The organism is Sphaerisporangium sp. TRM90804, from assembly GCF_029846175.1.
In the GTDB taxonomy this organism is placed as follows: domain Bacteria; phylum Actinomycetota; class Actinomycetes; order Streptosporangiales; family Streptosporangiaceae; genus Sphaerisporangium.
Genome location: NZ_JARWAC010000007.1, coordinates 1 through 57,671 on the forward strand (window position 1 = coordinate 1; position 57,671 = coordinate 57,671).

At 72.1% G+C, this 57,671-nt stretch carries 44 protein-coding genes and 1 riboswitch (1 of these 45 running past the window's edge); of the genes, 25 read left to right on the forward strand and 19 right to left on the reverse strand.

The window, feature by feature from the left end:
* Nucleotides 1-315: 315 nt before the first annotated feature.
* Nucleotides 316-1,323, reverse strand: coding sequence for a hypothetical protein (locus tag PYR91_RS07525; RefSeq protein ID WP_279778492.1), 1,008 nt, complete (start codon nucleotides 1,321-1,323; stop codon nucleotides 316-318).
* Nucleotides 1,324-1,868: 545 nt separating this feature from the next.
* On the opposite strand from PYR91_RS07525, the gene PYR91_RS07530 reads away from it, so the two are divergent.
* A complete protein-coding gene (locus tag PYR91_RS07530) occupies nucleotides 1,869-3,782 on the forward strand; it encodes an amino acid transporter (RefSeq protein ID WP_279778493.1) in 1,914 nt (637 codons plus the stop codon).
* A gap of 72 nt (nucleotides 3,783-3,854) precedes the next feature.
* On the opposite strand, the gene PYR91_RS07535 is transcribed toward PYR91_RS07530, so the two are convergent.
* Nucleotides 3,855-4,376, reverse strand: a complete 522-nt coding sequence (locus tag PYR91_RS07535) for a phospholipase (protein ID WP_279778494.1) — start codon at nucleotides 4,374-4,376, stop codon at nucleotides 3,855-3,857.
* A gap of 890 nt (nucleotides 4,377-5,266) precedes the next feature.
* Here PYR91_RS07535 and PYR91_RS07540 point away from each other — a divergent pair.
* The 3 genes from PYR91_RS07540 (at nucleotide 5,267) to PYR91_RS07550 (ending at nucleotide 14,977) form a co-directional block, all read left to right on the forward strand.
* Entirely contained in the window at nucleotides 5,267-11,017 is a 5,751-nt protein-coding gene (locus PYR91_RS07540) for a ThuA domain-containing protein (RefSeq protein WP_279778495.1), read from the forward strand.
* A gap of 209 nt (nucleotides 11,018-11,226) precedes the next feature.
* A riboswitch (cobalamin riboswitch) is annotated at nucleotides 11,227-11,434 on the forward strand.
* Between the two features lie 127 nt (nucleotides 11,435-11,561).
* The gene (locus tag PYR91_RS07545) at nucleotides 11,562-13,955 is read left to right on the forward strand and encodes a ribonucleoside-diphosphate reductase subunit alpha (RefSeq protein ID WP_279778496.1); all 2,394 of its coding nucleotides are present in this window, start codon (nucleotides 11,562-11,564) and stop codon (nucleotides 13,953-13,955) included.
* Nucleotides 13,952-14,977, forward strand: coding sequence for a ribonucleotide-diphosphate reductase subunit beta (locus tag PYR91_RS07550; RefSeq protein WP_279778497.1), 1,026 nt, complete (start codon nucleotides 13,952-13,954; stop codon nucleotides 14,975-14,977). The genes PYR91_RS07545 and PYR91_RS07550 overlap by 4 nt, the downstream gene beginning before the upstream one ends.
* A 95-nt stretch (nucleotides 14,978-15,072) precedes the next feature.
* Here PYR91_RS07550 and modA read toward each other — a convergent pair whose 3' ends face one another.
* The 5 genes from modA to PYR91_RS07575 form a co-directional block, all read right to left on the reverse strand.
* Entirely contained in the window at nucleotides 15,073-15,861 is a 789-nt protein-coding gene (modA, locus tag PYR91_RS07555; protein ID WP_279779225.1) for a molybdate ABC transporter substrate-binding protein, read from the reverse strand.
* 102 nt (nucleotides 15,862-15,963) lie between these two features.
* On the reverse strand, nucleotides 15,964-16,110 hold the full coding sequence (locus PYR91_RS07560; protein ID WP_279778499.1) for a hypothetical protein: 147 nt from the start codon (nucleotides 16,108-16,110) through the stop codon (nucleotides 15,964-15,966).
* Nucleotides 16,111-16,126: 16 nt separating this feature from the next.
* Entirely contained in the window at nucleotides 16,127-16,822 is a 696-nt protein-coding gene (locus tag PYR91_RS07565) for a cation transporter (protein WP_279778500.1), read from the reverse strand.
* On the reverse strand, nucleotides 16,822-17,157 hold the full coding sequence (locus PYR91_RS07570; RefSeq protein ID WP_279778501.1) for a metalloregulator ArsR/SmtB family transcription factor: 336 nt from the start codon (nucleotides 17,155-17,157) through the stop codon (nucleotides 16,822-16,824). Before PYR91_RS07570 ends, PYR91_RS07565 begins: the two co-directional genes overlap by 1 nt.
* Before the next feature lie 138 nt (nucleotides 17,158-17,295).
* A complete protein-coding gene (locus PYR91_RS07575) occupies nucleotides 17,296-17,874 on the reverse strand; it encodes a TetR/AcrR family transcriptional regulator (protein WP_279778502.1) in 579 nt (192 codons plus the stop codon).
* 91 nt (nucleotides 17,875-17,965) lie between these two features.
* Here PYR91_RS07575 and PYR91_RS07580 point away from each other — a divergent pair, with 91 nt between their 5' ends.
* The 4 genes from PYR91_RS07580 to PYR91_RS07595 all read left to right on the forward strand — a co-directional run bounded on the left by PYR91_RS07580 (nucleotide 17,966) and on the right by PYR91_RS07595 (nucleotide 21,893).
* Complete coding sequence (locus PYR91_RS07580; protein WP_279778503.1) at nucleotides 17,966-19,375, forward strand: MFS transporter; 1,410 nt, start codon at nucleotides 17,966-17,968, stop codon at nucleotides 19,373-19,375.
* 105 nt (nucleotides 19,376-19,480) lie between these two features.
* Nucleotides 19,481-20,035 carry an MFS transporter gene (locus PYR91_RS07585; RefSeq protein WP_279778504.1) on the forward strand — a complete coding sequence of 185 codons (555 nt, stop codon included), beginning with the start codon at nucleotides 19,481-19,483 and terminating at the stop codon, nucleotides 20,033-20,035.
* A gap of 108 nt (nucleotides 20,036-20,143) precedes the next feature.
* Entirely contained in the window at nucleotides 20,144-20,692 is a 549-nt protein-coding gene (locus PYR91_RS07590; RefSeq protein WP_279778506.1) for a copper chaperone PCu(A)C, read from the forward strand.
* Nucleotides 20,685-21,893 carry a Dyp-type peroxidase gene (locus PYR91_RS07595; protein WP_279778507.1) on the forward strand — a complete coding sequence of 403 codons (1,209 nt, stop codon included), beginning with the start codon at nucleotides 20,685-20,687 and terminating at the stop codon, nucleotides 21,891-21,893. The genes PYR91_RS07590 and PYR91_RS07595 overlap by 8 nt, the downstream gene beginning before the upstream one ends.
* 84 nt (nucleotides 21,894-21,977) lie before the next feature.
* Here PYR91_RS07595 and PYR91_RS07600 read toward each other — a convergent pair whose 3' ends face one another.
* Complete coding sequence (locus tag PYR91_RS07600) at nucleotides 21,978-23,078, reverse strand: winged helix DNA-binding domain-containing protein (RefSeq protein WP_279778509.1); 1,101 nt, start codon at nucleotides 23,076-23,078, stop codon at nucleotides 21,978-21,980.
* Between the two features lie 357 nt (nucleotides 23,079-23,435).
* Between PYR91_RS07600 and PYR91_RS07605 the strand changes: the two genes are divergently transcribed.
* Together PYR91_RS07605 and PYR91_RS07610 are read left to right on the forward strand one after the other, a co-directional pair.
* Nucleotides 23,436-24,116, forward strand: coding sequence for an NAD(P)-binding domain-containing protein (locus PYR91_RS07605; protein WP_279778511.1), 681 nt, complete (start codon nucleotides 23,436-23,438; stop codon nucleotides 24,114-24,116).
* A gap of 243 nt (nucleotides 24,117-24,359) precedes the next feature.
* Nucleotides 24,360-25,469 (forward strand): aldo/keto reductase, encoded by a 1,110-nt coding sequence (locus PYR91_RS07610; protein ID WP_279778513.1) that lies wholly within the window; start codon nucleotides 24,360-24,362, stop codon nucleotides 25,467-25,469.
* Between the two features lie 69 nt (nucleotides 25,470-25,538).
* Here the strand turns inward: PYR91_RS07610 and PYR91_RS07615 are convergent, their stop codons facing one another.
* Complete coding sequence (locus PYR91_RS07615; protein ID WP_279778514.1) at nucleotides 25,539-26,222, reverse strand: SDR family NAD(P)-dependent oxidoreductase; 684 nt, start codon at nucleotides 26,220-26,222, stop codon at nucleotides 25,539-25,541.
* Between the two features lie 21 nt (nucleotides 26,223-26,243).
* Nucleotides 26,244-27,959 (reverse strand): dihydroxy-acid dehydratase, encoded by a 1,716-nt coding sequence (locus PYR91_RS07620; protein ID WP_279778515.1) that lies wholly within the window; start codon nucleotides 27,957-27,959, stop codon nucleotides 26,244-26,246.
* A gap of 254 nt (nucleotides 27,960-28,213) precedes the next feature.
* Between PYR91_RS07620 and PYR91_RS07625 the strand changes: the two genes are divergently transcribed.
* Nucleotides 28,214-29,227 carry an alcohol dehydrogenase catalytic domain-containing protein gene (locus tag PYR91_RS07625; RefSeq protein WP_279778516.1) on the forward strand — a complete coding sequence of 338 codons (1,014 nt, stop codon included), beginning with the start codon at nucleotides 28,214-28,216 and terminating at the stop codon, nucleotides 29,225-29,227.
* A 147-nt stretch (nucleotides 29,228-29,374) separates the two neighbouring features.
* Nucleotides 29,375-29,932: a hypothetical protein gene (locus tag PYR91_RS07630; protein ID WP_279778518.1), complete on the forward strand. Its 558-nt coding sequence runs from the start codon at nucleotides 29,375-29,377 to the stop codon at nucleotides 29,930-29,932.
* A gap of 78 nt (nucleotides 29,933-30,010) precedes the next feature.
* Here the strand turns inward: PYR91_RS07630 and PYR91_RS07635 are convergent, their stop codons facing one another.
* A complete protein-coding gene (locus PYR91_RS07635) occupies nucleotides 30,011-31,240 on the reverse strand; it encodes an ROK family protein (protein ID WP_279778519.1) in 1,230 nt (409 codons plus the stop codon).
* A gap of 450 nt (nucleotides 31,241-31,690) precedes the next feature.
* Here PYR91_RS07635 and PYR91_RS07640 point away from each other — a divergent pair, with 450 nt between their 5' ends.
* The 3 genes from PYR91_RS07640 to PYR91_RS07650 all read left to right on the forward strand — a co-directional run bounded on the left by PYR91_RS07640 (nucleotide 31,691) and on the right by PYR91_RS07650 (nucleotide 37,216).
* Nucleotides 31,691-34,510, forward strand: coding sequence for a carbohydrate-binding protein (locus tag PYR91_RS07640; protein ID WP_279778520.1), 2,820 nt, complete (start codon nucleotides 31,691-31,693; stop codon nucleotides 34,508-34,510).
* 112 nt (nucleotides 34,511-34,622) lie between these two features.
* On the forward strand, nucleotides 34,623-36,326 hold the full coding sequence (locus PYR91_RS07645) for a ThuA domain-containing protein (RefSeq protein ID WP_279778521.1): 1,704 nt from the start codon (nucleotides 34,623-34,625) through the stop codon (nucleotides 36,324-36,326).
* Nucleotides 36,327-36,532: 206 nt separating this feature from the next.
* Nucleotides 36,533-37,216, forward strand: a complete 684-nt coding sequence (locus PYR91_RS07650; RefSeq protein WP_279778522.1) for a hypothetical protein — start codon at nucleotides 36,533-36,535, stop codon at nucleotides 37,214-37,216.
* Nucleotides 37,217-37,263: 47 nt separating this feature from the next.
* Here PYR91_RS07650 and PYR91_RS07655 read toward each other — a convergent pair whose 3' ends face one another.
* Nucleotides 37,264-38,454, reverse strand: a complete 1,191-nt coding sequence (locus PYR91_RS07655) for an FAD-dependent monooxygenase (RefSeq protein WP_279778523.1) — start codon at nucleotides 38,452-38,454, stop codon at nucleotides 37,264-37,266.
* Nucleotides 38,455-38,546: 92 nt separating this feature from the next.
* Between PYR91_RS07655 and PYR91_RS07660 the strand changes: the two genes are divergently transcribed.
* From PYR91_RS07660 to PYR91_RS07685, 6 genes are all read left to right on the forward strand, one after another.
* Nucleotides 38,547-39,260 (forward strand): TetR/AcrR family transcriptional regulator, encoded by a 714-nt coding sequence (locus PYR91_RS07660; RefSeq protein ID WP_279778524.1) that lies wholly within the window; start codon nucleotides 38,547-38,549, stop codon nucleotides 39,258-39,260.
* A 69-nt stretch (nucleotides 39,261-39,329) separates the two neighbouring features.
* Nucleotides 39,330-40,031: a DUF433 domain-containing protein gene (locus PYR91_RS07665; RefSeq protein ID WP_279778525.1), complete on the forward strand. Its 702-nt coding sequence runs from the start codon at nucleotides 39,330-39,332 to the stop codon at nucleotides 40,029-40,031.
* On the forward strand, nucleotides 40,006-40,422 hold the full coding sequence (locus PYR91_RS07670; RefSeq protein ID WP_279778527.1) for a hypothetical protein: 417 nt from the start codon (nucleotides 40,006-40,008) through the stop codon (nucleotides 40,420-40,422). The genes PYR91_RS07665 and PYR91_RS07670 overlap by 26 nt, the downstream gene beginning before the upstream one ends.
* A 207-nt stretch (nucleotides 40,423-40,629) precedes the next feature.
* The gene (locus PYR91_RS07675) at nucleotides 40,630-41,844 is read left to right on the forward strand and encodes a pyroglutamyl peptidase (protein WP_279778529.1); all 1,215 of its coding nucleotides are present in this window, start codon (nucleotides 40,630-40,632) and stop codon (nucleotides 41,842-41,844) included.
* 183 nt (nucleotides 41,845-42,027) lie between these two features.
* Nucleotides 42,028-43,698: a sulfatase-like hydrolase/transferase gene (locus PYR91_RS07680; RefSeq protein ID WP_279778531.1), complete on the forward strand. Its 1,671-nt coding sequence runs from the start codon at nucleotides 42,028-42,030 to the stop codon at nucleotides 43,696-43,698.
* Between the two features lie 57 nt (nucleotides 43,699-43,755).
* Nucleotides 43,756-44,505, forward strand: a complete 750-nt coding sequence (locus PYR91_RS07685; protein WP_279778533.1) for an N-acetyltransferase — start codon at nucleotides 43,756-43,758, stop codon at nucleotides 44,503-44,505.
* A gap of 152 nt (nucleotides 44,506-44,657) precedes the next feature.
* On the opposite strand, the gene PYR91_RS07690 is transcribed toward PYR91_RS07685, so the two are convergent.
* Nucleotides 44,658-45,332, reverse strand: a complete 675-nt coding sequence (locus PYR91_RS07690) for an AIM24 family protein (RefSeq protein ID WP_279778534.1) — start codon at nucleotides 45,330-45,332, stop codon at nucleotides 44,658-44,660.
* Nucleotides 45,333-45,675: 343 nt separating this feature from the next.
* Here PYR91_RS07690 and PYR91_RS07695 point away from each other — a divergent pair, with 343 nt between their 5' ends.
* Nucleotides 45,676-46,686 carry a phosphotransferase gene (locus PYR91_RS07695; RefSeq protein WP_279778536.1) on the forward strand — a complete coding sequence of 337 codons (1,011 nt, stop codon included), beginning with the start codon at nucleotides 45,676-45,678 and terminating at the stop codon, nucleotides 46,684-46,686.
* A 169-nt stretch (nucleotides 46,687-46,855) separates the two neighbouring features.
* Here the strand turns inward: PYR91_RS07695 and PYR91_RS07700 are convergent, their stop codons facing one another.
* Together PYR91_RS07700 and PYR91_RS07705 are read right to left on the reverse strand one after the other, a co-directional pair.
* A complete protein-coding gene (locus PYR91_RS07700) occupies nucleotides 46,856-47,908 on the reverse strand; it encodes a hypothetical protein (protein ID WP_279778538.1) in 1,053 nt (350 codons plus the stop codon).
* Nucleotides 47,908-48,945 (reverse strand): hypothetical protein, encoded by a 1,038-nt coding sequence (locus PYR91_RS07705; protein WP_279778540.1) that lies wholly within the window; start codon nucleotides 48,943-48,945, stop codon nucleotides 47,908-47,910. The genes PYR91_RS07700 and PYR91_RS07705 overlap by 1 nt, the downstream gene beginning before the upstream one ends.
* Before the next feature lie 172 nt (nucleotides 48,946-49,117).
* Here PYR91_RS07705 and PYR91_RS07710 point away from each other — a divergent pair, with 172 nt between their 5' ends.
* Nucleotides 49,118-50,290 carry a transcriptional regulator gene (locus PYR91_RS07710; RefSeq protein WP_279778541.1) on the forward strand — a complete coding sequence of 391 codons (1,173 nt, stop codon included), beginning with the start codon at nucleotides 49,118-49,120 and terminating at the stop codon, nucleotides 50,288-50,290.
* A gap of 88 nt (nucleotides 50,291-50,378) precedes the next feature.
* Here PYR91_RS07710 and PYR91_RS07715 read toward each other — a convergent pair whose 3' ends face one another.
* The gene (locus tag PYR91_RS07715; protein ID WP_279778543.1) at nucleotides 50,379-51,833 is read right to left on the reverse strand and encodes a glycoside hydrolase family 43 protein; all 1,455 of its coding nucleotides are present in this window, start codon (nucleotides 51,831-51,833) and stop codon (nucleotides 50,379-50,381) included.
* Between the two features lie 938 nt (nucleotides 51,834-52,771).
* Between PYR91_RS07715 and PYR91_RS07720 the strand changes: the two genes are divergently transcribed.
* On the forward strand, nucleotides 52,772-54,517 hold the full coding sequence (locus tag PYR91_RS07720) for an RICIN domain-containing protein (protein WP_279778544.1): 1,746 nt from the start codon (nucleotides 52,772-52,774) through the stop codon (nucleotides 54,515-54,517).
* A 60-nt stretch (nucleotides 54,518-54,577) separates the two neighbouring features.
* Here PYR91_RS07720 and PYR91_RS07725 read toward each other — a convergent pair whose 3' ends face one another.
* From PYR91_RS07725 to PYR91_RS07735, 3 genes are all read right to left on the reverse strand, one after another.
* Entirely contained in the window at nucleotides 54,578-55,417 is an 840-nt protein-coding gene (locus PYR91_RS07725; protein WP_279778545.1) for a DUF4097 family beta strand repeat-containing protein, read from the reverse strand.
* A 104-nt stretch (nucleotides 55,418-55,521) separates the two neighbouring features.
* A complete protein-coding gene (locus PYR91_RS07730; protein WP_279778548.1) occupies nucleotides 55,522-56,112 on the reverse strand; it encodes a hypothetical protein in 591 nt (196 codons plus the stop codon).
* Between the two features lie 58 nt (nucleotides 56,113-56,170).
* The gene (locus tag PYR91_RS07735; RefSeq protein ID WP_279778549.1) at nucleotides 56,171-57,016 is read right to left on the reverse strand and encodes an ion transporter; all 846 of its coding nucleotides are present in this window, start codon (nucleotides 57,014-57,016) and stop codon (nucleotides 56,171-56,173) included.
* A 314-nt stretch (nucleotides 57,017-57,330) separates the two neighbouring features.
* Between PYR91_RS07735 and PYR91_RS07740 the strand changes: the two genes are divergently transcribed.
* Nucleotides 57,331-57,671, forward strand: partial view of a hemolysin family protein gene (locus tag PYR91_RS07740; RefSeq protein ID WP_279778550.1) — the 5' portion only. 1,024 nt of this gene lie beyond the right edge of the window; only the first 341 of its 1,365 coding nucleotides appear in the window; the start codon lies at nucleotides 57,331-57,333; its stop codon lies off the right edge, out of view.

Here is a 57,671-nt window from a genome sequence, read left to right on the forward strand (position 1 = left end):
ATTGCGCAACACCCGATGCCCCACACCGCCCACCGCGCGACCCGCCCCGATCACCGCCACCGAACGCGGAGCGAACAGGCCGGACAGCGAGCCGCCGCGCAGCGGCACATCACATTCCTCATCCAGAAGTCTCGTCATGCGTCCAAGGCTGCTCCGTCGGGCACCGCCGCCCACAGGGTCCAAGTCCCCCTGCCATGAGGACTCTCGGCCCTGAACCGATCTCTGCGGGTCCGCGCCCGCGTCCCCGGCCACGGCGTGCGCGAGTACCGCGGACGAGGCGTCCACGGGCGGCACCGCGCCGGACCGCCGGCCGGCTCAGCTCTCTTCCAGCACCTCGGACACCGGGCGGCGGACGCCGGCGACCTCGTCCTGGTCCTCGTTTCCGACCAGGCCCAGCCTCATGATCATCTGGGGGGACGCGCCTGAGCACACGTACCGCCTGAGGAACCGGCGCAGCTCGGGGAACTCCAGCGCCTGCGTGTGGAAGGCCGCCCGGACGCCGTGGGCGGACGCGTGTAGCAGGACACGCTGCAGCCCCTGACCCGCGGCCAGCCAGTCCTCCCGGGAATCGCCCGTCGTGGTCAGCACGGCCACGAGCCCGGTCGAGGTGGACCCGCTCTGGTCCGCCTCCGCGCCGCGGGGATTGCCCCAGGCGTAACCGCGCTGTTCGAAGTGCTGCGGGAACGTGCGCCTCGGCTCGCCGGTGTCGCCCCGGCCGGGCACACCGTCCCGGCGCGCGCTGCCGGCCGGACTGCTCCAGCGGATCATCTCCAAGCTCATCCCACGGTCCTCGCCCTGCACGGCCTGGGCGGCGTTGGTCATCGCCGAGAGCACCCGCACGGCGCTCTCGCTCCTGACCGGTGTCAGGCACGCCCCCTCGGTACTCGCCTGGGCCACCAAGGCGTCGACCAGATCCTCGGGGAGGGGGGTGCCGGTGAATCCGGCGCGATGGGTCCGCCGCTTCCTGATCTGCCCGTAGAGGAGCCGGGAGTGCTCATCGGCCTCGCCCGCCGCGCGCAGGCGGACCGTCGCCAGCAGCAGCGGCCGGTCCGGATCCGGGAGCACCCGGACCTCGGGCTCGTAGCCGAGTTCGCGCAGCGCGATCCGTACGTCGAAGAGAGCGGCCCCACCGCTGATCAGCATCTGCCGGCCGCCCTCGTCGGCCAGGCGCAGTCTCCTGTCGGGGTTGGCGCGCAGGCTGATCTCGTCGCCGGACACGGCGAAGGCCCAGGGCTGGGTGTTGTGCACGGAGGGAGCCCAGACCGCGGCCTCGACGGCCGTACGCGCCGCGCGAGCGATCTCGTCAGACGTCCGGGTGCTCATGGTCTTCCCTTCCGCTGGGCATCCTCGGCACCATCGTGCTCCGGACCGCCCCGGCCGGGCAGCGCTGAAGGTCCTGAGTTCCGTAGGCTTTCGGCGGTTTCCGAGGGTTCGCTTCGCCGGGCTTTCGGCACACCGTGCCCGGTGCGCTCAGCCCGTTGTACAGGGGCCAGTTACTCGTGCACGGGATGGGCTTCTCCCGGGACCTGAGGACGCTGGCCGTGGTCTCCATCGCGTCCAACTCGGTCACCCTCATCGACACGGCCACCAACAGGACCAAGGGAGTGGTGTACACACCCCGGCCGGCTCCGAAGCGCCGGTGCTCGTGCAGACGAGGCCTTTGGGCTCGCCGGTCGCCGCGGCCCGGCGCCCGGCCCGCCGGGCCTCGCCGTCCTGACCGCCGCCATGGCGGCCCCGGGCGCGTGACACGGCGCGCGGATTATTGACGTTTTCTTGACGCCCCGGCCTCGCTGAAGTCCGCTTCGACCTGAGTAGTGTGCTCCTGGCCTTTACGGAAACTTGGGGTTGGGGGGTGGCCGGTGGCCGGAGTGGATCAGAGCGCCGCCGGGGAGCGGGTGCTGCGGACGTGGCTGCTGAAGGGCCTGCACCGTCCGGGCGCCGGCACCGGCCCGCATCACGAGGAGCCGCCCGCGCACCAGCATTCCTGGTGGCAGGTGATGTGCCTGACCGGCGTCGACTACTTCTCGACCCTGGGCTACCAGCCCGGCATCGCCGCCCTGGCCGCCGGAACGCTCAGCCCGGTGGCCACGGTGCTGCTGGTGGCGCTCACCCTGTTCGGCGCCCTGCCGACCTACCGGGCGGTCGCCAAGGAGAGCCCGCACGGCCTGGGGTCGCTGTCGATGCTGGAGCGCCTGCTGCCCGGCTGGCGCGGCAAGCTGCTGGTGCTGTTCCTGCTCGGGTTCGTGGCGACGGCGTTCATCGTCACCATCACCCTGTCGGCCGCCGACGCCACCGCCCACCTGCTGCACAACCCGTTCGTCCCCGACATGTTCGAGAACTGGCAGGTGCCGGTCACGCTGGCGCTGATCGCGGCGCTGGGCGGGGTGTTCCTGGCCGGGTTCGCCGAGGCCATCTCGGTCGCCGTCGTCCTGGTGGCCGTCTACCTGTGCCTGAACGTCGTCGTGATCGGCGTGGCCCTGCAACGGGTGCTCGCCGAGCCGGCGCTCGTCACCGACTGGCGGGAGGCGCTGACCACGCAGCACTCCAGCCCCATAGCGATGATCGCCCTGTCGCTGTTCGTGATGCCCAAGCTCGCCCTGGGGTTGTCGGGCTTTGAGACCGGTGTGGCGGTGATGCCGCTGGTCAAGGGCGACCTCGCGCAGCGGATCAAGGGCGCGCGCGCACTGCTGACCACCGCGGCGATCATCATGAGCGTCTTTCTGATCACTTCCAGCTTCGCCACGACCGTGCTCATCCCGGCCGAGGAGTTCGCCGAGGGCGGCGCGGCCAACGGCCGCGCGCTGGCCTACCTCGCCCACGTCCACCTCGGCGACTGGTTCGGCACCGCCTACGACCTGTCCACCATCGGCATCCTGTGGTTCGCCGGAGCCTCCGCGCTGGCCGGCCTGCTCAACATCGTGCCGCGTTACCTCCCCCGTTACGGCATGGCTCCCGACTGGTCGCGCGCGGCCCGCCCGATGGTCCTGGTGTTCACCGCCGTCTCATTCGCCATCACCCTGTTCTTCGGCGCGGAGGTCGAGACCCAGGGGGGCGCCTACGCCACCGGCGTGCTGGCGCTGATCCTCTCCGCGGCCGTGGCGGTCACCCTGTCGGCCTGGGTCAACGGCCGCACGCGCGCGGCGGCCGCTTTCGGCGTCGTCACGCTGATCTTCGCCTACGCCACCGTAGCCAACATCATCGAACGCCCCGACGGCCTGGTGATCGCGCTGCTGTTCGTGCTGGCCATCGTGACCATCTCCCTCATCTCGCGCGCCACCCGCTCCACCGAGCTGCGGGTCACCCGCATCACCCTGGACGACCAGGCCCGCCGCTACGTCAACGAGGTCGGCGAACTGCGGCTGATCGCCAACGAGCCGCACGCGCGCGACTGCAGGGAGTACGTCGAGAAGGCGCGCGAGGCCTGGGAGCTGCACCGCCTGCGCACCAAGGAGGGCCTGCTCTTCCTGGAGGTGACCGTCCCGGACGCCTCGGAGTTCGCCGGGGAGCTCCGGGTCGTCGGGGAGGAGCGCCACGGCTTCCGCATCCTGCGCATGGAGAGCCCGACCGTCGCCAACTCCATCGCGGCACTCCTGCTGCATCTGCGCGACCAGACGGGCAAGACGCCGCACGTCTACTTCCACTGGGCCGCCGAGGGCAACCCCATCGGCGCGCTGCTGCGCTACCTCGTCTTCGGCGGCGGCGACATCCCGCCCCTGACCCGCGAGGTGCTGCGCCAGGCCGAGCCGGCCACCGAACGACGTCCCATCGTCCACGTCGGCTGACGAACGGGGTGCCGGGCAGCGGCGGTGCGGCTGCCCGGCACCCCGATCACCGGGAAGTCGGGGTGGGGACGGTCACGACTCGGCGTTCTGGGCGGCGCTCTCGGCCTGCTGACGGATGCGTTCGATCTGCGCGCCGGTGACGTTGAGGGTGCCGAATTCCTTGACCGCCTGATAGTAGGTCCAGGCGAGGCTGTTACAGGTGCCCCTGGGGATGGCGGAGTATCCCGCGCAGACCTGCTGCATGTCGAAGTAGAAAGCGCTGTCGACGCGCGGCTTGTTTGCCGGGAACCGGCTCACCGCCTTGTAGTTGCGGTAACCGAAGTCATGGCGCCGGCAGGGCATTCTGAAGTCGAAGCCGAGCGGCTGGTCGGGGCTGCTCGAGCACAGGTCGGTGGACCAGTCGAAGCCGTAGTCGGCCCAGGCCCCCTGGTTCTGCCAGGCGGAGCGCCAGGTGGAGGCGCTGGAGGCCGTCGGCTGGGTGAAATCCGAGAGTGCGGCGAGCTTTTGCTCCAGCGTCACCGCGTATGCGGGTAGCGTTAATCCGACTAATGTGGCGAGGGAGAGGGCGACGATCGCGAGGACGCGCTTGGCCATGGGGGCTCCGCCTTTGTCCGGGGGGGTGGCTCGCACGGCAGTGGTCTGCCAATGCACAACGATGAGGCGGAATATTCCGGAGCACCGGATCAGATTTCCATCAAGATCGGGGCTCGGGTTCGCCGACAATCGCTCTTTACAGGACGACGGGTTTCTGTCGGAGGGTGCCTGTCAATGCGGCGTCACCCGCCGTGGCCGCCGCCCGGGGCGCGGCAGGCCGGCGCACGACCATGATCGAAGCCGTGACGAGTGGCGCCGGGGCCGGGGCGGCGGCCGAGGGGCCGCAGACGCCCGGCGCCGCCGACCGTCCGGCCGGCCGCCGTCACGCGGGGTGCCGTCCTGGGCGGACGTCCCCGGCGTGGCCCTCCTAGCCGGTAGGAACGGTCTTTCCGGGCATTGGGGTCTATGCAGGCGCGTGTCGGGCGTGTAAAACCGGGTTAATTGATCTCCAACATATACAAACTCGGAGTGTGATCGTCTGAACAACTTCGGCGCGCCTTCTGTGAGCTGACCAGTGGTCGGTTCGCGGTGAGGGAGCGGTCCGCCCCGGAACACGGGGCAGGCCCTGCGCCTAGGCCGGCCGGCGCGTCAGCGCCCGGGACCGGCATTGGCATGAATGTTTCACCCAGAACGGCAAGACGGAGAGCGGCACCTCTCCGGCTTCCCCCACCCTCGCACCCCCTTCGCAACGAGCGCGGCGGCGCGCGCCTTGCCTGATCGACTCATGAGGTCAGGACGACCATGCCTGTTCCCATCGATGGCCGGCTGCGCCATGCCCGAACCCGGGTAGACGCGGCCACCTCTCACTTCGAGGCAGTTCCGATGCGCATTTCCCGTCCGGTCCCCCCTTCGCCCTTCCCCTTCCCCTCCCCCGGCACCCGGGGTGCGGCATGAGAAGAGCCCTCCTGTCCCTGCTGCTGGTCGTCAGCGGCCTCTTCATCCCGGCGACCGTCACCGCCGCGTCCGCGGCGTCCGCCGCGTCCGCGACCAGCGGCTCGGCGAAGGCGTCCACCGGCGCCACCGCCGCCGTGCCGTTCTCGGCGCTCGTCTTCTCCAAGACGGCCGGTTTCCGGCACGACTCCATCCCCGCGGGCATCGCCGCCATCCAGAAGCTCGGCCAGGACAACGGCTTCACCGTGGACGCGACCGAGGACTCCGGGGCGTTCACCGAGGCGAACCTGGAGAAGTACCAGGTGGTGGTGTTCCTCTCCACCACCGGTGACGTGCTGAACGCCGCCCAGCAGACCGCCTTCGAGAACTACATCAAGGGCGGCGGCGGCTACGCGGGCGTCCACGCGGCGGCCGACACCGAGTACGACTGGTCGTTCTACGGCGAGCTGGTCGGCGCTTACTTCAAGTCGCACCCCGCGACGCAGGACGCCGTCGTCAAGGTCGAGGACCCGGCGCACCCGTCCACAGCGGGGCTGCCGGCGCGCTGGGCGCGCAACGACGAGTGGTACGACTTCCGCACCAACCCGCGCGCGAACGTGCACGTGCTGACGTCCATGGACGAGACCAGCTACACCGGCGGCACGATGGGCGCCGACCACCCCAGCAGCTGGTGCCACAACTACGAGGGCGGCCGGTCCTGGTACACGGCCCTCGGCCACACCCAGGCCTCCTACGCCGAGCCGGAGTTCCTGAAGATGCTGCTCGGCGGCGTGCAGACCGCGGCGGGCGTGGTGCCGGCCGACTGCACGGCGAGCCTGGACTCGGCGTTCGAGAAGGTCACGCTCGACGACAACACCTCCAACCCGATGATGCTGGACGTCGCCGACGACGGCACGGTCGTCTACGTCGACCGCGCCGGCACGATCAAGGCGATCCGGCCCGGCGGCGGCGTCGTCACCTCGGGACGGCTGAACGTCTTCACCGCCAACGAGAGCGGCCTGCTCGGCGTGGTGCTCGACCCGGGCTTCGCCACCAACCGCTGGGCGTACCTGTTCTACTCGCCGCAGGACAAGGTGGTCGACCGGCTGTCGCGCTTCACCATCGGCGACGACCTGACGCTCGACACCACCAGCGAGAAGGTGCTGCTGGAGGTGCCGGTGCAGCGGGCCGAGTGCTGCCACCACGGCGGCGGCATGGTGTTCGACAAGGCCACCGGTGATCTGTGGCTGGCCCTCGGCGACAACACCAACCCGTTCGCCTCCGACGGCTTCACGCCGATCGACGAGCGGACCGGCCGCGAGAGCTGGGACGCCCAGCGCACCTCGGCCAACTCCAACGACCTGCGCGGCAAGGTGCTGCGCATCCACCCCGAGACGGACGGCACGTACACGGTCCCGGCGGGCAACCTGTACCCGGCTGGCACGGCCGGCACCCGTCCCGAGATCTACGGCATGGGCTTCCGCAACCCGTTCCGCATCGGCATCGACCCCAAGACGCACAAGCTGCTGGTCGCCGACTACGGGCCGGACGCCGGCACGCCCAACCCCAACCGCGGCCCGGAGAACACCGTCGAGTGGAACATCCTGAACGCCCCCGGGTTCTACGGATGGCCGTACTGCGTCGGCAACAACAAGCCGTACATCGACTACGACTTCGCGACTAGCGCCTCCAAGCAGGCGTTCAACTGCGCGGCGCCGAAGAACGACTCGCCGAACAACACCGGCACCGCCGACCTGCCGGCGGCCAAGGCGGCGACGGTCTACTACCACTACAGCCCCGACCCCGCCTTCCCCGAGCTGGGCGGCGGCGGCGCGCCGATGGCCGGTCCCGCCTACCGGTTCGACCCCGAGCTGGAATCGGACCGCAAGTGGCCCGCCTACTGGGACGGCAAGGCCGTCTTCGGTGAGTGGAACCAGGACAACCTGTACTCGTTCCAGCTCAGCGCCGACGGCTCACAGCTCGTCGACATCAACACGATGCTGGCGTCCATGAGCTTCAAGAAGCCGATGGACATGAAGTTCGGCGCCGACGGCGCGCTCTACCTCATCGAGTGGGGCTCCGGCTTCGGCGGCGACAACACCGACTCCGGCGTCTACCGGATCGACTACGTGCAGGGCAACCGCGCGCCGATCGCCAAGGCGAAGGCCGACAAGACGTCCGGGCCCGCGCCGCTGACCGTCCAGTTCTCCAGCGAGGGCTCGGTGGACCCCGACGGCACCGACCTGACCTACGCCTGGGACTTCGACGGGGACCAGCAGACCGACTCCACCGAGGCGAACCCCTCGCACACCTACACCGAGAACGGCAACTTCACCGCCGTGCTCACCGTGACCGACGAGGGCGAGAAGACCGCCACCGCCAGCGTGCCGATCGTGGTCGGCAACACGGCACCGACGGTGAAGATCAACGTCCCGCCGGACGGCGGGCTGTTCGAGTTCGGCGACCAGGTGAAGTTCGACGTCACCGTCACCGACGTCGAGGACGGCACGATCGACTGCGACAAGGTGCTGATCCGCGCCTTCCTCGGGCACGACGAGCACTCCCACCCGCTGGACGAGTACAACGGGTGCACGGGAACCGTGCAGACGACGCTGTCGTCCGGGCACAGTGAGGGCGAGAACGTCTTCTACGTGCTGGAGGCCACCTACACCGACGAGGGCGGAGCCGGAGGGTCCAAGCCGCTGACCGGCAGGACGCTGCACCTGCTGCAGCCCAAGCACAAGCAGGCCGAGTTCTACTCCGCCACCGGGCGCGCCCCGGGCGGCACGGGCACCGGCGACCCCGGCGTCCAGGTGGAGACCACCACCGACCCGCAGGGCGGCTTCAACAACATCGGCTTCATCGAGGACGGCGACTACTGGACGCACAACCCGGTGAACCTGACGGGCGTCGCGGCCCTGCGCTTCCGCGTGGCCTCCGCCTCCACCGGCGGCACCATCGAGGTGCGCGCGGGCGCGGCGGACGGGACGCTGCTCGGCAGCGTCGAGGTGCCCAACACCGGCGGCTGGCAGTCGTGGGATGACTTCACCGTCACCCTGGACGGCGAGGCGCCGCCCAGCGGGCCGCTGTTCTTCGTCGTCCGCAAGCCGGCGGGCAGCGACAACAACGGCTCCCTGATCAACGTCAACTGGACCGACTTCATCGGCAAGGGCGTCACCGAGAACCAGCGTCCCGAGGTGACCATCTCGGCGACCCCGGACCGCGGTGTGGCTCCGTTGCAGGTCAGCCTGCACGCGGAGGCGACCGACCCCGAGGGCGACACCCCGCTGACGTACAAGTGGAACTTCGGCGTGCAGGGCGCGCCCCAGCCGACCACGCCCGACGCCGCGTACACCTTCGAGGCGCCCGGCTCCTACGACGTGACGGTCACCGTGACCGACGCCAAGGGCGCCGTGCGCACCGAGCATGTCCGGATCAACGTGGACAGCCCGAGCACCTCGTGCCTGTCGGGCAGATCCGACGGCTTCGACGGCGTCACGCTCGACCGCTCGCGGTGGAGCGTGCTGCGGGAGAACCAGGACCTGCGGATGACGGACGGCCGCCTGCTCCTGCCGACGGCGCTCGCCGACATCTACGGCACCGACAACAACACCCCGATCCCCAACCTGGTGCTCCAGCCGACGCCCGAGGGGGCCTGGCAGGCGACCACCAAGCTCACGATGGACGCACGGGACGCCTACCAGCAGGCCGGGCTCATCCTGTACGGCGACGACGACAACTACGCCAAGATGGTCCTGCAGGCCCGTGGCACCGCCGACCCGGCGGCCCGAGTCTTCCAGTTCATCAGGGAGGAAGCCGGCCAGCCCAACGAGGTGGCGCAGTCCAACTCCGCCAACCTCGGCGCGCAGTACCCGACCACCGTCTACATCCGCCTGGCCAGTGACGGCACGAACCTGACCGCCTCGTACTCGCCCGACGGGACGAACTGGACGGCGATGCCGCAGCGCGACAAGACCGTCGCGGGCATCGTCAACCCGCGCATCGGCCTGGCCTCGTTCGCCGCCACCGGGAACCGGCCGGTCATCGACGCGACGTTCGACTGGTTCCAGATCTCGCCCGACGACTCGGCCGGCCCGGTGACCCCGGACGACGAGTTCGACGGCGCGTCGCTGGACAGCTGCCGCTGGACGACCGTCGTCCGCCCGGACGCCGCCGCGACCCGGGTGACCGGCGGCAACCTGGAGATCGACACCAGCAAGGGTGACATCTACGGCACCGGCAACTCCGACCCGAAGAACTTCATCCTGCAGACCCCGCCGGCGGGGGACTGGACCGTCGAGACCAAGATCGACGCTTCGGCGTTCAACGAGGCCTACCAGCAGGGCGGCCTGATCGCCTACGGCGGCGACGGCGACTACGTGAAGCTGGACTACGTCACCGACGGGTCCAGCACCCGGCGGGTCGAGTTCCGCAGCGAGATCGGCGACGCGGTGCAGGACCCGCAGCCGCAGCTCGGCGGCGAGATCAGCCAGGGCGTGTGGTGGCTGCGGCTGACCAAGACCGGCACGACCTACCGCGGCTACGCCTCCTCCGACGGCGACGCCTGGACCGAGATCGGCACCGGGCTGGTGAACGCCGCGGTGGCGGACGCCAAGGTCGGCCTGTTCGCCTTCGGTGTGGACCAGGCCGCGTCCAAGACGGCGAAGTTCGACTTCTTCCACGCCTCGTGGGGGGAGGAGGCCGACACCACGCCGCCGACGGTGAAGGCCGAGACCAGCCCGGCGTCGCCCGACGGCGGCGACGGCTGGTTCGTCTCCAGCGTGGCCGTCACCGTCACCGCGTCCGACGAGGGCTCGGGGCTGGCCTCCACCGAGGTCAGCGTGGACGGCGGCGCGTGGGCGCCGTACACCGACCCGGTGAGCGTGTCCGCCGACGGCGTGCACACGGTCGCGTACCGGGCCGTCGACCAGGCGGGCAACACGACCGACGGCTCCGTCGAGGTGAAGAAGGACGCCACCGCGCCGCTGACCACGGCGCAGTTCGCCCCGTCCAACGACGACGGCTGGCACGGCGCCACCGTGCCGGTGACGCTGACGTCGGCCGACGGCGCCTCGGGCCTGGCGAGCATCGAGTACTCGCTCGACGGCGGCGACTGGAAGCGGTACACCGAGCCGGTGAACATCACCGGCGACGGTGAGCACACCCTGGCCTACCGGGCCAAGGACAAGGCCGGCAACGTCGAGACCGAGAAGGCGGCGACCGTCAAGATCGACGGCAACAAGCCGACCGTCCTGGTGGCCGGCATCTCCGACACCCAGATCTACGGCGACAGCCAGGACCTGCGCATCTCGTGGCAGGCCGTGGACAGCACCTCGGGGGTGAAGACGCTGACGGGCACGCTCGACAACGGCGCCTACTCCTCGGGCCGGTTGCAGGCGCTGTACGAGCTGGCGCTCGGGACGCACGCGCTGTCGGTGACCGCCACCGACCACGCGGGCAACGTCACCACCGAGCGGGTCACGTTCGGGATCACCACCTCGACCAGGGACATCGGCAACCTGATCGACCGGTTCACCGCCACCGGGCGGCTCCGCCAGGCGAGCGCCAACAAGCTGCACGCGCAGCTCACCAAGGCGCGCAAGGCGGAGGCGAACGGCAACGACACCAAGACCGTGAAGGAGTTGCAGAAGTTCCGGACCCTGGCCGCCGACCCGGCCGTGGTCTCGACCGCGGAGATCCGCGACGTGCTGGTGCGCGACACCGACGCGCTGATCGGCAGGATCGAGGGCCCCGCCAAGAAGAACAAGTGAGGCCGGTCACCGGGCTCGTCCGGTGACCTGAGGAATCGCCCCGTGCGGGGACGCGACGCCCGTCGCGTCCCCGCCACGCGTTTGCGGGGGGTCTCGCCCCGTCGTCCGTGGGCGGCGCGCCGATCCGGCGGCTCCCGCCGGCCCCCGGACGACTGTGACACTTGTCGCACCACGACATGTTGGGTGTGACTTTCCACCGCCCGCTATATATGGTGCCTCGTGCGACCGGTTCGGCCGCTCCGACAGGGGCGGCCGAGGCAAGAGGGAACCCGGTGGGAATCCGGGGCTGCCCCGCAGCGGTGAGTGGGAACGACCGCCGTCAGGCGCACTGGGCCGAAAGGCCTGGGAAGCGACGGCCAGTAGGCATGAGGAATGCGCCCGCGAGTCCGAAGACCTGCCGGTCGCGCCGTGCACGCGCGTGCGCGCACGGCTGCTCCGAGGCCGCGCGGGACGGTCGACGGCACCGGTGCGAGGGCTGTGCGGTCTCCTTGCCGGCGCCTCCTGCGCGTTTTCGGTTCACGGCCGAGTTCGCGAGGAGAGAACAGTGACCGTCACCGGGGATGCATCGCCCGATCTCGCCGAGATCGGGCGGACGGGCGAGGGGGTGGCCGCGCCGCGCCGCGTCCAGATGCGGGTGCGCAAGCGCGACGGCGCGTTCGAGCCCGTCGACGTCGACAAGATCGTCCGTGCGATCGAGCGGTGGGCCGGCGGTCTGACCGACGTCGACCCGCTGCGGGTCGCCACCAAGACCGTCAGCGGCCTGTACGACGGGGCGAGCACCGCGGAGCTGGACCGGCTGTCGATCCAGACCGCCGCCGAGATGATCGGCGAGGAGCCCCAGTACTCGCGCCTGGCCGCGCGGCTGCTGTCCGGCTACATCGGCAAGGAGGTCCGCGAGCAGGGGGTGGCCTCCTTCAGCCAGTCGATCCGCCTGGGGCACGCCCAGGGCCTCATCGGCGACGCCACCGCCGAGTTCGTCCGTGCCGACGCCCGCGAGCTGGACGACGCGATCGACCCGGACGCGGACCTGAGGTTCGAGTACTTCGGCCTGCGCACGGTCTACGACCGCTACCTGCTGCGTCACCCGTCCACCCGGCTGGTGGTGGAGGCGCCGCAGTACTGGTTGCTCCGCGTGGCGTGCGGGCTGGCCCGCACGCCCGCCGAGGCGATCGGGTTCTACCGGCTCATGTCGTCGCTGGCCTACCTGCCGAGCTCGCCGACGCTGTTCAACTCCGGCACGCGCCACACCCAGATGTCCTCGTGTTACCTGGTCGACTCGCCCCGCGACGAGCTGGCCTCCATCTACGAGCGCTACGCGCAGGTCGCCCAGCTCTCGAAGTTCGCCGGCGGGATCGGCATCTCCTGGTCGCGGGTCCGTTCACGCGGCGCGCTGATCCGCGGCACCAACGGGCACTCCAACGGCATCGTCCCGTGGCTGCGCACCCTGGACGCCTCCGTGGCGGCGGTCAACCAGGGCGGCCGCCGCAAGGGCGCGGCGTGCGTCTACCTGGAGCCGTGGCATCCGGACGTCGAGGAGTTCCTGGAGCTGCGCGACAACACCGGCGAGGACGCCCGCCGTACCCACAACCTCAACCTGGCCAACTGGATCCCCGACGAGTTCATGCGCCGGGTCGAGGCCGACGGCGTGTGGTCGCTGTTCGACCCCGACGAGCTGCCCGAGCTGCCCGACCTGTGGGGGGAGGCCTTCGACGAGGTGTACCGCGCCGCCGAACGGGCGGGCCGGTACGTCCGCCAGGTCAGGGCGCGCGACCTGTACGCCAGGATGATGCGCACCCTCGCGCAGACCGGCAACGGCTGGATGACGTTCAAGGACGCCGCCAACCGCCTGTGCAACCAGGCCGCCGAGCCCGGCGAGGTGGTGCATCTGTCCAACCTGTGCACCGAGATCATCGAGGTGTCCAGCGACGGCGAGACCGCCGTCTGCAACCTCGGCTCCGTCAACCTCTCCGCGCACGTGGCCGGCGGGGACGTCGACTGGGAGAGGCTGCGCGGCACCGTGCGCACCGCGGTCACCTTCCTCGACCGGGTGATCGACGTCAACTACTACCCGAGCGAGCAGGCGGCGGCGAGCAACCCGCGCTGGCGCCCGGTGGGGCTGGGCGTGATGGGCCTGCAGGACGTGTTCTTCGCGCTGGGCCTGCCGTTCGACTCGCCCGAGGCGAAGGAGCTGTCCACGCGCATCGCGGAGGAGGTCTACCTGTCGGCGCTGGAGACCTCCGCGAGCCTCGCGGAGGACCACGGCGCCCATCCCGCCTACGAGCGCACGTGGGCGGCACGCGGGAAGCTCCAGCACGACCTGTGGGGGCAGGACGGCACCCAGACCGAGCGCTGGGCCGTGGTGCGCGAGCGGATCGCCGCGCACGGGCTGCGCAACTCGCTGCTGGTCGCCATCGCGCCGACGGCCACCATCGCCTCGATCGCCGGCTGCTACGAGTGCATCGAGCCCCAGGTGTCCAACCTGTTCAAGCGCGAGACGCTCAGCGGGGAGTTCCTGCAGGTCAACAGCGCGCTGGTGGCCGAGCTCAAGAGGCGCGGACTGTGGACCGAGCCCGTCAGGGCCGCCGTCAAGCAGGCGGAGGGCTCGGTGCAGGGCATCGCCGAGCTGCCGCAGGACGTGCGGCGGCTGTTCCGCACGGCCTGGGAGCTGCCCCAGCGGGCGCTGATCGACATGGCCGCCGCGCGCTCGCCGTACGTCGACCAGAGCCAGTCGCTCAACCTGTTCATGAGCGCCCCGACCATCGAGAAGCTCTCCTCGATGTACCTCCACGCGTGGAAGTCGGGCCTGAAGACCACCTACTACCTGCGCTCGCGTCCGGCCACGCGCATCCAGCAGGCCACCGTCCCCGTCGTGACCAGGGCGCAAGAGGCTCTCGCCTGCTCGCTGGAGAACCCCGAGTCCTGCGAGGCCTGCCAGTGAGCGGCACCGACCGCGAGGAGAACCCGATGCTGCTCGACCCGGGCATGAGCCTGACGCTGCGGCCGATGCGCTACCCGCTCTTCTTCGACCGCTACCGTGACGCGATCAAGAACACCTGGACCGTCGAGGAGGTGGACCTGCACTCCGACCTCAAGGACCTGTCGAGACTGTCGGGAGCCGAGCGCCATCTGGTCGGCCGGCTGGTCGCCTTCTTCGCCACCGGCGACACGATCGTGGCCAACAACCTGGTGCTCAACCTCTACCAGCACGTCAACGCCCCCGAGGCGCGGCTGTACCTGTCGCGGCAGCTCTTCGAAGAGGCCGTGCACGTGCAGTTCTACCTGAACCTGCTCGACACCTACGTCCCCGACGAGCAGGAGCGGTTCGCGGCGTTCGCCGCGGTGGAGAACATCCCCTCCATCCGGCGCAAGGCGGAGTTCTGCTTCCGCTGGATCGACTCGCTGGGCGAGCTGCGCCGGCTGGAGACGCGCCGGGACCGGCGGGCCTTCCTGCTCAACCTGATCTGCTTCGCCGCCTGCATCGAAGGGCTCTTCTTCTACGGCGCCTTCGCCTACGTCTACTTCCTGCGCTCCCGGGGCCTGCTCAACGGGCTGGCCTCCGGCACGAACTGGGTCTTCCGCGACGAGTCCATGCACATGGCCTTCGCCTTCGACGTGGTCGGCGTCGTGCGTCAGGAGGAGCCGGACCTGTTCGACGAGGAGCTGACCGCGCAGGTCAGGCTGATGCTCGCCGAGGCGGTGGACTGCGAGGCGCAGTTCGCCGAGGATCTGCTGGAGAACGGCGTGCCGGGCATGTCGGCCGCGGACATGCGGACCTACCTGGAACACGTGGCCGACCGCAGGCTTGCCCAGCTCGGCATCGAGCCGCTCTACGGCGCGAAGAACCCGTTCGCCTTCATGGACCTGCAGGACGTGCAGGAACTGTCGAACTTCTTCGAGCGCCGCGTCTCGGCCTACCAGATGGGCGTGAGCGGCTCGGTCACCTTCGACGCCGACTTCTGACGCGGCCCGCCCCGGCCCCCGTGGCCGCCCGGCCCCGCGCCCGCCCCGGGCCGGGGCCCCCGGCGGCCGGGGCGCCGGCGGGGGCCGCCCGCGGCTCAGGGGGCCTGGAAGCCGGCCCCGGTGAGCGCGTCCCTGCCCCGCTGGGACAGCACCAGGTCGACGAACCCCCTGGCCGCGCCGGGGGCGGGCGCCTGGGACAGCGGGGCGATCGGGTAGTCGTTGACGGCCTTCGCGGCCTCGGGGAAGTCGATGCCCGAGACCTCGCCGCCGGAGGCGAGGACGTCGGTCCGGTAGACGAGGGCGGCGTCCACCTCGCCGAGCTCGACCTTGGTGAGGGTGGCCTTGACGTCCTGTTCCAGGGTGACGGGGGTGACCCGGACCCCGGCCGCGCGCAGGGCCTCGGCGGCGGCGGCGCCGCAGGGGACCTGCTCGGCGCACAGCGCGACCTTGACCTTCGGGTCGGCCAGATCGGCCAGGTCGTCGACCCGGGCGGGGTTGCCGGCCGGGACGGCGATCTGCAGCGTGTTGCGGGCGAACGTGACCGGGCCGGCCGCCAGAGAGGCGTCGGTGACGATCTTCATCGTGGCGGGGCTGGCCGCGGCGAAGACGTCGGCGGGGGCGCCCTGGACGATCTGCTGGGCCAGGGTGGAGCTGGAGCCGAAGTTGAAGCGCACCGTCGTGCCCGGGTGCGCGGCCTCGAAGGCCGTGCCCAGCTCGGTGAACACGCCGGTCAGCGACGCGGCGGCGAACACCGTCAGCGTCGTGGCCTCGCCCGGGGACGCCGGCGAGGCCGGGGAGGCGGCGGGCTCGGCCGGCCCGCAGCCCGCCAGGCCGGCCAGGGCGAGCGGGAGCACGAGGGCCCACCGGGAGAGGTGAAACGTCATCACGAGGCACACCATACCCTCGTATATGCCGCCCCGAAGAGCGTAATGCCATGGCAATCGCGGCTCGCTGCCTGACCAGGCCGTCGTATCTGAGAGACGGCGTCACGCGCGCACGCGCCGGGCGACGTCGCGCAGCGCGACGGCCAGCCGGTCGACGTCGTCCGCGGACGTGAACAGGACGCGGGTCACCCGGACGCGGTCCCCTCTGGTGACGCCTCCGCGCCGGACGGTGAAGACGCGGTGGTCCATCAGGTGGGTGATGCGTTCACCGCTGTTCTCCCCGGCCGGTCCGGCAGCGGTCGCCGGCCGCCGGGTTGGCGGCGCCGTGCGGGGTCGCGGGGGCGCAGCAGGCGTCGCCGCGCCAGGCTTCGCGGCCCTCCTTGACGGCCACGGCGGCGATGACGAGAGCGGCGATCGGGTCGGCCCACGACCAGCCGAACAGGCTGTTGAGCGCGAGCCCCGCCAGCAGGACCGCCGACAGGTAGGTGCACAGCAACGTCTGCTTGGAGTCGGCGACCGCCGAGGCCGAGCCGAGCTCGCGACCGGCGCGGCGCTGCGCGTGGGACAGGAACGGCATCACCGCCAGGGAGAGGGCGGCCAGGACGAGGCCGGGGGTGGAGTGCTGGGCCTGGCCGGCCCCCAGGAGGGCGCGGGCGGCGTCGAAGGAGACGTAGGCGGCCAGGGCGAAGAAGGAGATCGCGATGACCCGCAGGGCGGTCCTCTCGCGCCGTTCGTGGTCGATGGCGGAGAACTGCCAGGCGACGGCGGCCGCCGAGGCGACCTCGACGACGGAGTCCAGGCCGAAGCCGATGAGCGCCGCGGAGGAGGCCATGGCGCCGGCGGTGAGGGCGACGCCCGCTTCGACGACGTTGTAGGTGATGGTCGCGGCGACCAGCAGCCGGATCCGGCGGGCCAGCGTCGCCCGCCGGGCCGGGGAGACGGGCGGGCTGAGCGCGACCATCAGCAGCAGCCCTTGGTTTCGGCGTCCACGCAGGTGCGGTCGGCGGCCACCGCGACCACGGCGGTGCGCAGGTCGTCGAGGGCGTGCCCGAGCCGGGCGTCGGCCAGCTCGTACCGCGTGCGCCGCCCGACCGGCACCGCGACCACCAGCCCGCAGTCGCGCAGGCACGCCAGATGGTTGGACAGCCGCGTGCGCGAGACGCCCAGCAGGTCGGCCAGGTCGGCCGGGTGCGCGGGGGCCTGCCGCAAGGCGAGCAGGATGCGGCAGCGGACGGGGTCGGCCAGCGCACGCCCGAACCGGGCCAGCACGTCGATCTCGGGGGCGATCGTCAACATGCCACCACGGTACACACTAGCCTGAATTCAGGAAAGCCTGAACTCAGAGGGCGGGCGGCGTCCGGGGTGTCCGGCCCGCTGGCGGCGTGGACGCCGCCACGGCCGCCCGGAGCCGTCGGGAGAACGGCCGTCGGGCACCTAGCCGGTCAGCACCGACTGGACGGACTTCGTCACCATGTCGGCGGCGTCGTGCGACGGCAGGCGTCCCGCGCGCACCTCACCCGCCGCGCCGTGCAGGATGTAGTGCACGACGCTGACCAGCCAGCTGGTGGGCAGGTCGGTGCGGAAGACGCCCTGGTCCTGCCCTCGGCGGACGAGCTCGGTCATGCGCCGGACGGGGTCGGCGTGCAGTTCCCTCACCCGTCCCGCGGGCAGGACCCCCTCGGCGGCCGTCAGCAACGCCGCGGACTCGGCCACGAGCTGCCAGCTCGACGCCAGCAGGCGGGTCATGACCTCCCGGGCGTCTCCCGTCTGGTCGATGGACGACAGGACCCGCTCACCGGCGCGCAACGCGTCGACGAACGCGGCCTCCACCAGCTCGGCCCGGGTGCGGAAGTGCCCGTACAGCGTCATCCGCCCGACACCGGCGGCCCGCGCGATGTCGTCCGTGGTGGCGTTCGGGTCCGAGCTCAGCAGCTCGCGCGCCGCGGACACGATGCGGGCGATGTTGCGCTCGGCGTCGGCGCGGCGCCGTGAGCCGGCGGAGGAGACAGCCATGCCGCCACCCTAACCCGTATGAGCATGTACGGGTTATAGTGGCGGGCACATCTCGTACATGAGAGTACGAGTTAGCGGCTCGGAGGACTCCATGACCCGACCCTCGGCACGGCAGACGGCACCCCCGGCGCCCCATCCGGCACGGTGGCGCATCCTCGGCTTTCTCGGGGTGGCGCAGCTCATGCTGATCCTCGACGTCACCGTCGTCGCCATCGCGCTGCCGCACATCGGCACCGACCTCGGGCTCGGCCGTGAGGCGCTGACCTGGACGGTCAGCGCCTACACCCTCACCTTCGGCGGGCTGATGCTGCTCGGCGGCCGGATCACCGACCTGCTGGGCGCCAAGCGGGTGGTGCTCGCCGGGCTCGTCCTGTTCACCGCCGCGTCACTGGTCACCGGGCTCGCCGGATCCGCGGGCACGCTGGTGGGCGGCCGCGTCGCGCAGGGGGTGGCGGCGGCACTCCTGTCGCCCGCGGCCCTGTCGCTGGTGGTCACGCTGTTCGACGGAGAGGAGCGGAACAAGGCCCTGGGTGTCTGGTCCGCGCTCGGCGGCGGCGGGGCCGCCCTCGGCGTCCTGCTCGGCGGGCTGCTCACCGCCGGCCCCGGGTGGCCGTGGGTCTTCTACGTCAACGTGCCCATCGGCCTGGTGATCGCCGTGCTGCTCGCCGCCCTCCTGCCGGCCGGGTCGCCCGCGCCCGCCGGCCGGCCCCGGCTCGACGTTCTCGGCGCGATCCTGGTGACGGCCTCCTCCGCGTCGCTGATCTACGCGTTCATCGCCGCCGGTGACAGAGGATGGCTCACCGCGCTCACCGGGGCGCTCGTCCTGGCGGCGGCCGTGGGTTACGCGCTGTTCGTCCTGTGGCAGAGGCGGGCGCGGTCGCCGCTGATGGACGTCCGGCTGCTGGCCCGCCGGCCCGTGGCCACCGGCGCCTTCCTCATCCTGATGGCGACGGCGCTGATGATCGCGGTGTTCTTCCTGGGCACCTTCTACTTCCAGCACGCTCAGGGATACGGCGCGCTGCACACGGGGGTGCTGTTCCTGCCGGTGGCGCTGGCGACGATGCTCGGCGCCAACCTGACCGGACGCGTGCTCGGCCGATGGGGCGGACGCCGGCTGGCCGTCGCGGGTCTGACGGTCTCGGCGATCGGCATGGCCATCCCGGCGGTGTCGATCAGCCCGCTCAGCGTGGTGGCCGGCGTGGCGGTCGCGGCGGCCGGCGCCGGCGCGATGTTCGTCATCGCCTCGGCGACCGCACTCGGCCAGGTCGCCCCGCACGAGGCCGGCGTCGCCTCCGGCATCGTGAGCACCTTCCACGAGTTCGGCGCCTCCATCGGAGCCGCCGTCGTGTCGAGCGTCGCGGCCGCGAGCCTGGCCGGAACCACGTTGACCGGCTTCACCAGCGGCTTCACCGTGGCGGCGCTCGCCGCCCTCGCCGCCGCCGTCGCCGCCGCCCTGGTGACCCCCCGACGATCGGAGCGGCGCGCGCAAGCCCTCTCCTAGTCCCGCCGTCGCGCAGGTGGACGAGATACCGGTACCCCTGTGGCGGTGAAGTGCGCGTTGGCCGGTCATGGCGCCGCATGGGATGATTGCGGCGCCATGCCAGCCATGATCCCCCTTCGCGCCCTCAGGGCGGCCGTGTTCGCGGTGGTCTCCGTCATGCTGGGCGTGTGCGCGCACACGCTCGCGGGCGGGTCGGTCTCGGGGCTCGCGGTGCTGGCGGCGTGGGGGACGTCCTTCCTACCCGCGTGGCTTCTCGCCGGGCGCGAACGCTCCGCGGCGGTGATCGCGCCGTCGCTGGCGCTCGCGCAGGCGGCACTGCACCTGCTGTTCTCGCTCGCGCACGCCGTCGAGCCGGTCGTGGCGCACGACCCGGGGCACGTCCACTCCGGGCTGGTGCCCGGTCTCGGCATGCTCCTCACCCACGCGTGGGCCGTCGGGATGACGGCCCTTTGGCTGTCGCGGGGCGAAGCGGCGCTCTGGTCGCTGCTGCGACGGCTGGCCGTCCGGCTGTTCATCGCGTTCGCCGTCCACCTCGACCCCGCCCGGGCCGCGATCGTCGTCCCCCCGGCCGAGCGTCGTGTCATCCCGCGCCTGCCGCTGCTCGTCCACGAGATGCGCCGGCGCGGCCCTCCCGGTGGTGTCCGCACCGTCTCCGCCTGATCCAGCGCGGCGGCGCGGTGCGCGCGATTCCCTCCCCCACCCCGTGACCGCGGGGTGCCGCCGGCGTGCGCGCCGGCCCGAATCCGTGCCACACCAGAAGGGCTTCTCATGTTCTCCCGTGTCATCGTCGTGCTCGTAGGCCTGGCGGCGCTCACCGCGTGCGCGTCCGGGGAAACCACCTCCTCCCCGGCGGCGGCGCCCACCGTGGCCGCCTCCGCGCCGGCCTCGCCGTCCGCACCCGCGCCGGCGCTCGTCATCACCGATCCCTGGGTGAAGACCGCGGAAAAGGGGATGTCGGCCGCCTTCGGCACCCTGGTCAACAACACCGACGCCGACCTCACGATCGTCTCCGGGGCCACCCCGGTGTCGGCCGTGGTCGAGCTGCACGAGGTCGTGCAGGCCGACGGCAAGATGGTCATGCAGCCCAAGAAGGGCGGCTTCGTCATCCCGGCCCGCGGCTCACACGTGCTGGAGCCCGGTGGCGACCACATCATGCTCATGAAGGTCACCGAAGCGGTGAAGGCGGGCGCCGAGGTCCCGTTCACGCTGACGCTCAAGGACGGCGCCACCTTCGAGTTCACCGCCCTCGGCAAGGACTTCGCCGGCGGCAACGAGGACTACCAGCCGGAGATGGACATGGGCGGCGAGAATGGCTGACCGGCCGGCCGAGGTGCCGCGGCCGGAGCCCGCTCCCGGGCTCCGGCTGTCGCGCAGAGGACTGTTCACCGGAGGCGCCGCCGTCGCGGTGGGTGTGGTCGCGACCGGGACCGCGGCGGCGGACGCCGTCCGCCGGGGTGACGCGCCCGTCACGGACGGCACCGCCGTCGAGCCGTTCCACGGCCCCCGGCAGGCCGGCGTCGCCACCCCACCGCAGGCGCACGCCGTGTTCGCCGGGTTCGACCTGCGCGACGGGGTCGACCGTGAGGGGGTGTCCCGGCTGATGCGGCTGCTCACCGACGACGCCCGCCGGCTCACCCAGGGCCGGCCCGCACTGGCCGACACCGAACCCCAGCTCGCGGCCCTGCCCGCCCGGCTGACCGTCACGTTCGGCTTCGGCTCCGGCCTTTACGCCGCGGCCGGAGCCGGCGGACGGCCCGCGGCGTTGCCGGCGTTCACGGTCGACAGGCTGGAACGCCGGTGGAGCGGCGGCGACCTGCTGGTGCAGATCTGCGCGGACGACCCGCTGACCGTCGCCCACACGCTGCGCATGATCGTCAAGGACACACGGTCGTTCGCGACCGTCCGCTGGAGCCAGCGCGGCTTCCGGCAGGCCGCGCACTCCCGCAAGCCCGGCCTGACCCAGCGCAACGTGCTGGGCCAGCTCGACGGGACCGCCAACCCCGCGCCCGGGACGCCGGAGTTCGACCGGGCCGTGTGGGCGCCCGACGGCGGCACCACGCTCGTGCTGCGAAGGATCCGCGTCAACATGGAGACGTGGGACGCCGCCGACGCCGTGGCCAAGGAGTTCACCATCGGCCGGCGGCTCGGCGACGGCGCCCCGCTCACCGGGCGGACGGAACGCGACGAGCCCGACTTCGCCCGGCTCGGCGCCGCGGGGTTCCCGGTGATCTCCGAGTTCGCCCACATCAGGCGCGCCCGCGTCGACGACCCGGCCGTGCGCATCCTTCGTCGTGTCTACAACTACGACGAAGGGGTCACCCGCGACGGCGTCGCGGACACCGGGCTGCTGTTCGCCTCCTACCAGGCCGACGTCGCCCGCCAGTTCGTGCCCATCCAACGGCGCCTGGCCGAGGCCGACCTGCTGAACGAGTGGACGACGCCGGTCGGCTCGGCCGTGTTCACCATCCCGCCGGGGTGCGGCCCGGACGGCTGGATCGGGGAGGGCGTGCTGGCCTGACCCACAGGCCCACAGGCCCACAGGCCCACACGCCTGAACGACCCGGCCGGCGGCATCGGCGGCCGCGTCGAGGCGGTGCGTCGCTCAGCCTGGCGACGCGGCGATCTCGACGCGGTCGCTCTCGCGGCCGGACAGGAAGGAGGCCAGCGCGCTCCCCTGCTCGGCCACGGCGGTGCGGTCGGCCCGGGAGAAGGGGCGCAGCGGCCTGACGGTCACGGCGCCGGTCTCGACGGTCCAGGTGGCGGCGACGCGGCCGTCCACCAGGACGACGCGGGCGCCGGCGACCGACAGGCCGCGGTGGGCGTCGTCGATGACGCGGGTGCGGTCGTGGTAGCCGAGGATCGTGTTGTCGAACGCCGGGAGGAACCGCACCGGGGCGGGGGTGGCGGGGTCGGGGCGCGGGGCGCCGGGGAGGTCGAGCAGTTCGCGGCCTCGTTCGTCGCGGAAGGCGACCAGCTCCTCGCGTATGGCCGCCACCGCGGCCGGCAGTCCGGCCAGGCCGCACCAGGCGCGCAGGTCGGCCGTGGCGGCGGGGCCGAACGCGGCCAGGTAGCGCCGCACCAGCGCCTGGCCGACCGGGTCGGATCCGTCCGGGGACGGCGGGTCGATCTCGCGTCCCAGCCAGGAGGAGAGCGGGGCGTTGCGCACTCCCCCTCTCGTGCGCCACAGCCCGCGCGGCGGCAGCTGCGCCGTCGGGACGAGGGCGGCGATCAGCATCTCGCCCAGCGCCCGAGGCCCGGGCGCCGGCCAGCGATCGGCCAGTGCCCGGGCCAGCTCGGGCATCGAGCGGGGCCGGCCGTCGGCCAGCACCGCCCGGCCCGCCGCCGCGAGCTCGTCGAGGTCCACCCCGGCCAGTTCACGGCGGTAGGTGCCGAGCACCCGCTGGCGCAGCATGGGGTCGTGGCGGGCACGCCAGGCCACGACGTCGTCGGCGGTGAGCAGGTGGACGGTGCGGCGCATCAGGTGGGTGCGCACCACGCCTCGCCCGGTCAGCAGGGCGTCCAGCGCCGCCGGGTCGAACGCGCGCAGCCGCGACCAGAGGCCGACGAACGGTTCCTGCGGTTCCTGCGCCTGCAGGCCGCACAGGTGCGCGACGGCGTCCTGGACCGGCAGGTCGGAGCGGTCGAGCAGCAGCTGCCGGGCGAGCGTCGCGCGGTTCAGCGCCCGGGTGTCGAGAACGGTCATCGGCTCCCGCCGCGTCGCGCTCGCCGGCCGATCACCGGCGCGCGTCTGTGGTCGTTGACTGGCACCCGACCACGGTCGCAGCAGAAGAGGCCAGGAAGTGGCCGCTTCTGGGAGCGATGCGGGTCTCCCGCCGAAGACTTCGGCGCGACCGTCGTCTCTCGCACCGGAGAGAGTGAGGCCGCGACGACCCACAGCCGAAGCGGGAAACCGCGACCATCTCACGCACCGGAGCGGGAGGCCCGCGACGCCGGCGCCGCGACCGGTTCGGACGCGACGCCGCGTCCCGGGCCGAGGAGCGCGGCGAACGCCGGCCGTGCGGTGAGGAATCACCGGGCGCGGGCGCGGGTTACCCCGACCATGACCACAATCGCTTTCATCGGCAGCGGCAACATCGGCGGCACCCTGGCCCGGCTGTCCGTCGCGGCCGGCCACGACGTCGTGCTGAGCAACTCGCGCGGCCCGGAGACGTTGAAGGACCTGGTCGCCGAGCTCGGGCCGAAGGCCCGCGCGGCGACGGCGGCCGAGGCCGCCGCGGCGGGAGACCTGGTGGTCGTCAGCGTCCCGCTGCGCGCCTACCGCGACGTCCCGGTGGAGCCGCTCGCCGGCAAGCCGGTGCTGGACACCAACAACTACTACCCCGACCGCGACGGTACCTTCCCCGAGCTGGAGGACGCGTCGGCCACGTCCAGCGGGCTGCTGCAGCGGCACCTGCCGGCGTCCAAGGTCGTCAAGGTCTTCAACAACATCTACTCCGTCCACCTGCTGAGCCTGCCCCGCCCCGCCGGCGCCCCCGACCGCAGCGCCCTTCCGATCGCCGGCGACGACGCCTCCGCCAAGGCCACCGCCACCGCGTACCTCGACGCGATCGGCTACGACGCCGTGGACGCGGGCACACTGGCCGACAGCTGGCGCTTCCAGCCCGGCACCCCCGCGTACGGCGGCCTCTACGGCGGCGACGCCGAGCACTTCTGGGAGTCCCCGGGCGTCCCCGCCGGCGCCACCGCCCTCCGCGCGGCCCTGGAGGAGGCCAAGCGGTGAGAGCACCGGGCCGGCGAACGGGCCGATGAGCGCGCGGGCCTCTCGGCCGCTGTGGCGGCGATTTTTTGGACTTGACAGTCCATTTTTGGCTGCGCAAGCTGTGGAGCGCACGGCCGGGGAGGCGGGGGATCCCTCGCCCGCCGGCGACGAAACACTGGTTCGCGAGTGCGGCGGGGATGCGACCCCGCCGAGGACGACGAAGGTCTCACCGCCCGCGAGCCGCATCTGAACGGAGTACCGGTCATGGCTCTGGACCACTACTACCTGCTCGGACGCTCCGGGCTGCGCGTCAGCCGGCTGGCGCTGGGCACGATGAACTTCGGCACCGGCGGTTTCCACGCCGCGTACGGCAAGACCGAGGAGGAGGCCCGCCCCGTCTTCCGCCGCTACATCGAGGCGGGCGGGAACCTCGTCGACACCGCGGACTTCTACACCGCCGGCGAGAGCGAGACCATCCTCGGCAACCTCGTCGCCGAGGCCAAGGCGCGCGAGCGGGTGGTGCTCACCACCAAGTTCACCAACAGCGTCGACCCCGGGGACCCGAACGCGGGCGGCAACGGCCGCAAGCACATGATCCGGGCGGTCGAGGCGTCGCTGCGCCGGCTGCGCACCGACTACATCGACCTGTTCCTGCTGCACACGTGGGACCGGATCACCCCCGTCGAGGAGGTCGTGCGCACCTTCGACGACCTCACCAGAGCCGGGAAGATCCGCTACGCGGGGCTGTCGGACGTGCCGGCCTGGTACGCGGCGCGGGCGCAGACCTACGCCGAGGCCCACTCCCTCGTCCCGATGGTGACCCTGCAGCTGCCCTACTCCCTGCTCGACCGGTCGATCGAGCTGGAGCACGTCGCGATGGCGGGCACCCTGGGGCTCGGCCTCACCGCGTGGAGCCCGCTCGGCGGCGGCTTCCTCACCGGCAAGTACCGCGACACCGGCCAGGGCGTGGCCGGGGAGGGCAGGCTCACCGGCGCGGGCTCGCCCGGACAATCCTGGACCGACCGGGAATGGCGCCTGCTGGCGGTGCTCGAGAGCGTCGCCGGCGAGCTCGGCGTGTCCATGGCCCAGGTCGCGGTCAACTGGGTCGCCACCCAGCCCGGGGTCGCCTCGGCGATCGTCGGGGCGAGCAGCGTGGCCCAGCTCGACACCAGCCTGGCCGCGCTCGACTTCGAGCTGCCGGTCGACCTGCGCGCGCGGCTCGACGAGGCGAGTTCGGTGCCGCCTCCGTCGGTCTACCGGATGTTCACCCCCGCCTACCAGAGCTGGCTGGTCAGCCCCGGCGTCAAGGTCGGCGACAAGCCCGCCGAGTACGCCCCGCCCGTACGGAACTGGGCACCCGCCGGCACCGGCTGACGAACCGCCCGTCCACCGCGGCGGCACGCCGGCCGCTCCTCACCGGGCCGCGGCTTCGCCCGGGACGCGTCAGTAGGTCGCCCGCCCGCCGCTGATGTCGTAGACGGCGCCGGTGGAGAAGCTGACCCGGTCGGAGGCCAGCCAGGCGATCAGCTCGGCGACCTCCTCCGGCTGTCCGACGCGGCGCATCGGGATGAGGCCCGTGATGTGCGCCAGCGCTTCGGGGCTGGTCGCGGCGTTCATCGGGGTCTCGATCACGGCCGGGGCGATGGCGTTGACCAGCACCCCGCTGGTGGCCAGCTCCTTGCCGAGGGACTTGGTCAGGCCGATGACGGCGGCCTTGGAGGCGGAGTAGGGCGCCATGTTCGGGTTGCCGTCCTTGCCGGCCATGCTGGCGAGGTTGACGACGCGGCCCCAGCCGCGCTCGCGCATGCCGGGGACGAACGCGCGGCAGGTGTGGAAGGTGCCGTGCACGTTCACCTCGAAGGTCCGCCGCCAGCCGTCCGGCGCGACCTCCCAGAGCGGGGCGTTGGGGCCGACGATCCCGGCGGAGTTGACCAGGATGTCGACCGGGCCGACGCGCTCCGCGGCGGCGGTCACGGCGTCGGCGTCGGCGACGTCCACGACCAGGTCGGCCCCTGGGGCGACGTCCAGGGTGATCACCCTGACGCCGTCGGCTGCCAGGCGGACGGCGGCGGCCCTGCCCAGGCCGCTGACGCCTCCGGTGATGACGGCGGTGCGGGAGGAGGTCACGATGCCCTTTCCGTGCCCGGGTCAGTGGGATTCACGCGGCACCTCGTCGCCGCTGGAGCCCGCGAGGAAGTCCAGATCGGCCCCGGTGTTCGCCTGGCCGACCGTGTCGACGTACAGGCGCTCCCACCCGCGCGACGGCCGGGCGAAGGCCTCGGTCATCGCCGGGGACGGCAGGCGCGCGGCCAGCTCGCCGGCGGGGACGTCGACGTCGAGCCGCCGGTTCTCCACGTCGAGGACGATCATGTCGCCGGTGCGGACCAGGGCGAGCGGCCCGCCGGCTGCGGCCTCGGGCGCGACGTGCAGCACGACGGTGCCGTAGGCGGTGCCGCTCATCCGGCCGTCGCAGATGCGCACCATGTCGCGGACGCCCTGGGCGAGCAGCCGGGGCGGCAGCGGCAGGTTGGCGACCTCGGGCATGCCGGGGTAGCCCTTGGGCCCGCAGCCGCGCAGGATCAGCACCGAGTCGGCGGTGACGTCCAGGGCGGGATCGTCCAGGCGGGCGTGCAGGTCTTCGACGGAGTCGAAGACGACGGCGGGCCCGCGGTGCCTGAGCAGGTGCGGCGAGGCGGCGGCGGGCTTGATCACGGCGCCGCCGGGGGCGAGGTTGCCGTACAGCACCGCGATCCCGGCGTCCTCCCGAAGCGGCTTCTCGCGGGGGCGGATGACCTCGCGGTCGTAGGTCTTGGCGTCGTCCAGGCCGTCGACCAGGGGGCGGCCGGTGACGGTGATGGCGTCCGGGTCGAGCAGGTCGCGCACCTCGCGCAGCACCGCGTGCAGGCCGCCGGCCCGGTACAGGTCGTCCATGAGGAACCGGCCGGCGGGCTGCAGGTCGACCAGCAGCGGCACGCCGGAGCCGGTGCGGTCGAAGTCGTCCAGGGTCAGCTCCACGCCCAGCCGCCCGGCGATGGCCAGCAGGTGGACGACCGCGTTGGTGGAGCCGCCGATGGCGGCGAGCGCGACGACGGCGTTGAGGAACGAGCCGCGGGACAGGACGGTGCTGGGGCGCCGCCCGACGGCGATCATCTCGACGGCGAGCCGGCCGGTCTCGTGGGCGCCCTCCAGCAGGCGGCTGTCGGGGGCCGGGGTGCCGGCCAGGCCGGGCATGGTCATGCCGAGCACCTCGGCCAGCAGGCCCATGGTGGAGGCGGTGCCCATCGTGTTGCAGTGGCCCTTGCTGCGGATCATCGAGGACTCCGAGCGCAGGAACTCCGCCGCGCTGAGCGTGCCGGCGCGCACCTCCTCGCTCAGCTTCCACACGTCGGTGCCGCAGCCGAGCGGCACGCCGCGGAAGGTGCCGGTGAGCATGGGCCCGCCGGGGACGACGACGGCGGGCATGTCGACGGAGGCGGCGGCCATGAGCAGGGCGGGGATGGTCTTGTCGCAGCCGCCGAGCAGCACCACGCCGTCGATCGGGTTGGCGCGCAGCATCTCCTCGGTGGCCATCGCGGCCATGTTGCGCCACAGCATCGCCGTGGGCCGGACCTGGGTCTCGCCGAGCGAGACCACCGGCAGGTTCAGCGGGACGCCGCCCGCCTCCCAGATGCCCTGTTTGACGCTCTCGGCGACCTCGTCCAGGTGGGCGTTGCAGGGGGTCAGGTCGGAGGCGGTGTTGGCGATCGCGATGTGCGGCCGGCCGTCGAAGGCGCCAGACGGCAGCCCGCGCCGCATCCACGCCCGGTGGATGTAGGCGTTGCGATCGGCGCCGGCGTACCACTGAGCGCTACGGCTCGTCCCCATGGAGCGACTCTTTCCCATCAGTGAACGTGGACTGCAAGCCGTGGAACTCCCGGCGAGACCACTCATACCTCACTTTTCACCGAACCTCCAGGTGAGGGAGGTTCTCGTTCGCCGCGGCGGTGGTCTAACGTTCGCACCATGCCTCGGTCGACGCCTCGCGCGCTGGGTTCGCCTCCCCGGGCCCGGCCCGCCGCCGGCCCGCTCGGCCCGCGACCCGGCGGGGGCGCCGTCCGGCACGCCTTCGAGACGCGGTAGTGCGCGCGCTCGTCGTGACCGGCCCGGGCGAGGCCGGGGTGCGGGAGGTCGAGCCGCCCGTCCCCGCTCCCGGGGAGGTCGTCGTGGACGTGGAGCGGGTCGGCGTGTGCGGCACCGACGTGGAGCTGTTCACCGGCGAGATGAGCTACCTGCGCACCGGCCGCTCCCGGTACCCGCTGCGTCCCGGCCACGAGTGGTGCGGCACGGTCGCGGAGCTGGGCGAGGGCGTCGATCCCTCGTGGGCGGGGCGGCGCGTCACGGGCGACACCATGCTCGGCTGCGGGCGTTGCGACCGCTGCCGCGCCGGCCGCCACCACGTGTGCGCCGACGTGGCCGAGATCGGCATCAGCCGCGGCCGTCCCGGGGCGCTGGCCGAACGGCTCGCCGTGCCGGCCACGGCCCTGCACGCGCTGCCCGGCGCGGTCGACGCCACGCTCGGCGCGCTGGCCGAGCCGGGCGGCAACGCCCTGCGGGCCGTACACGCGGCCGGGCTGGAGCCGGGCGGACGGCTGCTGGTGCTGGGCACCGGCACCATCGGACTGCTGACGGCGCTGTTCGCGAGGGCGGGCGGGGCCGAGGTCCACCTGATGGGCCGCGACGACGCCACCCTGCGCCTGGCCGGGCGCCTCGGTTTCGGCGACGCATGGACGCGGCCGTCGCTGCCCGCGCTGCCATGGCACGCCGTCGTGGACGCCTCCAACGCGGCCGAGTTGCCCGCGCTCGCCCTCGACCTCGTCGAGCCCGCCGGGCGCGTGGTCTACATCGGCCTGGCCGGCGCGCCGAGCACCCTCGACACCCGCGAGCTGGCGCTCAAGGACGTCACCGCCGTCGGCGTCCTCGGCGGTTCGGCCGGCCTGGCCGGGGCCGTCGCCGCCTATGCCGGCGGCTCGGTCGACGCCCGCCCGCTCGTGGCCGCCACGGTCGGCCTGGCCGAGACCGCCGACGTCCTGGCGGGACGCCGGCCGCGCGGCGCCGGGCCGGGCCCGAAGATCCACATCGACCCGCGCCGATAAGGCCGGGGCATCGGCGCGCCGGCCGACGCCACCTCGCTCTCATATAACCGATTGCCGGGATAAGCGGTGAGAAGTGGGTAAATTCCGGCCAGACCTGAATCGCGGACAAATGACGTAGTGGAAAAATTACCAGTCGGGGGGGATTTCATGCGCGGGCGATTCCTGCCACTCATCGTCGCGACCTCGGTGTCGCTCGTCTTCTACGCGGCGGCGGCCACGCCGGCGATGTCGGAAAGCCGGTCCGACGGCGACGGGCGGCAGGTGGAGGACGCCACACACGGCTCCACCGGCGTTTCCTTCCGCATACTCCCCGCGCCCGGCGGCGGCTCTGAACCGGCGGGAAAAGAGCCCGCGGGACAGGCTGAAGCCGGCGGCGCGCACGGCTTGGACATGGAAATCGCGTGGGACGCCCGCACCACCGTCGAAAGCGGCCGCGGGGTATTCGTCCCGGATCACGAGAATGGAGCTGCCGGCTCCGGAACAGAGGGGGTGCGGCCGGAGTCGGGAAAGGCGCCCGCCGAGGGCACGGGCCGGGAGAGCACACTCGACCGGCCGGGGCCGCCCGCGTCCGGCCGGCTGCCCTTCACCGGGGCCGAAGCGCGGGCTCTCCTGGCCGGGGCGGCGGGCGGGCTCTCGGCCGTGATCCTCGGCGCCCTGCTCATACGGCTGTCCGCCCGGCGCGGGACGCGGCCCGCGTCACGCTGACGAACACCGGCGCCCCGCCCGCCTCGAACAATCCCGTGGACGGGATTCTCGTGGTGGCCCGCGCGGCGGGACGAGCGGTCAGACGGAGTAGACGTGGTCGCTGATGAGGCGGGCGGCGCCCACGACGCCGGCGGTGTCGTCGAGTTCGGAGAGCACGATGGGCAGGTTGCCGGTGGCCAGCGGCAGCGACCGGCGGTAGACGACGCTCCTGATCTCCGCGAGCAGTACGTGGCCCAGCCGGGCGACCCCGCCCGCGATGATCACCAGCCCGGGGTTGAAGAAGCTGACCAGCCCCGCCAGCACCTGGCCGACGCGGCGCCCGCCGTCCCTGATGAGCTGGATCGCCGCGGAGTCGCCCTGGGCGGCGGCCGCGGCGACGTCCTCGGCCGACAGCGTGCCGGCGACCGCCAGCCGTTCCGCCAGGTACGGCGAGGCGCCCGAGCGCGCCACGGCCTGCGCCTGGCGGGCCAGGGCCGCGCCGCTGAAATAGGCCTCCAGGCAGCCGGTGTTGCCGCACCCGCACAGCGAACCGAGCCGGTCGACGCGGATGTGCCCGATGTCTCCCGCGCTGCCCGACACGCCACGGTAGATCTTGCCGTCGACCACGATGCCGCAGCCGATGCCCGTGCCGATCTTTATGAGCAGGAAGTCGTCCACCTGGCGGGCCAGCCCGGCGTGCAGCTCCCCGAGCGCCATGATGTTGACGTCGTTGTCGAGCATGGCCGGGCAGTCGAGCTCCCGGCTGATCGTCTCGCGCATGGGGTACCGGTCCCAGCCCGGCATGATCGGCGGCACCACCGGCACCCCCTCGGCGAAGCTCACCGGCCCGGGCACGCCGATCCCGGCGCCGTGCAGCTGCGTGAACAACCCCTGCCGGCGCAGCTTCGCGGCCAGGACGAGCACGCGGCCGAGCACGTGCGCCGGGCCGGACCTGATGTCGCACGGCTCGCTGACGTGGCCGAGCACGCGCAGCTCGCCGTCGGTGACCGCTACGTCGACCGAGGTCGCCCCGATGTCGATGCCGGCGAATCGGGTGTCGCGCGAGACCCGCACCATGCCCGAGCGGCGGCCGCCCCGGGAGGCCGCGAGACCGTCGGACTCGGCCAGCCCCAGCCCGACGAGCCGGTTGAGTGCGGCGTTGAGCCTCGAACGCGACATCGGCCGCGGATCGACGGACACGGCGCCCGACGGCGCCGGGAGGGCGGGCGCCGCGGTGAGGTCGGCCAGCTCGGCCCGCGAGCGGGGCCCGTCGCGCATCAGGCGGAGCAGCGCGGCCTGATGCGAGTCCTCCGGCCGATTGGTCTGCACCTAGCACTCCTCGAGTCAGCGCTTGCTCGGTGTAGGCGTCCGGGCGGAACGTACCGCGCGCTCCCGCCGTTCCGGGCTCCGCGCCCCATCTCAGGCGAACGTTCCAGCGGTCCGCCGCTTCTCCGCGCGGCGGGAGTTTCGACCATCGACGCCGGACTTTCGACTAAGGACGACGAAAGCCATCGCAGCCTGACCGTAACATCTAGACAGTCTTTACGTAACATTCTAGGCTCACACCAGAACCTGCCAGGCTGTCAGCGAAAGTTCAGGAGGTGGGCCCACTGGGTGGATGACAACCTCTGACCCGCACCTGTTGACTGATTCACCTACAGCGGTACACAGTTTGTCCGAGTGACGACACCGGTGGGATTTCCGCACCCCGCCGCGTCGTTGGCGTGATCGGCGCACGCCTGTCTTGACTTGTACGACAGGAAGCGAGATCGACCGATCATGTTTCGAAAACTTGCCTTGTGCGTCGCCGTGCTCGCGACCGCTTTCAGTCTCGCCCCCCCGGCACAGGCCGTGCCGAAAGCCGCGGCGCTCGCGGCGCCCGGCTACACCCAGGTGACACTGGCCAAGGGCGTGGCGGAGACCGGTGAGCCGATGGGCCTGACCGTCCTGCCGAACCGGGGAGTCCTGCACACCTCACGCGACGGCGTGATCCGCTACACCGACGTGCTCGGCAACACCAAGGTGGCGCTCACCATCCCGGTGTACACCAGCGACGAAGAGGGCCTGCAGAGCATCAAGGCTGACCCGAACTTCGCGTCGAACCGGTGGGTGTACGTCTACTACGCCCCGCCGCTGTCGACCCCGGGCGGCGGCGCGCCGGCCACCGGGACGCCGGCCCAGTTCGCCCCGTTCAACGGCGTGAACCGGCTGGCCCGGTACACGGTCAACGCCGACCACACCCTCAACGCGGCCTCCCAGGTCACCATCCTGGACGTCCCCACCAGCCGCGGCATGTGCTGCCACGTCGGCGGCGACATCGACTTCGACGCGGCCGGCAACCTGTACCTGTCGACCGGCGACGACACGAACCCGTTCGACTCCGGCGGCTACACGCCGATCGACGAGCGGACCGACCGCAACCCGGCCTTCGACGCGCAGCGCACCTCCGGCAACACCAACGACCTGCGCGGCAAGGTGCTGCGGATCAAGCCGAGCGCGGCGGGCGGCTACACGATCCCGTCGGGCAACATGTTCCCGGCCGGCACGGCGAACACCCGGCCCGAGATCTACGCGATGGGGTTCCGCAACCCGTTCCGCATGAGCGTGGACAAGGCCACCGGCGCCGTCTACCTCGGTGACTACGGGCCCGACTCCGGCACCGCCAGCCCCACCCGCGGCCCGGCCGCGTCGGTCTCGTTCGAGCGCATCACCCAGCCCGGCTTCTACGGCTGGCCGTACTGCTCGCAGTTCAACGTGCCCTACGTCGACTTCACCTTCCCCTCCGGGCCCTCGGGCTCCGCGTTCAACTGCACCGGCGGCCCGGTGAACAACTCGCGCAACAACACCGGCCTCACGCAGCTGCCGCCCTCGCGCGCGGCCTGGCTGCCGTACGGGGCCGGCCAGGACCGGTCGGAGCTGTGCTGCGGCAGCCTGTCGCCGATGGGCGGCGTGGTCTACAACTACGACGCCGCGCTCGCCTCGGACGTGAAGTTCCCGGCGTCGATGAGCGGCAGGGTGTTCCTCGGCGAGTTCGGCCGGCGCTGGATCAAGACGGCCACCGTGGCCTCCGGCGGTGGGGTGGGCACGATCGAAGCCTTCCCGGCCTACACCGGCACCCAGGTCATGGACATGGAGTTCGGGCCGGACGGCGCGCTGTACGTGCTCGACTACGGCACCGGCTGGTTCGGCGGCGACGCCAACTCGGCCGTGTACAGGATCGAGTACAACACGGGCACGGGCCGGGCCCCGATCCCGGTGATCAACGCCACCCCGAGGGCAGGCAACGCGCCGCTCGCCGTGCAGTTCAGCTCGGCCGGGACCAACGACCCGGACGGCGACCCGATCACGTACGCGTGGGACTTCACCTCCAACGGCAGCACCGACTCGACCGCGGCCAACCCGTCGTTCACCTACACGGCCAACGGCACGTACACGGCGACGCTGACGGTGAGCGACAACACCGGTCGCAGCGCCACGGCGAGCATCAGCGTCAGCGTGGGGCAACCGACGGTCACCCTCAACCTGCCGCTCAACGGGCGGGTGTTCAGCTTCGGCGACGCGATCCCGTTCCAGATCAGCGTCACCGACCCGAACGCCTCGACGATCGACTGCAGCAGAGTGAAGATCACCTACATCCTCGGCCACGACAGCCACGGCCACGCGCTGTCCAGCGCGACCGGCTGCTCGGGCACCATCCAGACCACCGTGGACGGTGAGCACGACGCCAACGCGAACATCTTCGGCGTCTTCGACGCCGAGTACACCCCGGTCGGGTCGAGCACGGCCGTCCACGCGCCGCAGGCCGTCCTGCAGCCGCGGATCCGCCAGGCCGAGCACTACAGCGCACAGCAGGGGGTGACGGTCGTCGCCAAGCCGTCGGCCAACGGCGGCAACGCGGTCGGGTACATCGAGAACGGGGACTGGATCTCGTTCACGCCGTACAACCTGAGCGGGGTCACCTCGTTCAGCGCGCGGGTCGCGTCGGGCGGCGCCGGCGGCACGCTGACGTTGCGGGCCGGTTCCGCGACCGGGACGGTGATCGGCTCGGCCACGGTCGCGCCGACCGGCGGCTGGGAGACCTGGGCCAACGTCACCGGCACCGTGACGCCGCCGTCCGGGACGACGAACCTGTTCCTGGTGTTCACCGGCGGCACGGGTTCGCTGTTCGACATCGACGCCTTCACGCTGACCAGCGGCGGGCCGCCGGCCTCGACGAACCTGGCGCTGAACAAGACGGCGACGGCGTCCAGCGTGGAGTCCGCCGCCTTCCCGGCCTCGGCCGCGGTGGACTCCTCGGCGACGACCCGGTGGGCCAGCGCGTTCACCGACCCGCAGTGGATCCAGGTCGACCTGGGCGCCACCTACACGATCAACCGGGTGCGCCTGGTCTGGGAGGCGGCCTACGGGTCGGCGTACCAGATCCAGACCTCGCCCAACGGGAGCACCTGGACGACGGCCCGCTCCGTCACCGGCGGCAACGGCGGTGAGGACGACAACACCGGCCTGAACGCCTCCACCAGATACGTACGCATCTACGGCACCACCCGGGCCACGGCGTGGGGCTACTCACTGTTCACCTTCGAGGTCTACGGAAGCTGACCACCCCGGCGGACTCGAAGCACCGCGAGATCGGGCGCCCGTGCCACACGGGCGCCCCTCCCCCCTCGCCGTGCCGCCCGAGTCGCCGGTGCCCACCACGACCGGAGGATCCATGCGCAGACTCTTCACAGGCATGGGCGCCGCCATCGCCCTCATCGCCTGCTCGCTCTTCCCGACGCCGGCCGAAGCCGCCGACGCGCCCTACGACGTCCTCGTGTTCTCCAAGACCGCCGGGTTCCGGCACGACTCCATCCCGACCGGCATCCAGGCCATCCGCGACCTGGGCGCGGCCAACAGCTTCACCGTCACCGCGACCGAGGACGCGAACGCGTTCACCACGGCCAACCTCGCGCAGTACGAGACGGTCGTCTTCCTCAGCACCACCGGCGACGTGCTCAACGCGACCCAGCAGACGGCGTTCGAGTCCTACATCCGCGGTGGCGGCGGCTACGTGGGCGTCCACGCCGCCGCCGACACAGAGTACGACTGGCCGTTCTACGGCCAGGTCGCCGGAGCGTACTTCGCCAGTCACCCGGCGATCCAGCAGGTGAACTCCAGGACCGAGAACCGGGCCCACCCCGCGACGGCGCACCTGCCGCAGACCTGGACCCGCACCGACGAGCTGTACAACTACCGGACGAACCCGCGCACCTCGGCCCGGGTGCTCGCGACGCTCGACGAGTCCTCCTACTCCGGCGGCTCGATGGGCGCCGACCACCCGATCACCTGGTGCAAGACCATCGACGCCGGGCGCTCGTTCTACACCGGCTTCGGCCACACCCAGTCGTCCTTCGCGGAGGCCGGCTTCCGCGCCCAGCTGCTGGGCGGCCTGCGGTACACGTCGAAGCGGGCCGACGCCGACTGCCGGCCGGAGACCGGGTACACCACGCTCTACAACGGCTCCACGGCCGGCTGGGCGCAGGCCGGGCCGGGCAGCTTCACCAACTCCGACGCCACGCTGTCGTCCGTCGGCGGCATGGGCCTGTTCTGGCACAACGCCAAGCAGTTCACCTCCTACTCGCTGAAGGCCGACTGGAGGCTCACCGGCGACAGCAACTCCGGCATCTTCGTCGGCTTCCCCAACCCGGGCAACGACCCGGCGGTCGCGGTGAACCAGGGGTACGAGATCCAGATCGACGCCACGGACGCGGCCGACCGCACCACGGGCGCGATCTACACGTTCAAGTCGGCGGACATCGCCGCGCGTGACGCCGCGCTCAACCCGCCCGGGGAGTGGAACACCTACGAGATCCTCGTCGAGGGCCAGCGCCTCCGGGTGTACCTCAACGGCACGCTGATCAACGACTTCACCAACACCGACCCGAACCGCAACCTCGACGGGTACATCGGCATCCAGAACCACGGGAGCGGCGACCAGGCGGCGTTCCGCAACATCCGGATCAAGGAGGGCGGCTCGCAGCCGCCGCTGTCCAACATCGCGCTGAACAAGCCGGCGACGGCGTCCAGCGTGGAGTCCGGCGCCTTCCCGGCCTCGGCCGCGGTGGACTCCTCGGCGACGACCCGGTGGTCGAGCGCCTTCTCCGACCCGCAGTGGATCCAGGTCGACCTGGGCGCCACCTACACGATCAACCGGGTGCGCCTGGTCTGGGAGGCGGCCTACGGGTCGGCGTACCAGATCCAGACCTCGCCCAACGGGAGCACCTGGACGACGGCCCGCTCCGTCACCGGCGGCAACGGCGGTGAGGACGACAACACCGGCCTGAACGCCTCCACCCGGTATGTGCGCATCTACGGCACCACCCGGGGCACGCCGTGGGGCTACTCACTGTTCACCTTCGAGGTCTACGGAAGCTGACCACCCCGGCGGGCCGGGGGCCTCGTGCCCCCGGCCCGCCGTCGGCGCCGGGCTCGGGTGGGCGCGGTCGCCGACGCCCCGGATCGACGACACGACATTCCTCTGTCGCGGCGCGGTAAGCGTCACAAACCTGGACGAATACCGTCGAAGTGGATATCTTCAACGCCGTAGTAGATCACGGGGGCAGAGGGCGAGAGGAGCACTCGATGGCCCGCAGGACGGCGAGCCTCCCGGCGGCACGTCCTCGGCCGGACGCCTCCAAACCCAAAGCGACGCGCTACGTCGTCGCGGTGCTGGCCGGCGCCCTCGTCGCGGGACCGGTCGGGTACCTCGTCGGCCGCCCCGACGCCGACCAGGCCGCCATCGCCGAGATGCAGGAGGCGGACGCCAAACGGGACGTCCAGCAGATCGGCGAGCTGACCACCTTGGTTCGCAAGAACGCGACCGACCTGAACGCCGTTCTGAGCGGTCTCGCCGACGCGTTCCCGAAGGACCAGCCGGCGGACGCCGGCCCGGTCGCACCGGCGCGGATCGGCGAGTGGCAGAAGGCCATGGAAAGGGTCGCGGAAAGTCATTCGAACTCGCCGTCGGGGATGACCGCCACCAACGTGGCGCGCGGCGGCTTCCGGAGCGCGGTGAGCGCCCTGGCCGTAGCCGTCGACACCTATGCAGCCGCCGCCGAGAGCCCCGCCGGCTCTCGGAAGACCCTTCTCGGGCTCGCCGAACGGCAGCGTTCGACCGCTGTGGCCATGTGGGCCGTGGCGGCGACCCAGCTGGACCAGATCAACATCCACGCCGGCAACGGCCACCAGCATGTCTATCTGACGGGCGAAGCCGGCGAGGGCGCCATCACCGCCGACGAGGTACCCGAGGGCCACCCCACCCACTGACCCACCCTCATGTCAGACGGCGGGCATCCCCTTCGTGACGGCGCGGATCAGCGCGAGGCGTACTCGGGCAGGTCGGAGTCGGTCGCGAGCGACCTGGTGCCGCTGACCAGCAGTCGCTGGAACAGGCGGGTGCCGAACAGGGTGTTGCGCGACCGAAGGCCGAGGGCGGTGGCGGGGGCGAGGAACCTGCCGGGGTTGGCGCCGCGCTGCCAGCGGGCGGCGTAGGGGCGCATGCGGTTCTCGTAGGCGGCGAAGCCGGCGTCGTGGTCGCCGCCGGCGGCGGCGAGTTCGCCGGCCAGCACGTAGGCGCCGACGACGCCCGTGCCCACGCCCATCCCGCCGAGCATCGTCCCCCAGGCGGCGTCGCCGAGCAGCGCGACGCGGCCGGACGACCAGGCGGGGACGCGGACCCGGCTGATCGCGTCGAAGTACAGCTCGGGGGCGTCGCGCAGACCGGCGAGCAGATGCGGCACGTGCCAGCGGAGGCCGGTGAACGCGGCGGCGATGAGCCCCTTCTGCCGTTCGAGGTCGTCCCAGCCGTAGTCGAGCCGCGGCGAGGCGAACACCGCGAAGACGTCCGCCCACTCGGGGTCGCGCCCGTCCGCGGAGACGCCGATCATCCGCCCGGGCACGTTGTACTGCCGGGGCGTGGCGTCCACCCCCAGCGAGTTGGGCAGCCGCCAGCCGGCCACGTAGTAGCCGAGGTGGCGCACGTAACGCTCCTCGGGCCCGAAGGCGATGCGCCGCACCCCGGAGTGCAGCCCGTCGGCGCCGATCAGCAGGTCGAACGTGCGCGGGCCGTGGCGGCCGAACTCCACCCGGATCCCGTCGGCGGCCTCCTCCGCACCGGTGATCACGTCGCCGAACAGGTACTCCGCGCGCTCCGCGCCACGCTCGTAGAGCACCCGGGACAGGTCGCGGCGGAGGACCTCGACGTCCCCTCCGGCGAACTCGGCGGGCAGCTCGAAGATCTGACGGCCGTGCTCGTCCACGCAGCGCATGGCGCCGCCGTCGGTCCGCAGCGCGCGCAGGTCGTCGAGGACGCCCATCTTCGCCAGCACATCCAGGTGCGTGGGGCCGCGGAAGTCGACCGCGAACCCGGAGGCGCGCAGCCGCGGCGCCATCTCGACGACGGTGGCGCCGGCCCCGTACCGGGACAGCCAGTACGCCAGGGCGGGCCCCGCCACCCCGGCGCCGGAGACCAGGACCCGCAGGCCGCGTAGCGCGGAAGTGATCACAGCGCCCTCTCTCGTTTCTCGGAACCAAAACTGTGTCCAACGGACACAGTGTACGATAGACGCAGTTCTAGCTCGTGTGCAAGGGAGTCCCGATGGCGGCCGAGACGACGGCGATCACGCTGTTGTGGGGCCATCGGCCGGCCCCGAAGCGCGGCCCGAAGCCGACGCTGACCCTGGACACGATCGCGGCCGCCGGCATCGAGCTCGCCGACGCCGACGGGCTGGCGGCCGTGACGATGCAACGCGTGGCCGAGCGGCTCGGCGTCACGAAGATGGCCCTGTACCGCTACGTGCCCGGCAAGGTGGAACTGGTCGCCCTGATGACCGATCTCGCCATGGGCGAGCCGCCACCGCCGGCCGAGGCCACCGGCTGGCGTCCGAGGCTCGACACCTGGGCACGGCGACTGCTCGACCGGTTCCGTGCACACCCGTGGGCGCTGGAGGCGACCGTCGGCCCGCGCGCGATCGGCCCCAACGAGTTCGGCTGGATGGAACAGGCCACCGCCGCACTGACCGGCACCGGCCTGACCGGCTCGCAGATCCTCGACGTGGCCGCCACCCTCACCGGCCACGTACGAATGATCGCCCAGCAGACCGCCGCGACCCCCACCGGCGCCCCCGAACAGGCGATGAGCGAAGCCATCGGCGCCCTGCTATTCAGCCACCAGGCCCGTTTCCCCACCCTGTCCGCGGCCATGTCCGACCCCTCCGGCCGAGACCAGGCCCTCGACTTCGGCCTCCGCTGCATCCTCGACGGCGTAGAACCACTACTCGCCCCAACACCCGCGCTGACAGAGGGAATCTGAGGCTCCAAGCCACCGTGTGCCCGCAGTCGGCCAGCTTCGTCTGAGACGATGACAGCTCAGGGGGTGACCATGGCCATCGATCGGTTCACGACACCGCTGTACGGCATAGCCGAAGCGGCCGGATACCTCGCCGTGCCCTCCTCGACGTTCACCACATGGGCCTTCGGCTATCAGCGCCGCCAACGTGATGGACGCACCATCCACGGTGAACCGGTGATCACCGCCGCACGACCCGGTCGGCCTAACGAGGCCGCGGTGCCGTTCATCGGGCTGGCCGAAGGGTACGCACTCGCGGCATTCCGGCAAGCAGGGGTACCGCTCCAACGCATCAGACCAGCGATCGACGCCCTCCAACGCGAGCTCGGCCTCGCACACGCCCTCGCCAGCAGGCGCCTGTTCACCGACGGCGCGGAGGTCTTGTACGACTATGCCGAGCACGCCGGCGACGACTCCACCCGCGAACTCGTGGTCGTCCGCAACAACCAGCGAGTGTTCTCCGAGATCGTCGCCGACTACCTTCGCAGGGTCGACTTCGCCCCCGACGGATACGCCCAGGTCATCACCCTTCCCCAATACCGGGCCGCCACCGTGACGGTCGACGCCGCCCACGCCTTCGGCCGCCCCCGCTTCGCCGACGGCGGCGCCAAGCTCGAAGACGTCATCGACTTGTTCCAAGCCGGCGAACCCGTAGACGTGGTAGCCGGAGAGTTCGGACTCAGCAGGGAAGCGGTCGAGGACGTCCTCCGTGTCGCCACCCGAACAGCCGCGTAAGTTCTTCGTCGACCGCAGCCTGGGCCGCATAGCCGTCCCCGCACTGCTCCGCGCCGCCGGATGGGTCCTGATCACCCTGGCCGAACACTACGGTATCCCCGCCGACGAGCGGATCGACGACACCCGCTGGATCGAGGACACCGCCAAACAGGGCTGGGTCGTGCTGATGAAGGATAAACGCATTCGCTACCGGCGAGCCGAGATCCAGGCCATCATCGAACATCAGGCCCGCTGCTTCGTCATCACCCGCGGTGACCTGACCTCCGCCGCCTACGCCGACCGCTTCATCGCGAACAGACAAGCCATCTTCGCGGCCTCCAGCACAGAGGGCCCCTACATCCACACCGTCCACGCCGACCGACTGGAGCGTCTGTACCCACCACGCGCATGAAGCAGCCCCAGTGCATCCTGAGCAGCGGCGCCGCTGCGGCCGGGAGGTGGGGATTCATCTGGTGTGTCTACTACGCGTGCTTTCTGAGGTCAGTCTCTATTGTCATGATCCGTTGGGGGATGGAGACTTGGGGCTTGACCGTTGCCGCCGACAGAGGGAAATCGTGTGCGTGGGCTGCGTGTAGGGCTGGTCGTATCCGTCGTTTCGATGTTCGTGGGTGCTGGGGCCGCGGTGCCCGCGGTCGCGGGGGTCGCGGGGTGTGTGGACACGTCGGTGGGGCTCACCGTCGAGGAGCAGCGGCTCGCGCGGGACGTGCCGCAGGAGATCCTGCGGCGGGCCGGGTTCGACTCGGTGGCCTCCGGTTTCTTGCGCGACCTGTGCCGGGCGCACTCGTACCGCGGTGCGGAGCGGGTGGTCGCGGAGCATGGGCAGCGGCTGTGGCGGCGGGCGGTGGACCGGGCGCAGGGGCGTGGGGCTCCGGGCGGGGACCTGAGCCGGGACGACGATCGGCCGCTGTACTGGGCGCGGCTGGGGATGACCGGGGCGCTGCGGCAGTGGCGGCCCGGGTTCGAGCTCTCCGACGCCGCGCGTGAGAAGCTGCTCGACGGGCTGGAGCGCGCCTCGCGCGGTCAGGACACCATCCGCCTGCAGGGCGACGGCAAGCGGGTGAAGCGGGTGCTGGTCACCGGCTTCGACCCGTTCACGCTCGACCGGGACATCCGGATAAGCAACCCGTCCGGGGCGACCGCGCTGGCGCTCGACGGCACGACCGTTCGGACGGACGCGGGGCTGGTCAAGATCGAGACCGCCGTGTTCCCGGTCCGCTGGGGCGACTTCGCGGACGGCATGGTGGAACGGGCGCTGCGCCCGCACCTGCCGCGGGCCGACCTGTTCACGACGGTCAGCCAGGGGCGGGTCGGCCGGATCGACATCGAGCGGTACAACGGGGCCTGGCGAGGCGGCTTCCCGGACAACGAGAACCTGTCGTCGACCGGGCTGATCCCGGTGTCCGACCCCGGCAGCCAGCCTCAGTGGACGGTCACCACGCTCCCGTACCAGGACATCGTGGCCGCCCCGACGGGCCGTTTCCCGGTGTACGACAACACCCAGGTGACCGAGATCCCGGCGGGCGCGACCGATCCCGTGGTGCGGCCGGACGGCCCCACCGAGGGCTCCGCCGCGCGCAGCGGCGGCGGCGGCGACTACCTGTCCAACGAGATCGCGTACCGCGCGACGCTGCTGCGCGACCGGCTCGACCTGGACATCCCCGGCGGCCATGTCCACACCCCGGTCCTGCAGTTCGGCGCCTCCAACACCGACCCGGCGACGGGCACGGTCACCGATCCCGAGTTCGTAAGGAACCGGGTGGACATCATCGACCAGGTCCGCTCGATCGTCCTCGTGGCGGCCGAGGCTTCCTGAGCGCGTCCGCCGGTCCGGGCTCCCCGGACCGGCGGCCCGTGGTGAGCCGGGGGCTCGGCCGGACGCCGAGATCAGGGCCGGCCTGCGACGCGCGGATCATGCATCGGGGCGTCGGAGGGAAGTCGTCGTCCGTTAACCGTTGATCGCTACACTCCGCCCGACGTCCTCATCGAAGCGGAGCCCATGGACCTCGACTCTCCCTCCCGCCGTGCCCTCCTCGCCGCCGGCGGCGGGCTTCTCACCTCGGCGGTCCTCGGCGGCTCCGGGCGGGCGGAGGCGGGCGGGGCCACCGGCCGGCCGAACTTCGTGATCGTCCTGGCGGACGACCTCGGCTGGGGCGAGGTGGGCTGTTACGGGCAGAAGCTGATCGCGACGCCGAACGTCGACCGGCTGGCCGCGCAGGGCATGCGGTTCACCAGCGCCTACGCCGGCGGCCCGCTGTGCGCGCCGTCGCGGGCGTCCCTGCTCACCGGGCTGCACGCGGGGCACTCCAGCGTGCGCGAGAACCCGGAGGGCGGGCCGCAGCGCTCCCTGAGCGCGCGCGACGTCACCTTCGGCTCGCTGCTGAGGCTCGCCGGGTACCGCACGGCGCTCTTCGGCAAGTGGGGGTTCGGGCCGGAGGCGCCGTTCCAGCCGTCGCACCCGAACGCCCGGGGGTTCGACGAGTTCCTCGGGTACATCACCCACAAGCACGCGCACCAGTACTGGCCGGCGTACCTGTGGCACAACCAGACCACTGTGGCGCTGAACCGCGCCCACTACGCGCCCGACCTCTTCCTGGATCACGCGAAGCGGTTCATCAGGGACAGCGCCGGCAGCGGCCGGCCGTTCCTGCTCTACCTGCCCACCACGCTGCCGCACTCGCCGAGCGACGTCCCCGGGCACGCGGGCCGCTACGCGAACAAGCCGTGGAGCCGGGCCAACCGCGGGCATGCCGCCCAGGTCACCCGGCTCGACCACCATGTCGGTCAGATCGTGCGCACGCTGCGCGAGGCCGGGGTCGCCGACTCCACGGTGCTGCTGTTCACCGGGGACAACGGCCCGCATCGGGAGAAGGGCGTCACCCCGCGGCTGTTCGACTCCAACGGCCCGTACCGCGCCGACAAGCGGGACGTGTACGAGGGCGGCATCAGGGTCCCGATGGTCGCCTGGTCGCCGTCCCTGATCGGGCCGGGCCAGGTGCTCGACGACCCGGTGACGTTCTGGGACCTGCTGCCGACGCTCGCCGACCTGGCCGGGGTGCCCGTCCCCGACCACCTCGACGGACGGTCGATGCGCGGCCTGCTGGACGGGTCGGGCGGCTACGAGGGCCACGAGTACCTGCTGTGGAACCGCCCGAGGAAGGTGCAGGCCATCCGGCAGGGCGACTGGAAGGCGGTGCGCTTCGCGCCGGGGATCGCCGGAGCCGGGCCGCGGGGGCGGTTCGAGCTCTACGACCTGGGCGAGGACGAAGGCGAGTCCACCGACCTCGCGGCGGCGCGCCCGGAGGTCGCGGCCCGCCTGGACGCCCTGATCGACGCCTCCATCGGCCCCAACCCGACCCTGCCGTACGGCATGCTCGTCTCGGGCGAGCCGGACGCGTCCGCGGGGAGGCAGCACCGGGTCGTGGTCACCCTACACAACGGCTCGGCGGTGTCCTGGGACGACCTGCGCGTCGACCTGGAGACCCCCGCGGGCCGGCGGGTGAGCGGCGGTCGCCACCCTTCCGCCCTCCCCCCGGCCACCTCCGTGAAGGTGGTGTTCACCGTCACCCCGGCCGAAGCCGGCACCGCGGCCAAGCCCCTGACGTCCACGGCCCGCTTCACCGCGGACGGCAGGAAGGTGCGTTTCCGGGCCCGGCAGGCCGGCCTCTGATCCGCCGACGGCGCTGGTCCCTTGGCGGCGGAGCGGCGGCGTTGGGAGAATTCAGCCATGGACCTCCACATCACGACACTGGCCGAGCGCCCCGAACTCGCGCCCGAGCTGTGGCGGATGCCCGACACCTGGCCCGTCTTCATGAAGGAGGACCCGGCCGCCGACCTCTACTACCCGGTGGCGGCGACCCGGTACGCCGAGTACACGCTGGTCGCCACCGACCCGGCCGACCCCGGTGTCCTGGTGGCACGTGCCTTCTCCGTGCCCTTCGTGCTCGGCGGTGACGAACTGCCCGACGACGGCTGGGACGGCGTGCTGTGGCGGGCGACCGTCGCGCGGCGATCGCCCGTGCGACGGTCGCCCGACGCGATCTCGGCGCTGGAGATCACGATCAGGTCCGACCTGCTGGGCAAGGGCCTGTCGGCCGTCATGCTGCGCGCCCTGCGCGCCCGGGCCGCCCGGCTGGGCTTCCGCGAGCTGCTCGCCCCCGTCCGTCCCAGCGGCAAGCACCTGCGGCCCCGCGACACGATGGCCGGCTACGCGGCGCTGCGCCGGGACGACGGCCTGCCGGTCGACCCGTGGCTGCGCGTGCACGCGCGCGCCGGCGGGGTGATCGAGAAGGTCGCGCCGCGATCGATGGTCGTGGCCGGCACCCTCGCCGAGTGGCGGCGATGGACCGGCCTGCCCTTCGACACGACGGGGGACGTGGAGGTCCCGGGCGCGCTGGTGCCCGTCCACTGCGACGCCGAGCACGACCACGCGGTCTACGTCGAGCCCAACGTCTGGGTGCGTCACCCCGTGGGCTGACGCCGGACTCCGCGCGCCGGCTTCGGGTGCCGGGCGACGGCGACTCGGCGCGCCGGGCTCCAGGTGCCGGGCTCCGGGCCGCGTAGGGCACGCGCCGGGCCGCGTCCAGGGAGGCGGGGGGTGCGCACCGGTTTCGCGGCGCCGGAGGGGCTTCAGTTGCCGTGGCTGTGGGGGGGCACGGTGGGGCCCTCGCTGGCCTGTACCAGGACGAAGCCTCGGCCGCTGAACGCCAGTTGCACGGCTTCGCCGCTGCCCCGGCCGATCAGGGCTCCCAGCTTGGCGGTGCGGTTGACGCCCACCTGGAGCGCGGCGTCCCAGCAGACCGCCGCCTGGGCGTCCGCGAACGTCGGGGCGCTGGCGGTGTCCAGCACGACGGGCGTGCCGTGCGCGGTGATCGCGACCCAGCCGGTGCCGCGGATGGTGGTGTTGAACAGGCCGCCGGTCGCCATGCCCGCGCCCTGCACGCGCTGGATGTCCCAGGTGAGCTGGGGGTCGAAGGCCAGCAGGTTGGCCCCGTTGACCGTGAGGGCCTCGTTCTCCAGGTAGAAGAGATGGACGTCGTCGGCCTCGTGCGCCAGGAACAGGGCGCCCTCGCCCCGTACGCGCATCAGCGGCGCGCCCTCGCCGGTCACCATCTTCTTGAGCAGCCGCCCGACGCCGCCCGAGCCCTCGTAGTCGAACTCCATCTTGCCCTGGAAGGCCACCATGGAGCCCTGCCTGGCGAGCACCTCACCCCGCAGGTGGACCCGCAGCATCTTGGAGTTCTGCATGACGAAGTGCCCGGGCAGCTGACCGGAGTCGAGGTTGGCGAAGAAGGAACTGCGCATGGGACGGCCTCTCGACGGTGAAAGAACGGACAACCAGCGTGACGAACGAGGACGGCCGCGAGGTTCCGCGTCACCGACCGGCGGTCGCGCGCCGGTGGTCAGACCGTACTGGGCCCGGTGGGCGCGCTCGGTGATTTTCCCCGTTTCGGGGGATCTGCCCGGGGGCGTTCAATGAGGGAAGCCCATGCCCACCCCCTGGGACGGCCGCCCGTCGAGGATGTCGAGGCCGTCGAGCCACTCCGCGGGAGCCCACGCATCCCGCTGGGGGACGGCCGCCCCGGAGCACCGGCCTGGCCGGTAAACCAGATGCCCGGCGGGCCGGCGCCCCGCTACCGTCGCCCGCATGAGAGATCGGCCCGACGACCTGCGGGAGCCCGAACTCCGCCGCGCCCTGCACGCGTGGCTGATCGACGCCGTCGAGGTGGCGCACGCCCCGGTGGGGTTCGGCGACCACCACTGGACCGCCACCGGCGCCGACGGCCGGCGCTGGTTCCTCACCGCCGCCGACCTCACCGGCAAGCCCCGGCACGGAGCCGACGCCGACGCCGCCTGCCAGGGCCTGCGCGGTGCCATGGACACCGCCGCCGCCCTGCGGCACGGCGGCCTGGACTTCGTCATCGCTCCCCTGACCACCCCCCGGGGCGAGACCGTACGCAGGGTCGGCGCCCGCTACGCCCTCAGCGTCTTCCCCTTCGTCGACGGCGCCCCCGGAGAGTTCGGCCGGAAACCCTCGCCGGGCGAACGCGGCCGGATGCTGGATCTCCTGGCCCGGCTCCACCGCACCGCGCCCCCGGAGTCCACCCCCGCCCACCGGCCCGAACTCCCCACGCGCCCCCACCTCGACCACATGCTGACCGCCACCGGCCGGCCCTGGGAGGGCGGCCCCTACGCCGAGCCCGCCCGCGCCCTGGTGGCCGAGCACGCCGCCGCGCTGCGCCTGCGGCTGCGCCGGTTCGACGACCACATCCGGCATCTCGAAGCCGGCGGATCCCGTCCCGTCGTCACCCACGGCGAACCCCACCCCGGCAACGTGGTCCGATCCGCCGGCCGCCCCCTGCTGGTCGACTGGGACACCGTCGCCCTGGCACCTCCCGAGCGCGACCTGTGGCTGGTGGCCGAGGACGCCGCCGACCTGGCCCGCTACGCCGACGCCACCGGCCACGCCCCCGACCCTGTCGTCCTCGCGCTCTACCGCCTGCGCTGGGCCCTGGACGACGTGGCGGCCTTCGTCGACTACTTCCGCTCCCCGCACGCCCACACCCCCGACGCCGAGCTCTCCTGGGAGAGCCTCGCCGCCACCCTGCGATGGCTGGCCGCGGACCACGCCGGTGACGAGACGGCGGCGCCGGCGTGAGCCGCCGGTCTCCTACCGCAGCCGCTGACGTCTCTCATGGACAAGAAGGACGCCACCGGCACCCGTCCTGATCCGCTTCCCGCGCGAGCGACCGCAGAGCCCCGCCACGCCCACGTGGCGGGGCTCTCGGGTCGCGTCGGCCGGTCCGGGTCGCCGGCCGATCGCGGGGTCAGCGGATCGCGAGCGGGCGGTAGGGCAGGAAGCCGGTCGCGGGGGACAGGCCGTGCGAGACGCGCAGGCGGTCGGTTCCGTAGCCGCGACGCTGCTGGTAGGCCCAGTACGAGGTGCGCTTCGCGTCGGCCCAGCGGTCGAAGATGACCACCTGCCGCCCGGAGGCCGGGCCGGTGGCCCTGATGACCAGGTCACCGGCCCGCAGCGCCGCGACCGTGATGGGCCTGGTGTGACGGGCCGAGACCAGGCCGCGCGAGTCGGGGCCCGGGCCGCCGAGCCGCAGCGCCATCGCGGCGTAACCCGAGCCGTCGGTCCGGTAACCGCCGTGCCTGCCGGTCTGGCTGTACGGCACGCGCTTGGCGCCGCCCGGGTTCCACGTGCGGGCGCGGGCGATCACCTCGGCCGGCGTCAGGCCGGCGACCGGCCACAGCGCGTCGACGATCAGCCGGCCGTCGCCGGCCTGCGGCTGGTACCGCTCGGGGTACTTCGAGACCTGCACCCGCTGGCAGACCTCCCCCACCGGCGCCGACCGCCACGAGCCGTCCGGGTACCTGCGCTCCATCTTGTCGAGGAAGGCGCCGGTCGCCCAGGCCACGTCCAGCCGCCGGGCGGCGGTGCCCCAGCTCGCGCGCTGCTGGAACACGCCCAGGCTGTCGTGGTCGAGCTCCTTGTCGATGTTCCGCACGCCGGTCTCGACGATGGCCGTGGTCACGGCGACCACCGCGGCCTCCCGTGGCATCGCGCGGGCGCGGACGGCCGCGACCACCGCCCGGGCGCAGCTGACGCGGTAGCCGTCCAGGTAGCCGCGCAGCTTCATCGTGAGCCGGGTGTCGAGCCGGGCCGCCAGGCCGGCGTCGCCCGCGGTCACCCCGCCGGCCGCGCAGGGCGCGGTCGAGACGGCGGCCCGCGCGGGCGAGCCGGGAGCGGTCACCACCATCGCGGCCGCGAGCAGGAGCACCGCCCCGGTCGCGGCGGGCCGGGCCGCCGCGTCCCGGAGTGGCCTGCCGGGCCGGGGCGCCGCGGCGGCGTCCGGGCGTGGTCGGGTGCGCACTAGCGGATCCTGCTGGGACGGTAGGCACGGAACTGGGTGCCCGTGGTGAGCCCGTGCTTGACCACGCGGTAGTCGGTGCCGTAGCCGGCGCGCTGCTGGTAGGCCCAGTAGGAGGTGCGGGCGGTGTCGGCCCACTTGTCGAAGATGACGACGGCGCGCGCGGTGTTGCCGCCCACCGGGTCGATCACCAGGTCGCCCTGGAGCAGCTCGGCCATCTTGATCGGACGGCCGTGCGCGCTGGACGCCAGGGCGGTGGTGAGCGGCCCGGGCTTGGCCAGGCCCAGCGTCATGGAGACGTAACCCGACCCGTCGGCCCGGTAGCCGCCGTACTTCTTCGCCTGGCTGTAGGGGACCCGCTTCGCGGTGCCCGGGTTCCACGTCTTGGCCCGGGCGATCACCTGGGCGCGGGTGACCGTCGGCGGCGGCACCGGCGCGTCCTCACGGATGTTCAGCGCCCGGTACGCCTTGTACTCGCTGCCCGACGACAGGCCGTAGGTGCGCGTCCGGTAGTCGGTGCCGTAGCCGCCGCGCTGCTCGTAGGCGTAGTAGGAGCTGTGCGCGGAGTTGGCCCACTTGTCGAAGATGACGACATGGCGGGTGGTGTTGGAGCCGATCGCGTCGATCACCAGGTCGCCCCTGCGCAGCTCCGACATCTGGATGCGCCGGGTGTAGGTGCTCTTGGCGAGCCCGACGGTGATCGGGCCCGGCTTGCCCAGGCCCAGGGCCATGGAGACGTAGCCGGAGCAGTCGGTGCGGTAGCCGCCGTGCGTCTTGGTCTGGCTGTAGGGGATCCGCTTGGCGGTCCCTGGGTTCCACGTCTTCGCCTTCGCGATCATCTGCGAGCGGGTGATCGGCGCGGCCGCCGCGGCCTGCGGAACCGCCGAGTGACCGGCGGTCGCCACCGCCGCCGCCGGGGGGCCGGCGTCGGGGGACGCCGCGTGGGCGGACACCGCGGGCACGAGGCCGCCCACGCAGGTGACCACGGTGACGAGCGCGAGGTGTCCCGCCGTGATCCTGATGCTTCGGTCCGAGGGCATGTGCTCTCCTTGTCCTGCCGTTGATCGTTCGGTTTGGCCGGCCGGGCACACACGCTGACAGGAAATTTCCGAAACTCATCGTGCTATTGGTGAAGTTGGGACAATAGCTCCCAAGGTGACGACATGACCTGCGATGACTCAGACCGCTGAGACAAGGTTGGGACGAACCACCGTGGCGAACGGAACCGAGAACCCGGGCCGGAGCCGGCGGCTGCGCCCGCTGTCCGACGATCTGCCCGAGCCGACCCGGGTGCTCCTGCGGGAGCTGCGCGCCCTCAAGGAGCGGGCCGGCTTCGACCTGCGGGCGTTGGAGCAGGCGACCCACGCGAGCCGCTCGTCCTGGGGGCGATGGCTCGCCGGCGAGACGTGGATCCCGCTGGACGCGGTGGAAGGGCTCGCCCGGCTGTGCCGGGCGGACACGCACCGGTTCCGCGAACTGTGGGAGGCGGCGGAGCACGCGCGCCGCTCGGCGGGGTTCGCCGAGAGCGCCGAGCCCTCGCCGGACCCCGAGGGCGAGGAGATCCCGCGGCGTCCCGCCGAGGGCACCGGCCCCCTTCCGCGAGCCGGCGTCACCCCTCCCGGGGGAGCCGCCGAAAGCGGTGGAGCCGGGCATCCGCCGGCCCTCCCGGCCACGGGCGCTGCTCACCCCGCCGCCCCGGAGCCGGGCGACACGGCGCCGCGCGGGCCGGCCGAGCACGGGCCCGCCGAGCACGGACCGGCCGAGCGCCTGCGCCGGCGGTTCGCCGTCGGCGCGACAGTGGGCCTGGTCGTGGGCATGGCGTGCGGCGCCGTGCTCACCGGCTCGGCCATGGTCGGCGGCGCGAGCGACGACGCGGGCGGCGACGCGCGCCCGTCCGCCGGCGCGAGCGCGGCGGGCCGTGGCACGCAGACGGCCGCGCCGGCGCCGGCGCCGGTCACCCCGCGCGCGGCGGTGATCGCCCGGGCCGGCACCTGGCGGCCGGCCACCGCGCGGCGCGTGCCCTACAGCCAGCTCAAGACGCGCGGCGGCTACCGGACCGACGGCTCGGGCTACGCGTCCATGGCGCTCGGGCTCCCCCGGCCTGGCCCGAACACCATCAACCTGGCCTCGGCCGCCTACAGCCGTCGCATCAAGATGGCCGAGCTGCTCCAGGGCGACCTGGTGATCGACCCGGTGGGCGGCAACACCGCGCGCGCCGTCGTCATCTTCGACAAGTGGGCCGACACCGCCCGCACCTCCTACTGGGCCTACCAGCAGCGCGCCGGCTACGGCACCGACCACCGCGTCGTCAGGCACGGGCTGGCCCCGGGTGACCAGTTCCGCGCCTACCGCCCGGTCAACATCCGCGACGCCACCGGCGGCTGACCGCGCCGCCGGTCCGCGTCATCTCGCATGTCGCCATGTCGCCATGTCGCCATGTCGTCACCGCGTCACCGCGTCACCGCGTGGTGCGTCATGACGTCACGCGGAATGTGGCGTCGGCGCGGCCGGTCGCGTCGCTGATCGGGTCGAGCCGGAGCAGGTAGTCGTAGTGCCGGATGTGGCGGTCGGGGTAGTTGTACGACTGGAACGACGTCCACGAGGAGTCGGCGAGGCCGGCGACCTGACGGAACGTCGCGTCGGCCGCGAAGGTGGCGGTGCCGTCGTCCGCCGCCAGCACGAAGTCGAACCCGTAGTGCCGCAGGTAGTAGCCGGGGTAGTTCACCGACGCGAACGACACGTACCCGGAGGCGTTCGCCAGGCCGGGCACCAGCCGGAACTGCGCGTCCTGCGCCGGGCTGACGTTCGCGTCGATGCGCACGTCCAGGTTCGCGTGCCGCACGTACCGGTTCTGGTGGGTGTACGCCTGGATGCGGTTGACCGGCGCGGTGTTCCCCCAGCGGCCGAGCACGCGGGTCTCCTCCGCGGCGGTCAGGTTGAGGATGGAGCCGTGGCGCTTGAGGTTGGTTCCCATGCTGTAGTCGGAGCGCGTACGGAAGTTGCGCGTGCTGCCCAGGTTGGTCGAGGTGATGGGCATGTAGCCGCGGCCGGTGGCGTGCTGGTCGAGCCACAGGGCCCACTCGTTCTGCCCGTTGAACTGCGCCCACATCGGGCCTTCCACGACGTTGCCGCCGCCGGTGCCGTTGGAGATGCCCATGTGCGACAGGTTGCCGAGGGTCGTCCAGGACCCCAGGATCGAGTTGCTCGCCTCGATCGTGATGTGGCCGTCGGCCGACGCCCGGTAGTACCGGTACCCACCGACGCTGTTGGGCACTTCGATGATCTGCGTGTCGATGAGGCCCTGGCTGCCGCCGCGCTCGATGTAGAGCTGCGGTGCGGTGAAGCTGCGGAAGTCGCTGGTGCGCACGTACCAGATGCGGTGCTTGGTCACGCCGTTGCGGGCCGAGTTCGTAGCCCAGTACAGGACGTAGTCGCCGGTCGCGGAGTTGTATATCGCCTCGGGCGCCCAGGCGTTGCCGGCGCCGGGGATGCCGCCCGCGACGTTGATCAGCCACGGGGCCGACCAGTTCACCAGGTCGCGGGACTCCCACACGACGAGCGAGGTGCTGCCGCGGTTCGCGGCGTCGTTCCAGGACGTGCCGCTGGCGATTCGCAGGTCGGTCGCGACGATCCAGTACCGGTCGCCGGCGGGAGACCGGATGAGGGCGGGGTCGCGGACTCCCCGCGTGCCCAGCGTGGACCGCAGGACCACCCCGCCGTTGTTCAGCTCCGTCCAGCGCAACCCGTCGTCGCTGTGGGCGAGGTAGATCTGTTCTCCGTTCGCCGATTCCCCGGTGAAGTGCGCCATCAGGTAACCCGTGAACGGTTCGAGCGCGGCCGCCTGCTTCTGGCTCACCACCGACAACGACGCGAACAGCAGGCAGGCGGCGGCGAGCACCGCGCCCACCCGGGAAAGAACTCTCGGCATGCGCTTCTCCTTCGATGAGTGGGCATGGTCAGGCGGATGATCGTCATCCGCGTCGAACGTCCGAGGGCCATTGACGCGTCAGGTCCGCCCCACCTGTTAGCGCTAACACTCAGCGCGCCGGAAGCGCTCGATTATGTGGTCATCTGGACGCGGATCCACGAGGTCAGTTCTACGGACAGACGAGATGTTACGTCGGCGTTAATAGTGTGATCGCGCACAAAGGGGCGGTCAATACCCGATGCGGAGCCCACGCGTCGCGAATCCTTTCTCCCATGCGGCCGAGGATCACCCTGAATTGCGCGTCACCAGGCGCCGCGAGGCGTGAGGACGCGAAAGGCCACGTCGTGATGCCCTCATGACGGCGAATGCGGTGACCGGCCGCCTTCCGGCCGGACAACCGCGTCCACGCGGAATTCAGGCGAACCGCCCCCGCGCGAAACATGTCAAGCCGCTTGTCGAAACTTTTCGGCATCGGGGAAGCGGGGTACGGGGCTGACCTGCGGATATTCACTCCACGATTCCGCACTTCCCGGCGGAACGAAGGCCGCTGGCCGCGATTGAGGCGTTCCAGAGGCGCCAATCCGAAACATTTCGGTACTTTTCATACCTTGTACAGCTGAACGTTTCAGTGGTCGCGGCGCCCCCCAATGGGCGCTTGGCGGTGACGCCGCAGTTGAGGACCGACATGGGTGCGCGGGCGCCGGCCCAGGGCGACGGCCCTCTCTTGACGTGACAGCGCGGTGTCAGGTTTGCTCCGCCGCACTGACAGCCTCCGCGAATCGTGAGAAGCACCTCTGTTCGGCGTTCCGCGCCGGCGTCAACGCGCGTAACGCCCCTGACCCGCACCGTCGTCCCGTCTGCGCGAAGCCCCGGTCACAAGCGGCGCATCGATCGTCCGCGCTCCGGCTTCCGTCGCCTCATCCGGAAGGAGAGTCTCAGTGATCATCAGCTCCGACCGCTCCAAGGTCCGTTCCAGGGTCGTCGCGCTGGCGGTGGCGGCGGCGCTCTCGGCCGCCGGAGCGGTGACGCTCTCGGCCGGAGCGGTGACGGCGGTGGCCGCCGCGCCCGGTGTCGAGGACGAAGGCGCCGACTGCCCGGTGCCGGCGCTGCCGGACGCCGGCTCTCTGCCCACGAACGCCCGCCTGCCCGACCCGTTCAGGAAGCTGGACGGCACGCGCATCACCACCAAGGCCGAGTGGCGGTGCCGCCGCACGGAGATCAGGAAGCTGTCGGAGAAGTTCGTGTACGGCGAGAAGCCGCCGAAGCCGTCGAGCGTCACCGGGACGGTGTCCAGCAGCAACATCACCGTGAACGTCTCGCACAACGGCAGGAGCTCCAGCTTCTCGGCCAGTGTCCAGCTTCCCAGCGGCACCGGGCCGTTCCCGGCCGTGGTGGTGCTGGGCGGGTTCGGCGCCGACGCGGCCGCCATCCGCGCGGCCGGCGCCGCGACCATCAGCTACGACCCGTACGCGGTCGGGCGCGAGGGCACGCCGCGCAACAACAAACAAGGCGCGTTCTACACCATCTACGGCTCCTCCAGCAGCACCGGCCTGCTGGCCGCCTGGGCGTGGGGGGTCAGCCGCATCATCGACGTGATCGAGCAGTCGGGCGGCGACTTCCTGCGCGGCGACGCCACCGGCGTCACCGGATGCTCGCGGTTCGGCAAGGGCGCGTTCGTGGTGGGCGCGTTCGACCAGCGCATCGCGCTGACCATGCCGATCGAGTCCGGCAGCGCTGGCGTCCCGATCTTCCGCGGCATTCCCGGGGAGGGCGCGCAGAGCCTGTCCAGCGCCTACGGCGAGCAGCCGTGGCTGGGTGACGCGTTCGGCTCGTTCACCAGCAGCCCGAACCGGCTCCCGGTCGACAACCACGAGACCGTCGCGATGATCGCCCCGCGCGGCCTGTTCATCATGGACAACCCGCACATCGCCAACCTCGGCCCCCGGTCGGCCAGCGTCGCGGCCCTGGCCGGGGCGGAGGTCTACAAGGCGCTCGGCGCGGGAGACAACATCACCTACTGGTCCGACGTCCAGGACGGCAGCCACTGCGCCAACCGGGCCGAATGGCGCACCCCGCTGCAGCAGAACATCAGGAAGCACCTGCTGAAGACGGGCAACGACCCCGGCGCGATGCGCATCTCCTCCCGGGCGAGCGGCAACCTGGCCGAGTGGAGAGACTGGACGACGCCGACCCTCAGCGGGGGCACCACGTCTCCGACCCCGTCCGTCACCCCGTCGGTCACCCCGACCGTCACGCCCACGGTGACCCCGACCCCGACCGTCACGCCCACCGTGACGCCGACGCCCTCGACGTCGTTCCGGCTGCGTAACGAGGGGGCCGGCCGATGTGTCGACTCGCCCAACAGCGCCAGCTCCAACGGCACCCAGTTCCAGATCTACGACTGCCACACCAACGCCAACCAGCGGTTCACCTACACCTCCGGACGGCAGTTGCAGATCCTCGGCAAGTGCCTGGACGCCCCCACCAACGCCGGATCGGGCACTCGCGTGCAGCTGTGGGACTGCCACACCAACACCAACCAGCAGTGGGCCTTCACCAGCAGCGGCACCGTCACCAACGGGGCCGGCAACCTGTGCCTGGCGGTGAACGGCACCGCCAACTCCAGCGCCGTTACCATCGCCACCTGCAACGGCCAGGCCACCCAGAGGTGGACCAGGGCGTAACCCGCACAGGCGGGACCCCTTCCGGCACCCGCCCACCCCAAGGCGGGTGCCGGAAGGGGGTCAGCCGCGGCGGATGACGATGTCGCCGTCGGAGGTCCGCGCGCGCACCTCGGCGGTCTCGCCGGACCGGCCGGGGGCGTCGCAGGGCTCCAGCGAGACGCGCACGCGGCCGTAGTCGGTCCGCACGTCCAGGTAGGCGGCGGTGCCCTGGCGGATGCCGGCCTCGACCTCGCCCGAGGCGGTCTCGAGCACGTGCGAGCCGCGCACCACCTCGCCGACGCGGACGTCGCCCGTCGCGGTCGTGGCATGGACGCCCGCCAGGGCGCGGACGACGGTGATGTCGCCGTGGGCCGTTCTCAGCCGCAGGTCGCCGGTGGCCTCGCCGAGGGCGATGTCGCCGTGGGCGGTCTTGATCACCGCGGCGCCGTCGATCTCGCCGATGCGGATTCCGCCGTTCCCGGTGGTGATGTCGGCGTGCCCGGCCGACATCACCGTGATGTCGCCGTCGCCGGTGTTCGACCGCAGCTTGCCCACATGGTCGAGCCAGATGTCGCCGTCCGCGGTGTCGAACCTGGACTCGCCGAGGCGTCCCTCACAGCGGAAGTCCCCCGTCGTCCTGGCGTCGACGCGGGAGCCCGCCGGCAGCTCGACGTGCACCCTGGTCGAGCCGCCCCACCGGAACCACGAGCGGCCCGTGGGCTTGGGTGTCCGCACCAGCAGCCGGCCCTGGGCGTACTCCACCTGGGTCTCCGCGGCGCTGCGCACGTCGGTGTCGCTGGACTCGTCCATCGGATGGATCTCCACGACGGTGTCGGCGCGGTCGCTCGCGTGGATGCGGACGTCGGCGGCCGTGAGATCGAGGGTGGCGAGGATCGGTTCCGGGGTGTCGAAGGTCGGCATGGCGGTGCCTCACGATGGGGTGGCGGATGTCCCCGCCGCCGGGACGGGTGACGGGACGCCGGGACGGGTGACGGGACGGCGGGACGGGTGACGGGACGGCGGGGCTAGCTCACCCAGCCGGTGTAGTGGCGCTCGCCCCGCGCCTCGCCGCGCCGGTCGTTCGGCGGGGCGCCGTGCCGGGTGGCAGCGCCGCCCTGGTCGCCGAGGTCCAGCGCCGCGGCCACCGAGCGGACGAGCCAGGCGTTCACCGAGAGCCCTTCGCGGCCGGCCGCCTCCTCGATGCGCGGCTTGAGGTGATCGGGAACGCGGAGCGAGATGCGCGCCGTGCCGCCCTCGTCGGACTCCTGCGCGGTCTCCGGGACGGGCGGCCGGACGCCCATCGCGACCTCCACGGCGCCGGCCAGCGCGGTGCGCAGGCTCCTGTTGGGCGCCTCTACGGACCCGCGGTCGGCGGGCGCCGGCGTGACGACGAAGTCGGGATCGCGCCCGCGCAGCCGGATGTCGACCGAGCCCGGCGCGAGGTCGCGGGTGATCTCGCCCGCCGCGGCCGACAGCGCCTCAAGCAGGGTGAGCCGGACGGCGGATTCGAGCGGGCCGGTGAGGCGCTCGGCGAGCGCGCGGGAGTCGGCGCCGCCCGCCTCGGCGGCGACCGCCAGCTCGCGGCGGACGTTGTCGACGTACGGCGTCAGATCCATGACACCACTATGGCGTCATGATGACGTCATGGCAAGCCATTGGCGTCATCTCATGGCGTCACACCGATGATCCGCCAGCCGGTGGCCCGCCCAGGCGCGCGGGCTCGCTGATGGGATGCCCGTTGTGCCCGTTGTGCTCGCCGTTCCGCGGCGCCTGCATCGCCTCGATCTTCGCGTTCAGCCGGGCCAGCTCCTCCAGCACGGCGCCGAGCTGGTTCTCGGTCCGCCGCTCCTCCTCTGAGGTGCTCTGGCCGTCCATCGCGTTGACCACCACGGCGATGAACAGGTTGAGCACCACGAAGCTCGACATCAGGATGTAGCCGACGAAGAAGACCCACGCCCACGGCATCTCGGCCATCACCGTCGCGGCGATGTCGGGCCAGGCCTCGCCCGTCATGATCTGGAACAGGGTGAACAGCGACGTCGGCAGCTCGTCGAAGTGGTCGGGGGCGACCTCCCCGAACAGCTGGGTGGCCAGCACGGCGCTGATGTACATCACCAGCACCAGCAGGCCGATGATGGACGCCATGCCGGGGATGGCCGCCAGCAGGGCGTTGACGACCTTGCGCATGCTGGGAACGGCCGAGATCAGCCGGAGCGCGCGCAGGATGCGCAGTGCCCGCAGCACCGACGCCGGGCCCGAGGCGGGCACCAGCGCGACGGCCACGATGACCGTGTCGAACCAGTTCCACGGATCCCTGAAGAACGCGGCGCGGTAGGCGTACAGGCGGGCGGCCAGCTCGACGACGAAGACGCCCAGCACGATCCGGTCGAGGACGTGCAGCGGCCCGCCGATTCGCTCCATGAGGTAGGAGGAGGTCTCGAAGCCGATCGTGACCGCGTTGAAGACGATGACGGCGACGATGAACCGCTGGAAGGCCCGGGTTTCGAGGAAGGAACGCACTTGTTCGCGTCCTGGCACGTGGTCAGCTCCTGAGGGTGGCGAGACTGCGACAACGATGATCGTAAACAGGCCGGACGACAGCGGATGACACTCCTGACGACCGGCACCCGGCCGGCGGTCGACGCGTCGCCTCGGGCGTAGGCGCCCCGATCGCCGCGCGCGCCGTCCGGTAGCGTGGCGGCGATACGACCTTGAACGGCGTCCGGGTTCCCCCAGGCGTCCGGTGACGCGCCTGGGAAGGGCAAGGTGGTGGTGCCCATGTCGTCGGACTCCGGCAGCGGCGAGGGCCGCCGGGCGCGAACAGGGCCGGCGCGGTGAGCATCGCGCTCGGCCTGCTGGCCGTCCTGGTGCTCACGCTCGCCACCGGCTACTTCGTCGCCCAGGAGTTCGCCTACGTCACCGCCGACCGCCTCACCCTGGCCCAGCAGGCCGCCGCCGGCGACAGGAAGGCCGCCAGAGCCGTCGAGGTGATGGAGCGGTTGTCGTTCATGCTCTCGGGCGCCCAGCTCGGCATCACCGTCACCGCTCTGGTCGTCGGCTTCATCGCCAAGCCCGCCCTGGCCGAGCTGGTCGCCCCGGGCCTGAGCGCGGTCGGCCTCAGCGGCGGCGCGGTGGACACCGTCGCCCTGGCGATCGGCTTCGCCATCGCGACGGT

What these genes read in the sequence shown, in the direction of transcription:
- PYR91_RS07525 (WP_279778492.1), bottom strand. Translation starts at nt 1,323, where the DNA reads ATGAGCACCCGGACGTCTGACGAGATCGCTCGCGCGGCGCGTACGGCC.
- PYR91_RS07535 (WP_279778494.1), bottom strand. Translation starts at nt 4,376, where the DNA reads ATGGCCAAGCGCGTCCTCGCGATCGTCGCCCTCTCCCTCGCCACATTA.
- PYR91_RS07540 (WP_279778495.1), top strand. Translation starts at nt 5,267, where the DNA reads ATGAGAAGAGCCCTCCTGTCCCTGCTGCTGGTCGTCAGCGGCCTCTTC.
- modA (WP_279779225.1), bottom strand. Translation starts at nt 15,861, where the DNA reads ATGACGTTTCACCTCTCCCGGTGGGCCCTCGTGCTCCCGCTCGCCCTG.
- PYR91_RS07560 (WP_279778499.1), bottom strand. Translation starts at nt 16,110, where the DNA reads ATGGACCACCGCGTCTTCACCGTCCGGCGCGGAGGCGTCACCAGAGGG.
- PYR91_RS07565 (WP_279778500.1), bottom strand. Translation starts at nt 16,822, where the DNA reads ATGGTCGCGCTCAGCCCGCCCGTCTCCCCGGCCCGGCGGGCGACGCTG.
- PYR91_RS07570 (WP_279778501.1), bottom strand. Translation starts at nt 17,157, where the DNA reads ATGTTGACGATCGCCCCCGAGATCGACGTGCTGGCCCGGTTCGGGCGT.
- PYR91_RS07575 (WP_279778502.1), bottom strand. Translation starts at nt 17,874, where the DNA reads ATGGCTGTCTCCTCCGCCGGCTCACGGCGCCGCGCCGACGCCGAGCGC.
- PYR91_RS07580 (WP_279778503.1), top strand. Translation starts at nt 17,966, where the DNA reads ATGACCCGACCCTCGGCACGGCAGACGGCACCCCCGGCGCCCCATCCG.
- PYR91_RS07585 (WP_279778504.1), top strand. Translation starts at nt 19,481, where the DNA reads ATGATCCCCCTTCGCGCCCTCAGGGCGGCCGTGTTCGCGGTGGTCTCC.
- PYR91_RS07590 (WP_279778506.1), top strand. Translation starts at nt 20,144, where the DNA reads ATGTTCTCCCGTGTCATCGTCGTGCTCGTAGGCCTGGCGGCGCTCACC.
- PYR91_RS07595 (WP_279778507.1), top strand. Translation starts at nt 20,685, where the DNA reads ATGGCTGACCGGCCGGCCGAGGTGCCGCGGCCGGAGCCCGCTCCCGGG.
- PYR91_RS07600 (WP_279778509.1), bottom strand. Translation starts at nt 23,078, where the DNA reads ATGACCGTTCTCGACACCCGGGCGCTGAACCGCGCGACGCTCGCCCGG.
- PYR91_RS07605 (WP_279778511.1), top strand. Translation starts at nt 23,436, where the DNA reads ATGACCACAATCGCTTTCATCGGCAGCGGCAACATCGGCGGCACCCTG.
- PYR91_RS07610 (WP_279778513.1), top strand. Translation starts at nt 24,360, where the DNA reads ATGGCTCTGGACCACTACTACCTGCTCGGACGCTCCGGGCTGCGCGTC.
- PYR91_RS07620 (WP_279778515.1), bottom strand. Translation starts at nt 27,959, where the DNA reads ATGGGGACGAGCCGTAGCGCTCAGTGGTACGCCGGCGCCGATCGCAAC.
- PYR91_RS07630 (WP_279778518.1), top strand. Translation starts at nt 29,375, where the DNA reads ATGCGCGGGCGATTCCTGCCACTCATCGTCGCGACCTCGGTGTCGCTC.
- PYR91_RS07640 (WP_279778520.1), top strand. Translation starts at nt 31,691, where the DNA reads ATGTTTCGAAAACTTGCCTTGTGCGTCGCCGTGCTCGCGACCGCTTTC.
- PYR91_RS07645 (WP_279778521.1), top strand. Translation starts at nt 34,623, where the DNA reads ATGCGCAGACTCTTCACAGGCATGGGCGCCGCCATCGCCCTCATCGCC.
- PYR91_RS07650 (WP_279778522.1), top strand. Translation starts at nt 36,533, where the DNA reads ATGGCCCGCAGGACGGCGAGCCTCCCGGCGGCACGTCCTCGGCCGGAC.
- PYR91_RS07660 (WP_279778524.1), top strand. Translation starts at nt 38,547, where the DNA reads ATGGCGGCCGAGACGACGGCGATCACGCTGTTGTGGGGCCATCGGCCG.
- PYR91_RS07665 (WP_279778525.1), top strand. Translation starts at nt 39,330, where the DNA reads ATGGCCATCGATCGGTTCACGACACCGCTGTACGGCATAGCCGAAGCG.
- PYR91_RS07675 (WP_279778529.1), top strand. Translation starts at nt 40,630, where the DNA reads ATGTTCGTGGGTGCTGGGGCCGCGGTGCCCGCGGTCGCGGGGGTCGCG.
- PYR91_RS07680 (WP_279778531.1), top strand. Translation starts at nt 42,028, where the DNA reads ATGGACCTCGACTCTCCCTCCCGCCGTGCCCTCCTCGCCGCCGGCGGC.
- PYR91_RS07685 (WP_279778533.1), top strand. Translation starts at nt 43,756, where the DNA reads ATGGACCTCCACATCACGACACTGGCCGAGCGCCCCGAACTCGCGCCC.
- PYR91_RS07690 (WP_279778534.1), bottom strand. Translation starts at nt 45,332, where the DNA reads ATGCGCAGTTCCTTCTTCGCCAACCTCGACTCCGGTCAGCTGCCCGGG.
- PYR91_RS07695 (WP_279778536.1), top strand. Translation starts at nt 45,676, where the DNA reads ATGAGAGATCGGCCCGACGACCTGCGGGAGCCCGAACTCCGCCGCGCC.
- PYR91_RS07705 (WP_279778540.1), bottom strand. Translation starts at nt 48,945, where the DNA reads ATGCCCTCGGACCGAAGCATCAGGATCACGGCGGGACACCTCGCGCTC.
- PYR91_RS07715 (WP_279778543.1), bottom strand. Translation starts at nt 51,833, where the DNA reads ATGCCGAGAGTTCTTTCCCGGGTGGGCGCGGTGCTCGCCGCCGCCTGC.
- PYR91_RS07725 (WP_279778545.1), bottom strand. Translation starts at nt 55,417, where the DNA reads ATGCCGACCTTCGACACCCCGGAACCGATCCTCGCCACCCTCGATCTC.
- PYR91_RS07730 (WP_279778548.1), bottom strand. Translation starts at nt 56,112, where the DNA reads ATGGATCTGACGCCGTACGTCGACAACGTCCGCCGCGAGCTGGCGGTC.